48 protein-coding genes and 1 riboswitch (1 of these 49 running past the window's edge) are annotated in these 57671 nt (G+C 34.6%); of the genes, 26 read left to right on the top strand and 22 right to left on the bottom strand.

The window, feature by feature from the left end:
• The 3 genes from VB264_RS14825 to VB264_RS14815 all read right to left on the bottom strand — a co-directional run.
• Positions 1–508: the 5' end (the start) of a TldD/PmbA family protein gene (locus tag VB264_RS14825; protein WP_323250581.1), read on the bottom strand. The gene continues 812 nt to the left of window position 1, outside the view; only the first 508 of its 1320 coding nucleotides appear in the window; its start codon is at positions 506–508; its stop codon lies off the left edge, out of view.
• 95 nt (positions 509–603) lie between these two features.
• Positions 604–2247 (bottom strand): TldD/PmbA family protein, encoded by a 1644-nt coding sequence (locus tag VB264_RS14820; protein ID WP_323250580.1) that lies wholly within the window; start codon positions 2245–2247, stop codon positions 604–606.
• Between the two features lie 217 nt (positions 2248–2464).
• On the bottom strand, positions 2465–3802 hold the full coding sequence (locus VB264_RS14815; protein ID WP_323250579.1) for a hypothetical protein: 1338 nt from the start codon (positions 3800–3802) through the stop codon (positions 2465–2467).
• 614 nt (positions 3803–4416) lie between these two features.
• Between VB264_RS14815 and VB264_RS14810 the strand changes: the two genes are divergently transcribed.
• From VB264_RS14810 to VB264_RS14745, 14 genes are all read left to right on the top strand, one after another.
• Positions 4417–6021 carry an arylsulfatase gene (locus tag VB264_RS14810; RefSeq protein ID WP_323250578.1) on the top strand — a complete coding sequence of 535 codons (1605 nt, stop codon included), beginning with the start codon at positions 4417–4419 and terminating at the stop codon, positions 6019–6021.
• Between the two features lie 78 nt (positions 6022–6099).
• Positions 6100–7728 (top strand): arylsulfatase, encoded by a 1629-nt coding sequence (locus VB264_RS14805; protein ID WP_323250577.1) that lies wholly within the window; start codon positions 6100–6102, stop codon positions 7726–7728.
• A 293-nt stretch (positions 7729–8021) separates the two neighbouring features.
• A complete protein-coding gene (locus VB264_RS14800) occupies positions 8022–8906 on the top strand; it encodes a formylglycine-generating enzyme family protein (RefSeq protein ID WP_407654657.1) in 885 nt (294 codons plus the stop codon).
• 460 nt (positions 8907–9366) lie between these two features.
• Positions 9367–10290: a hypothetical protein gene (locus tag VB264_RS14795; protein WP_323250575.1), complete on the top strand. Its 924-nt coding sequence runs from the start codon at positions 9367–9369 to the stop codon at positions 10288–10290.
• Between the two features lie 82 nt (positions 10291–10372).
• Positions 10373–10495, top strand: a complete 123-nt coding sequence (locus VB264_RS14790; protein ID WP_323250574.1) for a hypothetical protein — start codon at positions 10373–10375, stop codon at positions 10493–10495.
• 26 nt (positions 10496–10521) lie between these two features.
• On the top strand, positions 10522–10695 hold the full coding sequence (locus VB264_RS14785) for a hypothetical protein (protein WP_323250573.1): 174 nt from the start codon (positions 10522–10524) through the stop codon (positions 10693–10695).
• Between the two features lie 175 nt (positions 10696–10870).
• On the top strand, positions 10871–11773 hold the full coding sequence (locus VB264_RS14780) for a sterol desaturase family protein (RefSeq protein WP_323250572.1): 903 nt from the start codon (positions 10871–10873) through the stop codon (positions 11771–11773).
• Between the two features lie 35 nt (positions 11774–11808).
• On the top strand, positions 11809–12516 hold the full coding sequence (locus tag VB264_RS14775) for a thioredoxin domain-containing protein (RefSeq protein WP_323250571.1): 708 nt from the start codon (positions 11809–11811) through the stop codon (positions 12514–12516).
• A 308-nt stretch (positions 12517–12824) separates the two neighbouring features.
• Positions 12825–15896: a SusC/RagA family TonB-linked outer membrane protein gene (locus VB264_RS14770; RefSeq protein WP_323250570.1), complete on the top strand. Its 3072-nt coding sequence runs from the start codon at positions 12825–12827 to the stop codon at positions 15894–15896.
• 149 nt (positions 15897–16045) lie between these two features.
• Positions 16046–17614: a RagB/SusD family nutrient uptake outer membrane protein gene (locus VB264_RS14765; protein ID WP_323250569.1), complete on the top strand. Its 1569-nt coding sequence runs from the start codon at positions 16046–16048 to the stop codon at positions 17612–17614.
• A gap of 96 nt (positions 17615–17710) precedes the next feature.
• Positions 17711–18181, top strand: a complete 471-nt coding sequence (locus VB264_RS14760; protein WP_323250568.1) for a DUF6841 family protein — start codon at positions 17711–17713, stop codon at positions 18179–18181.
• A gap of 212 nt (positions 18182–18393) precedes the next feature.
• The gene (locus VB264_RS14755; RefSeq protein ID WP_323250567.1) at positions 18394–18624 is read left to right on the top strand and encodes a transposase family protein; all 231 of its coding nucleotides are present in this window, start codon (positions 18394–18396) and stop codon (positions 18622–18624) included.
• Positions 18581–19300 (top strand): RagB/SusD family nutrient uptake outer membrane protein, encoded by a 720-nt coding sequence (locus tag VB264_RS14750; RefSeq protein ID WP_323250566.1) that lies wholly within the window; start codon positions 18581–18583, stop codon positions 19298–19300. The genes VB264_RS14755 and VB264_RS14750 overlap by 44 nt, the downstream gene beginning before the upstream one ends.
• 100 nt (positions 19301–19400) lie before the next feature.
• On the top strand, positions 19401–20846 hold the full coding sequence (locus tag VB264_RS14745) for an arylsulfatase (RefSeq protein WP_323250565.1): 1446 nt from the start codon (positions 19401–19403) through the stop codon (positions 20844–20846).
• A 169-nt stretch (positions 20847–21015) separates the two neighbouring features.
• On the opposite strand, the gene VB264_RS14740 is transcribed toward VB264_RS14745, so the two are convergent.
• The 5 genes from VB264_RS14740 to VB264_RS14720 all read right to left on the bottom strand — a co-directional run bounded on the left by VB264_RS14740 (position 21016) and on the right by VB264_RS14720 (position 26757).
• Positions 21016–22206: a cysteine desulfurase family protein gene (locus tag VB264_RS14740; protein WP_323250564.1), complete on the bottom strand. Its 1191-nt coding sequence runs from the start codon at positions 22204–22206 to the stop codon at positions 21016–21018.
• A gap of 142 nt (positions 22207–22348) precedes the next feature.
• Positions 22349–22804 (bottom strand): protein-disulfide reductase DsbD domain-containing protein, encoded by a 456-nt coding sequence (locus VB264_RS14735; protein WP_309917299.1) that lies wholly within the window; start codon positions 22802–22804, stop codon positions 22349–22351.
• 73 nt (positions 22805–22877) lie between these two features.
• Positions 22878–22974, bottom strand: a riboswitch (SAM riboswitch).
• A 97-nt stretch (positions 22975–23071) separates the two neighbouring features.
• Complete coding sequence (locus tag VB264_RS14730; RefSeq protein WP_323250563.1) at positions 23072–24544, bottom strand: tetratricopeptide repeat protein; 1473 nt, start codon at positions 24542–24544, stop codon at positions 23072–23074.
• A gap of 11 nt (positions 24545–24555) precedes the next feature.
• On the bottom strand, positions 24556–25503 hold the full coding sequence (locus tag VB264_RS14725) for a sulfite exporter TauE/SafE family protein (protein ID WP_323250562.1): 948 nt from the start codon (positions 25501–25503) through the stop codon (positions 24556–24558).
• Positions 25504–25545: 42 nt separating this feature from the next.
• On the bottom strand, positions 25546–26757 hold the full coding sequence (locus VB264_RS14720) for a sterol desaturase family protein (protein ID WP_323250561.1): 1212 nt from the start codon (positions 26755–26757) through the stop codon (positions 25546–25548).
• A gap of 247 nt (positions 26758–27004) precedes the next feature.
• Here VB264_RS14720 and VB264_RS14715 point away from each other — a divergent pair, with 247 nt between their 5' ends.
• The gene (locus VB264_RS14715) at positions 27005–28963 is read left to right on the top strand and encodes a hypothetical protein (RefSeq protein ID WP_323250560.1); all 1959 of its coding nucleotides are present in this window, start codon (positions 27005–27007) and stop codon (positions 28961–28963) included.
• Positions 28945–30630, top strand: a complete 1686-nt coding sequence (locus VB264_RS14710; RefSeq protein ID WP_323250559.1) for a hypothetical protein — start codon at positions 28945–28947, stop codon at positions 30628–30630. Before VB264_RS14715 ends, VB264_RS14710 begins: the two co-directional genes overlap by 19 nt.
• 53 nt (positions 30631–30683) lie before the next feature.
• Here VB264_RS14710 and VB264_RS14705 read toward each other — a convergent pair whose 3' ends face one another.
• From VB264_RS14705 to VB264_RS14675, 7 genes are all read right to left on the bottom strand, one after another.
• Positions 30684–31331 carry a redoxin domain-containing protein gene (locus tag VB264_RS14705; RefSeq protein WP_323250558.1) on the bottom strand — a complete coding sequence of 216 codons (648 nt, stop codon included), beginning with the start codon at positions 31329–31331 and terminating at the stop codon, positions 30684–30686.
• Between the two features lie 124 nt (positions 31332–31455).
• The gene (locus VB264_RS14700; RefSeq protein ID WP_323250557.1) at positions 31456–32019 is read right to left on the bottom strand and encodes a redoxin domain-containing protein; all 564 of its coding nucleotides are present in this window, start codon (positions 32017–32019) and stop codon (positions 31456–31458) included.
• A 21-nt stretch (positions 32020–32040) separates the two neighbouring features.
• Positions 32041–32586, bottom strand: coding sequence for an RBBP9/YdeN family alpha/beta hydrolase (locus VB264_RS14695; RefSeq protein WP_323250556.1), 546 nt, complete (start codon positions 32584–32586; stop codon positions 32041–32043).
• Positions 32587–32795: 209 nt separating this feature from the next.
• Positions 32796–34214 carry a gluconokinase gene (locus tag VB264_RS14690; protein ID WP_323250555.1) on the bottom strand — a complete coding sequence of 473 codons (1419 nt, stop codon included), beginning with the start codon at positions 34212–34214 and terminating at the stop codon, positions 32796–32798.
• A 136-nt stretch (positions 34215–34350) separates the two neighbouring features.
• Entirely contained in the window at positions 34351–35247 is an 897-nt protein-coding gene (gene gnd, locus VB264_RS14685) for a phosphogluconate dehydrogenase (NAD(+)-dependent, decarboxylating) (RefSeq protein WP_323250554.1), read from the bottom strand.
• A 186-nt stretch (positions 35248–35433) separates the two neighbouring features.
• Positions 35434–36939 (bottom strand): SusD/RagB family nutrient-binding outer membrane lipoprotein, encoded by a 1506-nt coding sequence (locus tag VB264_RS14680; RefSeq protein WP_323250553.1) that lies wholly within the window; start codon positions 36937–36939, stop codon positions 35434–35436.
• A gap of 78 nt (positions 36940–37017) precedes the next feature.
• Positions 37018–40188, bottom strand: a complete 3171-nt coding sequence (locus VB264_RS14675; RefSeq protein WP_323250552.1) for a SusC/RagA family TonB-linked outer membrane protein — start codon at positions 40186–40188, stop codon at positions 37018–37020.
• Positions 40189–40581: 393 nt separating this feature from the next.
• Here VB264_RS14675 and VB264_RS14670 point away from each other — a divergent pair, with 393 nt between their 5' ends.
• Both VB264_RS14670 and VB264_RS14665 read left to right on the top strand, forming a co-directional pair.
• Entirely contained in the window at positions 40582–41463 is an 882-nt protein-coding gene (locus VB264_RS14670) for a helix-turn-helix domain-containing protein (protein WP_323250551.1), read from the top strand.
• A gap of 167 nt (positions 41464–41630) precedes the next feature.
• On the top strand, positions 41631–43151 hold the full coding sequence (locus tag VB264_RS14665) for a gluconokinase (protein WP_323250550.1): 1521 nt from the start codon (positions 41631–41633) through the stop codon (positions 43149–43151).
• A gap of 45 nt (positions 43152–43196) precedes the next feature.
• Here the strand turns inward: VB264_RS14665 and VB264_RS14660 are convergent, their stop codons facing one another.
• Positions 43197–43430 carry a hypothetical protein gene (locus VB264_RS14660; RefSeq protein WP_309917258.1) on the bottom strand — a complete coding sequence of 78 codons (234 nt, stop codon included), beginning with the start codon at positions 43428–43430 and terminating at the stop codon, positions 43197–43199.
• Between the two features lie 227 nt (positions 43431–43657).
• Between VB264_RS14660 and VB264_RS14655 the strand changes: the two genes are divergently transcribed.
• Positions 43658–44188 (top strand): DinB family protein, encoded by a 531-nt coding sequence (locus VB264_RS14655; RefSeq protein WP_323250549.1) that lies wholly within the window; start codon positions 43658–43660, stop codon positions 44186–44188.
• Positions 44189–44467: 279 nt separating this feature from the next.
• On the opposite strand, the gene VB264_RS14650 is transcribed toward VB264_RS14655, so the two are convergent.
• Entirely contained in the window at positions 44468–45097 is a 630-nt protein-coding gene (locus VB264_RS14650) for a 3-keto-disaccharide hydrolase (protein WP_323250548.1), read from the bottom strand.
• A 348-nt stretch (positions 45098–45445) separates the two neighbouring features.
• Here VB264_RS14650 and VB264_RS14645 point away from each other — a divergent pair, with 348 nt between their 5' ends.
• The 4 genes from VB264_RS14645 (at position 45446) to VB264_RS14630 (ending at position 49158) form a co-directional block, all read left to right on the top strand.
• Positions 45446–46825, top strand: a complete 1380-nt coding sequence (locus tag VB264_RS14645) for a cytochrome ubiquinol oxidase subunit I (RefSeq protein ID WP_323250547.1) — start codon at positions 45446–45448, stop codon at positions 46823–46825.
• Positions 46826–46875: 50 nt separating this feature from the next.
• Positions 46876–47910 carry a cytochrome d ubiquinol oxidase subunit II gene (gene cydB, locus VB264_RS14640; RefSeq protein WP_323250546.1) on the top strand — a complete coding sequence of 345 codons (1035 nt, stop codon included), beginning with the start codon at positions 46876–46878 and terminating at the stop codon, positions 47908–47910.
• Between the two features lie 195 nt (positions 47911–48105).
• Positions 48106–48246, top strand: a complete 141-nt coding sequence (locus VB264_RS14635; protein ID WP_323250545.1) for a hypothetical protein — start codon at positions 48106–48108, stop codon at positions 48244–48246.
• 396 nt (positions 48247–48642) lie between these two features.
• The gene (locus VB264_RS14630) at positions 48643–49158 is read left to right on the top strand and encodes a hypothetical protein (protein WP_323250544.1); all 516 of its coding nucleotides are present in this window, start codon (positions 48643–48645) and stop codon (positions 49156–49158) included.
• A 6-nt stretch (positions 49159–49164) separates the two neighbouring features.
• Here VB264_RS14630 and VB264_RS14625 read toward each other — a convergent pair whose 3' ends face one another.
• The 4 genes from VB264_RS14625 to VB264_RS14610 all read right to left on the bottom strand — a co-directional run bounded on the left by VB264_RS14625 (position 49165) and on the right by VB264_RS14610 (position 53597).
• On the bottom strand, positions 49165–49530 hold the full coding sequence (locus tag VB264_RS14625; RefSeq protein WP_309917236.1) for a helix-turn-helix domain-containing protein: 366 nt from the start codon (positions 49528–49530) through the stop codon (positions 49165–49167).
• A 4-nt stretch (positions 49531–49534) separates the two neighbouring features.
• Complete coding sequence (locus VB264_RS14620; protein ID WP_323250543.1) at positions 49535–49831, bottom strand: type II toxin-antitoxin system HigB family toxin; 297 nt, start codon at positions 49829–49831, stop codon at positions 49535–49537.
• A 100-nt stretch (positions 49832–49931) separates the two neighbouring features.
• The gene (locus tag VB264_RS14615) at positions 49932–50879 is read right to left on the bottom strand and encodes an SGNH/GDSL hydrolase family protein (protein WP_323250542.1); all 948 of its coding nucleotides are present in this window, start codon (positions 50877–50879) and stop codon (positions 49932–49934) included.
• A 12-nt stretch (positions 50880–50891) separates the two neighbouring features.
• Positions 50892–53597, bottom strand: coding sequence for an alpha-L-rhamnosidase (locus VB264_RS14610; protein ID WP_323250541.1), 2706 nt, complete (start codon positions 53595–53597; stop codon positions 50892–50894).
• A gap of 257 nt (positions 53598–53854) precedes the next feature.
• Between VB264_RS14610 and VB264_RS14605 the strand changes: the two genes are divergently transcribed.
• The 3 genes from VB264_RS14605 to VB264_RS14595 all read left to right on the top strand — a co-directional run bounded on the left by VB264_RS14605 (position 53855) and on the right by VB264_RS14595 (position 56545).
• The gene (locus tag VB264_RS14605; protein WP_323250540.1) at positions 53855–54892 is read left to right on the top strand and encodes a hypothetical protein; all 1038 of its coding nucleotides are present in this window, start codon (positions 53855–53857) and stop codon (positions 54890–54892) included.
• A gap of 186 nt (positions 54893–55078) precedes the next feature.
• Positions 55079–56014 carry a hypothetical protein gene (locus tag VB264_RS14600; protein WP_323250539.1) on the top strand — a complete coding sequence of 312 codons (936 nt, stop codon included), beginning with the start codon at positions 55079–55081 and terminating at the stop codon, positions 56012–56014.
• Between the two features lie 168 nt (positions 56015–56182).
• Complete coding sequence (locus tag VB264_RS14595) at positions 56183–56545, top strand: VOC family protein (RefSeq protein ID WP_323250538.1); 363 nt, start codon at positions 56183–56185, stop codon at positions 56543–56545.
• A 57-nt stretch (positions 56546–56602) separates the two neighbouring features.
• On the opposite strand, the gene VB264_RS14590 is transcribed toward VB264_RS14595, so the two are convergent.
• Positions 56603–57472: a hypothetical protein gene (locus VB264_RS14590; protein ID WP_323250537.1), complete on the bottom strand. Its 870-nt coding sequence runs from the start codon at positions 57470–57472 to the stop codon at positions 56603–56605.
• Between the last annotated feature and the right edge of the window lie 199 nt (positions 57473–57671).

Here is a 57671-nt window from a genome sequence, read left to right as displayed (position 1 = left end):
TAGATTTGTTATAACCAAATAGCCCTTTGCTATTTCCAATGGCATTGAAGCCCGAAGAATCTTCTAAATACCCTGCCGCTGTCAAATTCTTTTTAGAACATGGGTCAATACTTTCAAAAGCAGCTTTTGCACGATAGTCAGGATCAATACTCGCTGTACTTTGTGAAAACGTACCAGATTCTATGTATTTCTGTGGCCCGAGCATCGGTACATATTCAGGGTTTTCTGGTGCCAATTTGGCTATTTCCTCTGCTCTTCTAACAGTTTTTTCTAATGATTTATCATCAAATTCATTGATGGTTGCTGTACCAGCACGTTTGCCAAATACTGCTGTTACTGCCAAAGAGAGGTCTAATGACTCCCCACTTGTAGAAACAGAATTTCGAGCATAACGAATATTTCCTGTGCGACTTCCACTTAGTGCCACACTCATTTCATCAGCTTTTGAAAATGCTAAAACTTTGTCTATTATCTTTTTAGCTTCTTCTTTTGTTAATATAATTGACATTTTTTTTCGAGATTAAGTTGAAAGCTGTAAGCTTCGAGCAATGAGCTTTGAGTTGTTAAAATCTCATAGCTGATAACTTATGGCTCATAGCTGAGCTATATTTTACGTCCTGTGTTAATCACATTTACACCGTTGAAACGAGTCGTGGCACTTCCATGCGAAACAGCACTTACTTGCGAAGGCTGTCCTTTCCCGTCAAAGAACGAACCGAATGTACGATAATCGTCTTTATCACAAATCTGTGCGCAAGAATTCCAGAATTCCTGTGTATTTGATTGATAAGCTACGTCATCTAACATTCCTACAATCTCTCCGTTTTTGATTTCATAGAATAACTGACCCCCAAATTGGAAGTTATAACGTTGCTGGTCGATAGAATATGAACCACGACCAATGATATAAATACCTTTTTCAACGCCCTTAATCATGTCAAAAACACTCAACTTTTCTTTACCAGGACGTAAAGACACATTTGGCATTCTTTGGAATTGTACTGAGTTCCAGTTGTCGGCATAACAACATCCATGCGATGCATTTTCTCCTAGAATATTTACTTGGTCACGTATAGCTTGGTAGTTTACCAAAATCCCATCTTTAATCAAATCCCATTCTTTACAAGGTACGCCTTCGTCATCATACCCTACTGTACCTAACGTATAGGGCTGTGTCTTGTCAGCTACAATATTTACTTGTTTGCTACCATAGTTGAAAGCCTTCGTTTTCCATTTATCTAATGTTGCAAAGCTAGTTCCTGCATAATTGGCTTCGTAGCCCAATACACGGTCAAGCTCCGTTGGGTGACCAACCGACTCGTGAATAGTCAAGCCTAAGTGGTTAGGGTCAAGTACTAAATCATACTTACCAGCCAATACCGATTTAGCTGTCATTTTTTCCTTAGCCTGCTTAGCTGCCATGATAGCATCTTCTACCATGTCGTAAGAATTGCGATAACCTACTAAGCCGTTTGGTGCAGCGATTTTTTCGCTTGCTAAGCCGTCTAAATATTCATAACCCATGCCCATTGGAGAACTAATGGCATCACGTGTTTTGAATTTGCCAGCCGCTTTATCAACCGCAGTTACCGTGAAAGTAGGCCAGATGCGGTGTACATCTTGGTCAATATAAGAACCATCTGAAGATGCAAAATATTTTTGCTCGTTCACTAAAAACAGGTTGGAAGTAACAAACCCTGCACCATTTTTCAGGGCTTCGCTGTTTACTTTCATCAACAAATCTATTTTTTCTTGAACAGGTACTTCAAATGCATTTTTCTGGATAGGAGTTTTCCATGAAACCTCACCAACACCTTTTTGTGGAGCAAGAATTACAGGCTCTTTTTGGATTTTAGCATTCGCTTTAGCAATAGCTACCGCAGTTTCTGCACATTTGGCTATACCTTCAGGTGTAACATCACTTGTTGCGGCAAAACCCCAAGTTCCGTTAGCAATTACACGGATACCCACGCCATACGATTCAGCATTAACAATGTTTTGAACTTTGTTTTCGCGGGTAAACAAGAATTGTTGTAAATATCTACCGATTCGAACGTCGGTATAAGTAGCACCACGAGATTTGGTAGCATTCAAAGCGATGTCTGCCATTCTTTTTTTAAAGGCTACATCTGCAGCAGGTTCTAGCAAACGTTCTGCTGTAACCATATTTCCCAAAACAGGAACGGACGAGCCCATCATGGCACCTAAGCCCATACCAGATAATTGGATAAAATCCCTTCTATTCATATTGGGGTTTGTTGATTGAAGTTAAAATTAAATGAGGTAAAAATCGTGACAAAATAGACTGTTTAACCCTATCCTAAAAAATGGATTAAAACAGCATAATCTAAAAATAGTAAATAAAAACGCAAAAACCATCTCCTTATTCGACAAAAAGCACAAGTTTATCGACATCTGTTAGAGTTTTTTGAAATTATAAAGAAAAGTGTACGATTTTATCCTATTAGATAAGAAAGAAAGGAAAGAATAAAACTATGTAGTGATAGCCTTCTTTCAATAATAAAAGACGTTTATAGTGAAGTAAAAAAGCAATGAGAAGAAACGAAAAGGATACATATCCACAAACGGTTGCGTTGAAATCAGAGCAATAAATAGATAAAGCAAAAAAAGTAATCCAGCCTAGTATAAGTACCCTGATGATGTATCCTTTAAATTCTAAGATTGCAATTGTACCAATTAATATTATAGCACCAAAAAGCATAAATTTAATTTTGGCAATAAAGGTTGTATCATAATAATACATATTACTGCCAAAATAGATTGAAGTTGACAGGCATACAAAAGCAAGGATTATATAAATACTTCTTAAAAAGCCCATTTTTTTCTTAAAAGAAAAGTCGAAATATAAGCAAATAATAAAAGCACTAAAACTAGCAATACATGGAAACCAGTTTTGTGGTAACCCTGTGTCGCTTCTTCCAGAAATAGTCCATGGAAAGTGATATACTACCTGCATAAGTATACCTAATGCTATTAAAGTAAAAACTTGATACCCAAGAAAATGCTTACTTAGAGCAAACTCCATTTTTATAAACATTTGCCCCACTGATGAAACTGTTCTCTTTTTAAGTAAGTAAACTATGAATGAAACAAATAAAAAAAATGAAGCAAATATTTCAGATCCCTCTTCGATTAATAAGAATAGCATTGGGCGTTTCCAAGTAGCAGGGTTTGGTGCGTTTTGCCATGATGACATTTCATATTGCTCTTGTAATGGATTACTCAACAGTAAAATCACACCAATAAAGCTTAACGATAATACTATTTTATAGCGCCTGAATTTCACAAAAAAGAATAACAACATTATTAAACCTATAATGGCTATAAAAGCATAAAACAGATACCAGCCTGTACTTATTCCATCTCCTAATTTTTTAAGCAGTGCGGTTTCACCTATTACTTCATGAAATGAACCCATCTCATCAAAAGATAATGTGAAAAATATAGCAGAAATAATAATCCAGAGGCTATTGAAAACCTTATTTGCCAATGTTTCAGAGTGTTGGTTATCAATTAAGAAACATAAGAATGCAATTATGGCTATTGAGAAATACAGCATTGAAGCATACCATGATGCTACGATGTTCTCATTAGTAAGATCTAAAAGAACAATTATAAGCTGTACAGAAAACTTGGCACTTTCAATAAAAGTTTGTTTACTCAGCCAAGTTCCGAATAGAAAAAAAAGATTACAACAGAATACACCCAAACATATCCGATAAACATTTTGTACAGAAATCTTCACAGAAAAAATTCCTGTTTGCTCTTTCGGTAAATTCATTATCATACAATTATTAATGTTATAATGCTTTATAATTCAGTTAGGTATAAGCATTTAACAATACATTTTCTTCCTTAAGGACACAAACGCTAGTTTAAAATCATACTAAAATAAATAATCATTTAACATTTTCCTATTATTTGTTTTATACAATAGTTGCTAACCACTATCGACTTCACTTAAAAACATCTTATTTCTCTTTTGTTTTGCTAGATGCTCGCCATAAGCAAGAAATACATATTTTAAATAAAAAATTTGCAAAATTAAAAACAACAAACCATATTTGCCTATAGAAATTATAGACTAATAGTTTTACTTGTTAGCCACCAACAAGTAAAAGAGTCAATACAGTTTTAAAAAAATAATTATGAACACAAATAATTTATACATTTTTCTAAAATGTAGGGAAAGTTTCCGTACAGTGGCAAGCTCCATTTTTTCAAATCAAAATTGTTGCTGTTGTAGCTAATAACAATAGCCTATCTCCTCATTTCTGGACTATCATTTATTCCATAACATTATGGATTACATCTTGCATGTTCTATAATACACAAAGTATTAATTTAAAAATTTTATATAACTTAATCCATAGTTTAAATAGAATTATCCATTTCATGAAAATTAAATACATATTCTTATTTACTCTTTTGTCGCTGGGAATGGCATCTTTTGCACAAAAGAAAAAAAGCTCAACGCCTCCCAATATTATTTTAGTAATGGTAGATGACATGGGTTACTCAGACTTAGGTACTTATGGTTCAGAAATCAATACTCCTAATATTGACAAACTAGCTTTTGAAGGTATCAGGCTGAAAGAATTTTATAATAACTCTATTTGCGCTCCTACGCGTGCCTCATTAATTACGGGTCAATATCCCCATAAGGCGGGTGTAGGATATTTTAATGTCAATTTGGGTTTGCCCGCTTATCAAGGCTTTTTAAATAAAGAATCTTTGACTTTTGGCGAAGTACTTAAAACAGCAGGATACAACACTTTCCTTTCTGGTAAATGGCATGTAGGCAACGATAGTTTGTATTGGCCAAATCAGAGAGGGTTTGATAAATTCTATGGCTTCATCGGTGGCGCTAGTAATTTTTATGCCGATGCAAAAGATGCGCCAGTGGAATTGGTAGAAAACAATAAAAGAATTAACCTAAAAGAGGGAGAATATCTAACAAATACTATTACAGATAAAGCACTGTCATTTATTGAAGAACAAAACAAGAGTTCAAAACCATTTTTCTTGTACTTAGCTTTCAATGCTCCACACTGGCCTTTACAAGCTTTACCAGAAGACATTGCCAAATATCGTGGTAAATATAAACTAGGGTGGGATTCTCTAAAAGTCATTCGTCATGCTAAACAAGTACAATTAGGATTGGTAGACCCTAAACAACCTATTGCTACACGCGATGAAGAAGTGCCTAGTTGGGATGCTTTTACTTATGATGAGCAACAATTGTGGCAAAAGAAAATGGAAGTATATGCTGCCATGCTCGACCGTGTTGATCAAAACGTAGGAAGAGTATTAGCCAAATTAAAGGAGCTTAAAAAGGATGAAAATACATTAATCGTTTTCATTTCCGACAATGGTGCTCAAGGTGGGTATTCACCTTTAGGCAGAAAACGTGCTAGAAATTCTGGTCCTATTGGGTCCTCAGGTTCTTATGAATACCAAGACCAAAGTTGGGCTTCATTGTCTAATACGCCATTTCGCTCTTATAAAAACAATTTCCATGAAGGAGGCATCAGCTCGCCATTTATAGCTTGGTTCCCTAAAAAAATTAAAGCCGGGGGTATCGCTCGTGGAACAGGACATTTAATTGACTTAGCACCTACTTTTTATGATGTAGCAGGTGCAAAATATCCAGAAAATTATAATGGTTTAAAAACCAATGCTTTAGCAGGTGTCAGCTTGAAAAAATTATTATTTGAAGGTACTGAAGTGAATCGTGAACAGCCCATCTTCTGGGAACGTGGTGGTAACAGAGCCGTAAGAAAGGGAAAATGGAAATTAGTATCTACCTATCCAGAAAAAAGATGGGAACTCTATGATTTGGATATAGACCGTGGTGAAACAGTAGATTTGTCAGCCAAGAATCCAGAGATAGTAAAAGCACTAATCGCTGACTATGAAGCATGGACAAAGAAAAATAATGTAGAAAATTATGATAAAATAAAACCTGCGGTTCAAATCGGAAATGGAACGAGGTTTTAAGGAGCTGTGAGAATCGAGCTTTGAGTGTTTTAAGAAATATTATTTAAAAGAAGACCATTTGTTAGCATAATCATTATTATGAAAAATAAAGCATTTACTTGGATGGGGATTTTATTTGCCTTAGGCCTATCTACTCAATATACTTTTGCCCAAAACAAAAAGCCAAATATCATTTTAGTCATGGTAGACGATATGGGTTATTCTGACCTTGGTGCGTATGGTTCAGAAATCAATACGCCTAATATCGACAAGCTGGCTTTTGAAGGCATCAGGTTTAAAGAATTTTACAATAATTCAATCTGTGCTCCTACACGTGCGTCATTGATTACGGGGCAATATCCTCATAAAGCTGGAGTTGGTTATTTTGATATTGATTTGGGTTCGCCTCCATACCAAGGTTTTTTGAATAAAGAGTCATTAACTTTCGGCGAAGTACTTAAAACAGCGGGCTATAATACTTATCTTTCTGGAAAATGGCATGTAGGAAAAGATAAATCTGTATGGCCTACTCAAAGAGGCTTTGATCAATTTTATGGTATTTTAGGGGGTGGTGCTAATTATTTTGATGCTGAAGATATTCCACTTGGACGTCCATATCCTGTTAGCTTGATTGAAAATAATCAACAGATTCATCCAAAACCAAACTCATATTATTTTACGGATGAAGTAACGAATCATGCTATAAAATTCATTAGCGAACCAGCTAATCAAGAAAAGCCTTTCTTTTTATACTTAGCTTATACGGCACCACATTGGCCATTACAAGCTTTGCCAGAAGATATTGCTAAGTATAAAGGCAAATACGATTTGGGTTGGGATGCTCTCAGAAAGAATCGTTTGGCTAAATTAAAATCATTAGGCATTCTGGACGAAAAACAAACCATTGCAGAAAAAGATGCAGAGATTCCTGAATGGGATAATTTAACCTATGATGAAAAAGAACTTTGGAAAGCTAAAATGGAAGTGTATGCTGCCATGTTGGATAGAGTTGACCAAGGCATCGGGAAGTTAATAGCAAGCCTAAAGGCACTGAAACAAGATGAAAACACCTTAATTGTTTTTATTTCTGACAACGGTGCTCCTGCGGAAGATGTAGCACATTTGGGGAATAAAGTAGGGAAAAATGCTGGTCCAGTAGGGACTTCTGGCTCATTTGAATCGCAAGGTAAAAACTGGTCATTCTTATCAAATTCACCTTTTCGTTCATTCAAATCTTTTGCTTTCGAAGGTGGTATCAGCTCGCCATTTATCGCATGGTTTCCAAAGAAAATAAAATCGGGGACTATCAGTAAAGGCACGGCACATTTAATTGATTTAGCACCTACTTTTTATGAATTGGCAGAAGCAAAATATCCTGAAACATTTAATGGCGTAAAAACCAATCAATTACCGGGCAAAAGTTTGACAGGGTTGCTTTTTGACAACAAGGAAATACAACGCGAAGAAGGTATTTTCTGGGAAAGAGCAGGCAATAGAGCCGTAAGAAAAGGCAAATGGAAATTAGTTTCTATCTATCCTTCTTATCAATGGCAGTTGTTTGATTTAGATAAAGATAGAGGTGAAACACAGAATGTAGCAGCCAAAAATCCATTGATAGTAGATGCGCTTTCTAATGACTATTTCAAATGGGCTGCCGCAAATGGTGTAGTAGATTATGATACTATTAAACCAAGTGCTCCGCTTTTACCAGTTAGAAAAAGCAAATAATAAATCAAGCTGTGAGTTTTGAGTGTGAAATTTAAAAGTATTTTTGTAAAGTAATCTCAAAGCTTAATGCTAAAAAGCTACTATTCAACATGAGAAAAATAATTTATACCGCTTTAGGAGTTAGTGGTTTTGCTTGGTTAATGCTCCAAGGCAATGCCCAGACTGTTCAACAAAAACCTTCTGCTGGAGATAAAATTGCCGTTTGCAAAGTAAAAAGTCCAACATTTGTTAAAAATAAGTTTGCTTCTGATAAAACCAATGTCTCGGCAGGCAAAGCATTAAGCTATCAAAACATGGTAGAAATTCCGGGTGGAACATTTACGATGGGTACTGATGAATATCCAGATGCTCAACCTAAACATACGGTAACTGTAAAAGGATTTTTAATGGATGAGCATGAAGTAACCAATGCTGAATTTGCTCGATTTGTAAAAGCAACTGGCTATAAAACTGTAGCGGAACGTCCTTTAGACCCAGCAGATTATCCAGGAGTACCGATTGATAAATTGGTGGCAGGCTCAGCCGTTTTTACCCCTCCCACTGAAAATGTAGGATTGGATAATCACCTTCAATGGTGGGATTATGTGGCAGGTGCTAACTGGCAACATCCCAAAGGACCTACTAGCAATATAAAAGGACATGAAAATGAACCAGTTGTACAGGTTTGTTATGAAGATGCACTAGCTTATGCCAAATGGGCAGGTAAGCGATTACCCACTGAAGCTGAATGGGAGTTTGCTGCACGAGGGGGGAAAACTGCTACTAAATATTATTGGGGAAATGTATTAAAGCCTAATAATAAATGGTTTGCTAATATTTTTCAAGGGAATTTCCCGAGTGGTAATACCTTGGAAGATGGTTTCAATGATGTAGCACCCGTAAAATCTTTCCCAAAGAATCCTTATGGATTATATGACATGGATGGAAACGTTTGGGAGTGGTGTAGCGATTTGTATAGACCAAATTATTACAAAAATAGTCCGAAAGTTAATCCTAAAGGACCAAGTTCAAGCTATGACCCCGAAGAGCCCAACGTAGTAAAGCACGTGCAAAGAGGTGGCTCGTTCTTATGCAGTGACCAGTATTGCATACGCTATATAGCAGGAAGTAGAGGCAAAGGAGAAACGAGCAGTGCTAGTAATAATTTAGGATTTAGATGTGTAAAAGATAAAAATTAGTAATCATTGAAATATTGGAAATAATATTTGTACTTTTTGGATATTATTTTTCCATTGTGTTGATTATCAGTAAATTAATTTTTTTAGACCGAATATTTTTTTGAAAATATTTGGTTTTCTAAAAACATTAAACCATCTTTGTCTATCGAAATTATAGACTTATAATTTCATCGCAATTATCTTGTTAGCCACCAACAATGTATGATTGTCTAATTTACCGTAACTTTTAATTAAGCGTTAGTCAAATGGAATGCTCAAAAAATAATGGTCACGACTTCACACTCAAGGTGGTTCAATCTCTTGCTTCCTTTTCTTGCTGTTGCTGTTGTTGATAGCCAAACATCAAATTATTTTCTTAAATAAGATTCAAAATACTTGATATGCTTTATGGTCAGAGCTTCTAGGTATTTGTATGCTTATTCCTTACAATTATTTACATGTAACGTAAACAAATCAAAAAATGAAAGCAAAATTAACAGGTCTTTTTCTTTTACTTGGCGCACTTACAGCCCAAGCCCAAGACAATAATAATAAAGTAAGTTTAGGCGGAACACGCTTTACCTATCCCCTTATTGAAAAATGGATTACTGAGTATAAAAAAATATATCCTAAAGCGGATGTACAATTAGCAAAAAATGTTGGTGAATCTGTTACCATTCAGATCATCGCATACCATGCTGAGCCAACTGCGTTTGGTGATGACAAAGAAATTACACCAGTAAGCAGATTTGCCTTATTACCCGTTGGTAATGAAAAGACTCCTTTAGCTCAGACATTAGTAAAGAAAGGTGTAAAGAAAGAAGAATTGAAAAAATACTTCTTAGAAGATCCTGAAGATGCACTTGAACAAGACAAAGACGCACCGAAATACCAAGTATATACGCGTGCTAGCAAAGTTTGCTCTTCTATCTCTTTTGCTAGTTACTTAGGAGATGATGCTGAAAACATTGTAGGCAAAGGAATTACGGGAGATGACAAAAATCTATTAGAAGCTATCAAACGTGACCCACTAGGCATTACGTATAATAACCTAGGTTACTTATATAATTTACAAACAAGACAGCCTTTGAAAGACTTTACTATCTTCCCGATTGATTTAAACAACAACGGGAAATTAGATAAAGAAGAACAAATTTATGGCAACCTAGATTTACTTATTTCTTTCTTAGAAAAAAACCCTACTAGCAAAGCTATTCCTACAGAAAACGTGTATTTTATCACCCATAAAAATGCTGAAAATGGAGAATTGAAGCGTTTTGTGAACTGGACAAAACACGAAGGACAAGCTTATGTGAAAGAATTAGGCTTTGTAGGCTTGAATGATGCAAATGATAATAAAAGTGCTTTTGTAGAATCAAACAATTCATTTAAAAGCAAAAACTAGCCTTTTCTTTGTCTTACTTCTTTTCATATCGCTACATCAGCCTCAAACAGGCTGATGTAGTTGAACCTAACTTATACGCAGCATGATGACTCTTCAAGATTTTAGCACTATTGGGAAAAAAGTGCTTATCAGTACCCTTGTATTTTTAATACCAGTTACTATCCTAACGGGAGGTATTTTATTGGTAGAACATTTATTAAATTAATTAGCCATTTCCTAAAATCACTCAAAATGACCTTAGAAAAAAGCCTTGCTCGGAAAATTTTTCGAGACGCATTAATTAGTCTATTTATTTACGCACTCCCTGTTATCTTACTTTGGGGATGGTTTTATTATAAAGGTGAAAAACCTTGGCTTAACAAAGTGAAAAATACGACAACGACTTCGGCAAGTGCCAAGGAATAGATAGATAAAGACATGAGATGCAAGACGCTAGACAAAAGATGTAAATAATATTTAATTATTGAAAATATTTTGGTTCGTTCCAGATTTCTTGTAGTAAGTAAATGTTCTCGCCTTTTTAATCTATTAAATCTATATATTAATATGACTAATATTTACCTTAAAGCTAACAAATAATATGGTACATTTTATCGAAGAAATTTTTAAAAACCTTAACGGCTGGGGCCTTACAGCATTAACATTCATTTTAGGCTTTGCAGAATTCTCTTTAGGTCTATACGGCAAAAAATGGAATAATAACGAAAAACTATTAGACATTGCTTGCTATACATTACCCAAATTAGTAGTTGGCCCGGTAGTCGCATATTTCGGGTTGAAAGTATTACCATTTGTGTTACCTCATGCCAAAAATGAATTTACTTGGATTCCCTTCGTTTTCGGTGCGTTAATTATTGCTATTTATGATGATTTAACACAATATTGGTATCACCGTTTACACCACCAAGTACCATTTATGTGGCGTTTTCATCGTACACACCATTCTGCTCCATATATGGGAATGGCTATGGCTTCGAGACAAAATATTATTTACACGATTTTCTTTTCTCAGTCTTATGTAACTACCGTATTGGTTTATTTAGGCTTGGGCTATCCAGCCTTATTCGTAAAAGGACTGAAATCATTGATTACTAAATTGGCTCACTCAAGTATAAAATGGGATAAGCCATTTTACGAAAACAAATGGTTACATCCTGTGGCATGGATACTAGAACGTACTATTTCAACACCTGCTACTCACCATGCACACCACGCTGATTCAACGGATGATGGTGTTGGTCATTACAAAGGAAACTTCGGCAATATGTTCTTTTTATGGGATATTATTTTCGGTACGGCACTCATTACACGCCAGTATCCAGCAGCTTATGGTATCAAAAACTATCAAAGTGAAGAATGGTATGCACAGTTATTGTGGCCAATATTTAAATCTAAAAAGGAAGGAAGCGAATTATCAGCTAATGGGCCTGAAGTAGCAGAAGATGAGCCGTCATCAATACCAGTAGCTTTGGAATACGCTTAATTACTAAACATTATTCAAATCTTAAATTCATAACAATGATTAAGACCTTAAAATTTATTGTACTATCACTCGTACTAACTACTACATTGGCACAGAAAAGCGATACGGAGACAAAAAACTTAGTTTCAGTAGCTATTTTTGCTTCAAAAATTCAGCAACAAGCAAAACCGCAGATTATTGATGCCAGAAGTGCGGAAGAGTTTACTCAAAACCATATCAATGGAGCAATCAATCTAATTCCGCAAGATGCGTCTTTTATTGAAAAGCTTAACCCTAGTCAACCAGTGTTTGTTTATTCAATCGCTAATGGCAGAAGTGTAGTATTTGCGAAAGATTTAGCAAGTAAAGGTTTCAAAGAAGTATATGTATTAGATGGTGGTATTGGTGCATGGGTAGGACAAGGCAAAACGGTTTTTACTACCGCTAAAAAAGGATTAACACTCAATGATTTTAACAATATTTTAGCTTCTAACAAACTTGTTTTAGTAGATGTTGGATCAAGATATTGTGGGTCATGTAAAAAAGTAAAACCTGTACTGGAAACCTTAAGAAAAGAACATGGTGATGCGCTAAAAATTGTGGAAATAGAACTTGAAGAAAGTCCGCAATTAATTGCATCCTTGAAGAAGGTTACTTCATTCCCTTATCTTATTTTGTATAAACAAGGGAAAGTGACTTTTGAAAAAAGTGGAATTGCTGAATTGAAAGGTGTTTTAGATACTGCTCTGGCACAAGCCTTGTAGTATTTTCTTAAATCATCGGATAAGTAGTAATTACTCTATCCGATGATTAAACTTTATTATAGAAGCTGTTTAAACTTTCCCTTTCGGATTAAACTAAGTCTTTTAGAATAGCTTGTTCCAAAATTTACTCAACGTAGCGATGCTATGCTTCCCAAATTTTGAAAAAATCAATTCAAAAATACAATACTTTCACCTTAGAAATGGAAAGTTTAAACAGCTTCATAATCAAATAATCCTTACTGTTACCCCCAGTATTCATTTTGTATAAATGAAGCCACTTAATAATATATATAATCCATAGAATAAAAATGAAAAACAAATTACTAAGATTAATTTTTATGTTGACTTTAGCATTCATTTCGATGAATGCTAAATCTCAACAATTGACAGGAAAAATTATTGATTCCAGAACGAAAGAACCAATCATAGGTGCTGCAATAGCTATAAAAGGAACTTCTATAGGAGTAACGACAGATGCCACTGGTAAGTTTATTCTCAAAACCTCTCAAAAACCTCCGTTTACTGTTATCGCTACGTTTGTAGGATACAAGAAAAAAGAAATAGAAATTATTGAATTTGAAAATCTTAACATTTCTTTGATAGAATCAAAAGGACAACGCCTTGATGAGGTAATTGTAGTTGGCTACGGTACTCAGAAAAGAAGTGATATTACAGGTTCAATCGCATCTGTACCTCTAGAAATAAAATCTCAGCCAGTGGCTTCAGTAGAACGTCTTTTACAAGGTTCTGTTGCTGGTGCAATCGTTACGCAAACTTCAGGACAGCCAGGTGGTGGGGTTAGTGTTCAAATCCGTGGTAACAATTCTATCACTGCTGGTAGTGACCCATTATATGTGATTGACGGTTTTCCTATCAACAATGATTATTCATTGAATGATGCTGGAGTAACCAATGGTTCAAAAATCAACCCATTATCATCTATTAATACTGCTGATATTGAATCAATAGATGTATTAAAAGATGCTTCTGCTACTGCCATTTATGGTTCACGTGGTGCTAATGGAGTGGTGATTGTAACTACTAAAAATGGCTCAAAAGGGAAATCTTCTATTAACTATGATGCTTACTATGGTGTTCAAGAAGTAATCAGAACACTCCCTGTTTTGAATGCAAGAGAATGGTGGGCACTTAGAAAAGATGCTGCTAAAAACTCTGGTAAGACCACTTCTCTACCATCGGTTACAGGCTATTCTTTAGATACTTCGGGTGTTGGAACAGACTGGCAAGCAGCTGCATTCAGAAAAGCAGCCATTCAAAGCCATAGTTTATCAATCCTTTCAGGGTCAGATAAAACAAGATTATCGATTTCAGGAAACTACTTTAAACAAGATGGTGTACTTCAAAATACTGATTTCATCCGTTACTCAGGTAGATTTGGCTTAGACCACGACTATAGTAAACGTTTTAAAATCACATCTAGCTTATCAGTAAGTACAACTAAATCACAAGTAGCACCAGCGGCTATTGTAGGTAATTTACTACTTACTCCTCCGTCATTGCCTATTTATAAAGACGATGGTACTTTTGTAGTAAACAGCCCGTTTGAGTCAGGTTTACAAAACCCGATTAACTCTTTATACAATCAATTGAATGAAACAATTACCAACCGTATCTTAGGAAACGTAGCGGGTGAATATACGCTTGCTGAAGGTTTGAAAGCAAAAGTGTTATTTGGTATTGATATCGTTGATAACAAACAGAATCGTTACTTGCCAAGCAGTACAGCGGAAGGTTTAGCACTTTCAGGAGATGCTATCGTGGGTACTGCGTTCACTAGCAACTGGTTGAATGAGAATACATTAAGCTACGACAAAGAGATTAATGCTAAAAATAAAATCAATGCAGTTGTGGGTTTTACTGCACAGCAGTCAAAATCAAAAGGAGCAGTAGCCGAGGCTGCTGGTTTTGCTACTGATGCCTTTTCATATAATAACTTAGGCACAGGAATTACTGCTAGAACGCCAAGTTCATTTGCGAGCGAATGGGCATTAGCTTCTTATTTAGGAAGAGTAAACTATGTTCATGATGATAAATATTTGGTAACGTTGACACTTCGTGCGGATGGTTCTTCAAGATTTGGAGATGGCAATAAGTGGGGATATTTCCCTTCTGCAGCCTTTGGATGGAATGTAAGTAATGAGAAATTCTTCCAAAATGTCAAGAACGTAAGTAGCTTTAAAGTAAGATTGAGCGCTGGTTCGACGGGTAACCAAAATATCCCTTCATATCAATCATTATCTCAGTTAAGCTATTTCCGATACAACTTCTCTAATACAACGGTTTCGGGTTATGCACCAAATACTGTACCTAATCCGAATTTAGGTTGGGAGAAAACCTTCCAAATTGATGGGGGGATTGATGTGGGTCTTTTCAATAACCGTATTTCGCTTGTGGCAGATTATTATTACAAAAAAACAACCGATTTATTGTTGACAAGAACAGTACCGGGTACTTCTGGACTATCTGATTTTTATAACGGACAAGCTTCTGTTATTTACCAAAACATCGGAGCTGTGGCCAACCAAGGATTTGAACTATACATCAATTCACACAATATTGATAGCGATTTGAAATGGAATACTACTTTGGTATATTCTAACAACAGCAATAAAATCTTAAATCTTGGCGACGGTGTAGATCAAATCATTCCTTCTATTTCTTCTCCTTCTATTGCAAAAGTAGGCTATCCGTTGGGGTCATTTATTGTATATCAAACAGATGGCGTTATCCAATCTGGCGATGTTGCCCTTACTCCACAAGCTAACAAAAGTCCAGGTGGACAAAAATACAAAGATATCAGTGGACCGAATGGTGTTCCAGATGGTGTAATCAGTCAGGCTTACGACCGTGTGGTGATTTCAAACCAACCCGCTTTTACAGCAGGGTTAACCAACACTTTCAATTACAAAGGGTTTGACTTAGCTATTTTCTTCCAAGCGTCTATTGGAGGTAAAATCTATAATGCCAACAGAGCGAACCTTGAATTGGGAACGGGTTATACAAACAGTTCAACTGATTTATTAAACAGATGGACGCCTACGAATACCAATACAGATGTAAAGGCAGCTTATCAAGACCCAGCTATTACAATTTCAGATCGTTTTATCGAAGATGCTACATATTATCGTTTGAAAAATATCTCGCTTGGATATACAATTCCAGCTAAAATTGTCAAAAAAGCAAATATCAAAAGCCTAAGAGTATATGTATCAGCACAAAATGCTGCTACTTGGACAAAATATACTGGCTATGACCCAGAAGTAAGTTTGAACGGTCAATCATTGATTAACAAAGGTATTGACTCGGGTGTATATCCAAACAATAAGTCTTATCAAGTTGGGGTATCATTATCATTCTAAAAAGCTGTGAGCGATAAGCTATAAGCATTAAGCAAAAAAATATTAGTCAAATTTTAAAAAAGCTTTAAAGATTATAAGCCTTAGGTTGTAAGCAAAATTATTAGTCAAAACTTATAGCTTAATGCTTACAGCTATTAAATTAGATCATCATGAAATTATTAAAATATATAGCTCTTGCTAGCGTAGGATTTGCTGCTAGCTCTTGCCAATCATTTTTAAAAGAAAGTCCTGAGTCAATTATTTCAGAAGAACAATATTACAAAACCCAAACAGATGCGATTAACGCCGTAAATGCTGTTTACTTCTTATTAAATTCAGGTGGAAGTTCTGTTCAAACCCCCTACAATACCTTGTTCAATACAGGGATGAATTTTGCAGGGGATGATGAAGACCCAGGGCCAGGAGCTACTAACCCAGATGTTCGGTCGTTAGCTGTTTTGGCACATTCATCTTCTAATCTTCGTGTATATGAATTATGGCAACAGCACTATGCTGCTATTAAAAAAGCGAATGTGTCCTTAGAAAAAATCCCTAGCATTACTTTTGACACTACACTAAAAAATAGATTATTGGCAGAAACTAAATTTTTGAGAGCTTTATACTACTTCAATTTGGTACGCTTGTATGGCGATGTTCCATTGATTACAAGCTATCAGAAATATATTAACGCAGGCGATTACGCCATTGCAAAATCGCCTTCAACAGAGGTATATCAGCAAATCGAAAAAGATTTAACCGAAGCTGCTAGTGCTTTACCCATTTCATATTCATCACCTGATGTAGGTAGAGCCACTGCTGGTGCTGCTAAAGCTTTGTTAGCAAAAGTTTATTTAACAAAAGCATCTTTACCGCTGAATCTAACACAACACTATCAGGATGCCGTTAAAAAAGCTGAAGAAGTATTATCATCTGCTGATGGTGGGACAGGAGCTTATGGCTACGACTTGATTGCTAATTATGCAGATGTGTTTTTACCAGCAACCAAAAACGGTAAAGAGCATATTTTCTCGGCTCAGTTCAAATCAAACTCTTTGGGACAAGGAAATAACCAAAATCCACGCTCAATCTTGACGGGTATTCCAGGTTTGACAGGGGCTTATGCAGATATGGTTCGTTTTTATACTGTAGGTAATGATAAATTTTTTAGTGTATATAAGTTGTATCAGCCTACCGATAAAAGAAAAAGAGTAACGTTTGTTACCAACTTTACCAGCCCAATAAATGGCAGAAAATACGCTTTACCAATTGTAAACACTGCCGTACAGAATGACTCAACTCCATTTTTTAATAAAACTTGGGATCCAAACTCACTTTCATTGACTAGTGAATCTGCGGCAAACGTAGCCATCATTCGTTATGCAGAAGTATTACTAATTCATGCAGAAGCTGAAAATGAATTGAATGGTCCTACAGCTAAGGCCTATAAATCTTTGAATAAAGTTAGAAACAGAGCAGGCTTACCCAACCTTACGGAAGGGCTGACTAAAGACCAATTCCGTGAAGCCCTGTATCTAGATCGCCGTTTAGAGTTAGTCTTTGAATACCAACGTTGGTTCGATTTGATTCGCCAGAAAGATGCTACAGGTAAAAGTACGTTTGTGAGCAACCTAGTTAAGGTTGGTAAAACCAATGCGACAGACAAGCATCGCTTGTACCCAATTCCACAGTCTGAGATTGATAATAATCCAAAATTGGAACAAAATACGCTTTGGAAATAATTGATTTTGAATGAGTTGTGGACGAATAAAGTAACTATTCGTCCACAACTCACAAATTACTGACACATCTTTATTTTTTTTTAAATTCATTCAATTATGCAAAAGAATATCATTATAGGTTTGCTGTTTTCAGTAACGCTTTTCTCATTTGTCAAGAAAACTTTTGATGGGAAAGGCACACATGAAAGTAATCCTGACGTAAAAAAAGAAGTATTTAAAGTATTGGACGACTATATGAATACCTTCAACGCAAAGGATGCTAAAGCTTGGCAGGCTACTTACCATTTCCCACATTATCGTTTGGCAAGTGGCAAAATGTCAATATTAGAAAAAGCTGGTATTTTAGATTCAACGGTGTTTATACAACTGGGCAAAACAGGCTGGCATCATAGCAAGTGGAATCATAGAAATATCATCCAAGCCTCTGATGATAAAGTTCATGTCGATACCCAATTTTCACGCTACCGTGCAGATGGCTCATTGATTAAGACCTACGAATCATTATATGTAGTTACTAAAGAAAACGGGAAATGGGGCGTAAAGCTACGCTCAAGCTTTGCTGAATAATTCTTACTCAAAAACTATCATGAGATTTTCAATTAAAGGCATTTTTGCAAACTGACATCCTACCCTAGTCAAGTACTTTGGTTAGCAGGGTTGTTAAGTTCTAATATTGTATTAATTTTGTCCAAATAATATTTTGTAATGGAGATTAATGATTTTTTAAAAGCCTTCCTGACCCTTGCAGAGGTCAAGGTCAACGCTATCCATTTGAGAGTATGCTTTGGATTATCTTTTTAGGGATTTCCTGTGGCTATATTGGCTATCGTTCCATCCATAAGTTTGCTAAAGCTAATGAAGCCTATTTTACTGATATTTTCGGTCTAAAACACGGAGTACCAAGTCATTTAACTTTAGGGCAACAATTACTTGCTTTAGATAAAGACCTTGTCAAACAACGGTTCAATGAATCAATTGTTATCAACCTATCCATCGGTATTCGCTTATGACAATGAGAATAACAAAGAAGTAATTTTTGATGTACAATTCATGAGTTCTTCAAATGGAGCAGGATTTCCTAGCCATCTAGTTCCCGTGGCTTTCTGGACGGGTCAGGGAATTTCAAATTCATATGGTAATGGTTATGGCTCAAGTAATTTTAATATCTCAAAGGAATTAAAAGCTTCTTACTTGACCAACGCTGCTGATGTAAGAAATGCCTTCAATATTCAATTATCATATTCTCAGCCTTTTATTAAAAAATATATTGATATTGCTAAAAAGGGGACAAGTGGTAAAGATTGGCCAATCAATTTTATCGTGTTACGCTATGCTGATATTTTGTTACTTAAGGCTGAAGCAATTTTAAAAGGCGCTAAAGGTACTCAAACAGAAGTAGATGCCTTGGTGAATCAGGTAAGAAATCGTGCAGGTTTACCGAGTATCAGTAATGTTAGTTTCGATACTTTGTTAGAAGAAAGAAGAAAAGAGTTTTTAGGAGAGGGTATCCGTTGGAACGATTTAGTTCGTTCTGGGAACGCTGTTACTAAAATGAACTCATGGATAAAAAATGATGCTATCACAACCATCAATACCGTAACATCAGACTTTTTAATTTATCCCGTTCCAGCTACAGAAATCGGTACAAAAGCAGGATTATACTTACAAAATCCAGGGTATAATTAATCATTTAATGTCTTTAGCAAGCATAGGTAATAAGTTGATTTATTACCTATGCTTTTTTGTTTTATAATCTCAATCGTAATTAATTATTTCTCATTATAATATGCAAAAAATAATTCTGAGCCTTGCTTTTGCACTCTTCTTTATTAGAAGCTCGCCAGCTCAAGTAACCAAAAATAACAAAGCCCCTCGTCCTAATATCATCTTTATTTTAGCGGATGACTTAGGCTATGGCGATATTGGGGTAAATGGTCAAAAGCTTATCAAGACGCCAAATATTGATAAACTTGCTAAACAAGGGGTACGGTTTACGCAGTTTTATGCAGGGACTAGTGTTTGTGCGCCTTCCCGTTCTTCTTTGCTAACGGGTCTGCATACGGGTCATACTTATATCAGAGGCAATAAAGGCGTTGACCCAGAAGGACAAGAGCCTATCGCAGATTCAGTTTTAACAGTGGCAGAAGTTCTCCAGAAAGCGGGTTATCAAACGGCTGCCTTTGGTAAATGGGGCTTAGGACCAGTAGGCTCTGAAGGCGACCCCAATAAACAAGGGTTCGACCAGTTTTTTGGTTATAACTGCCAGACTTTGGCACATCGCTACTACCCTAATCATCTATGGGAAAACGGTAAAAAGATAATATTAGAAGCTAATCAGAACCTCCGTGAGAATAAAGAATATGCGCCAGATATTATTCAACAAAAGGCGTTAGATTTTGTTGATCATAGAGAAAAGGATAAGCCTTTCTTTTTATTCTTACCTTATATTCTGCCACACGCTGAACTACTTGTTCCTAACGATAGTATTTTTGAATATTATAAAAGCAAATTAGCTAAAAAGCCTTTTAAAGGAAATGATTATGGTGTAAAGGCAACAAAAGGAGGTTATACTTCTCAGGAATATCCACATGCGGCTTTTGCAGCAATGGTTAGTAGACTTGACTTATATGTTGGGCAGATTTTAGATAAACTGAAACAGGAAGGCCTAGATAAAAATACCTTGGTTATTTTTACAAGTGATAATGGCCCACACAAAGAAGGGGGAGCAGACCCTGATTTTTTCAATAGTGGCGGTGGTTTTAAAGGCTATAAGCGTGATTTATACGAGGGTGGCATTAGAGAACCATTTATTGCCCGTTGGACAAACGTTATTAAGCCTAATTCTCAAAATAATCATATTGGTGCTTTTTGGGATTTGTTCCCTACTTTCAGTGAATTGGCAGGTGTAAAAGTAGCTAAAAATATTGATGGACTATCGTTCGCTCCTACCTTAAAAGGTAATAAAGCACAGTCAAGCCATGCTTATCTCTATTGGGAATTTCATGAAAATGGCGGAATTCAGGCAGTAAGACAAGGAAACTGGAAAGCTGTAAAATTGAATGCGTCAATAAATCCTGATGGTGCTATTGAGCTGTATGATTTAGCAAAAGACCCTAAGGAAAGTAAAAATCTAGCTAAACAATATCCTGATAAAGTAAAAGAATTAAGTAAACTAATCAATGAGTCACATGTAGAATCTACTTTATTTCCTTTTTTAAAACAAAATAAGTAGGTTTACATAAAACATTTAAGCGACAGCTCGTCAAAACTAAAAGAGAGCCAACCACCGACTTTCTTACTAAGGTTTGACAAAGCTGTCGCTTAAAATTCAAATATTATCCTATTTGTTCGATAGACAAAGATACTATTTATTTTGTAAAAAACCGCGTAAATAAAAATTTTTAAGCAAAAATTAATTGAGGTGTTTTTTGTTGCTCTGTCTTTTTAATAAAAATATCTTGCTCGTAAATATCTACGATAGTCTTGATAATTAAATCTATTTCTTTGGGTGTATTAGATTTACTAAAAGAAAAACGAACGCTATCTTTATCAAGGTTGCGATTCAATGTTTTCAACACGTGTGAACCATTATTCGTTAGGTTAGAGCAAGCACTACCCCCTGAAACTGCAATGCCAAGTGCATCTAAACGATTTACTAATACGCCTCCTTTTTTCAGATGTGGAAAAGCTACATTTAGGATATTAGGCAAACTGTTTGTCGGTGAATCGCTTTCTCCATTAAAGGAAATTTCCTCTCCAAACAAATCATGTAGTGTAGTACTCATTTTTGATTTCAAGAAAGCAACATAGTTATGATACTCTTCCAAATCTCTGTAGGCAATTTCTAAGGCTTTAGCCATGCCCACAATACCTGCTACATTCTCTGTTCCACCTCTGGTTCCTCTTTCTTGAGCACCTCCATAAATATGAGGCTGTATTTTGCGGTACTTATTAATGTAGATAAATCCTACTCCTTTAGGTCCATGAAATTTATGTGATGACCCAATAATATAGTCTACATTCAGTTTTTTAATATCAAATCTATATTTACCAATCGTTTGCGTAGTATCGCTATGAAAGATAGCGTCATATTTCTTACAGAGTTCGCCAATTTTTGCAATATCATTCAAATTTCCAATCTCATTGTTAGCGTGCATTAAGCTCACTAACGTCTGGTGGTTATTCTTCAAAAGCCATTCAAACTGATTCAAATCAATATTCCCACGACTGTCAATTTTCACAAAATCAGTCTCCAATTCATTGTTCTGGCTGTACTGCCCCAAGGTCTGTAAAACGGCTTTGTGTTCTAGTCTATTTGTTATAACATGCTTAATTTCATAGGTTTTAATTGCTCCAGAAAGTGCTAAATTATTGGCTTCTGTAGCACCAGAAGTAAAGAAAATATCATTTTCTGAGGCATTCAAAAGTCCAGCTATTTTCTGCCTCGACTCTTCTACCGCTTCTCTAGCTTTTCTTCCTATCGCATGACTAGAAGAAGGATTACCGAAATGATTGGTTAGATATGGAATCATGGTATCTAATACCTCCAAATCTAAGGCTGTCGTAGCGGCGTTATCACAATAAATCTCCATGGTGTTTAGTTTTTTAGATTGTTGTCTGATTAATTTTCAAGCTAATAGGCTTAAGAGGTCATTTCACTTCACTGTATTGTTGATGAATTGTATTTATTTTTTTGAAAGAGGTTTCTAAATATTTACTGATTGCAAATATTTTCTAAAATTGGAATTTTTGTTCAAATGGGATACAAACGCCCTTTTTATCATTGCATAGTTGCCCTTTTATTCCTCCAAAAATGTCTAATGAATGTTCTACGATTCTGACTTTAGTCCTGAATTCTGCTTTATCTTTGAAATAAGACACTTCAAATCCCCAATTCTTATCGACTTTTTTTAAAGGACTAACTGGTACAATCTTACCATCATATTCAAAAGAACCATTTTCGGCAAACCAAAAGGTAGTAGGTTGTGGCCCAACATCAGCTTTAAAGTCACTTGAATACAACGACCATCCTTTTTCCAAATTAGCTGTAAAGACTAATTCTACCTCATCGCCCACTTTAAAACTAGGATTGGAATAGCTATATTTCCAGCTAACAATCTGATTGATTTGCTGTGCTTTAATTGCAATAGACGCAAAAATTAAGCACACGATTATAACTATACGTCTCATTATGTATTAGGTTGAGTTAAAACACAAGGTTATGTTGTATTGCTTATTACAATATTTTTTTGTGATTTTTTATGATTTATCATTAGAATAAGGTTGGGGCACCTTGATGGTGGTTTACAGGTTGCCAGAAGATAATTGAGCCTTATCTCTCCCTTCGTTCTTTATAAATCTACTTATTCGATAGACAAAGTTCTATTTTAAATATTACAATTCCAAATTTTCTACTTAAAATTTATGACTTTTTTTGAAAAAATTATTTCATGAAAATTAAATACCCATTTCGGTTAACGCCGCTTGTGCCTTATTGTCTATCGAGTTTTTATACTCGTGTTTTTTATAGGCAATTGCTCTTTCAAACGAAAGTCTGGCTTTTGGTTTATCATTTCTTTGTTGATAAATATAGCCTAATTGCAAGGAAGAACTTGCTCCAAAATGACAGTTTTGTCCTGCACAAAGTGCCATTGCACGCTCAAAAAAAGGAATTGCTTGCGTCTGTGCATTCATTTTTTGCAAGATACTTGCCTTTCTAAAATTGAAGTTAGCCTTATCAATCTGTGAAGTAAACGAATCTTCTTCAAGGTTATCCAAAAACGCTAAGGCTTCTGTATAATGTCCTCCTTCGAAAGCATAACAAGCCTTTACTAGATTCTTGTTTGGAAAAGCTTTTGTTTTCTGAAATTGTTCATAAAAATTTTGTGCAATAATATCTGTTTCAGAGAATTTCTTGCCCACATTCGGAATCTTAGCCAAATGATTCAATGCTTTATCAGGGTTGTTTGTTAGCCAATTGGCAAGAAACAATTTAAAATTTACATCTTTCAAAAAGCTATTCCCACGAAAGTTTTTTAGATAACTCTGATAATACTGAATAGCTGGCGAATAGTTTCCTTTGTTAAATAAGATTTCAGCTTGATACAAATCAAAAATAGGCATGGATATATAAGCAGCACCACTGGGTCTGTTCTGTAATACTTTTTGAGCCATCTCACTTTTGTTGTTTCTTAGCAATATCGATACGCCTAAAAAACTAATCGCTAAATTATCAGGATTATTAGTCACAAATTGACTTAAATCTTGTCGCTCATTATCATCCAATGTCAATACATTCGACTGAATAAATAGCTGATAAAACTTTGCTTCTTTTCCTACAATTTTATCATTAACAGCGATATTCAATTCTTTTAATCCTTGCTGAATACCTCCTTTCAATCCTAATAGTTTTGTAACCCATTTATAGTTTTCAGGAACAGAACCTATCATAACATGAAAAACGCCTAGATTCTTATAATTAGCAGTAAAGTTTGGAAATCGTTTACGATTTTCTTCCAATAATTTATAGGCTGAAATGGCATTAAAACCACCTTTGGTTTCATGGCCTAATTTCATTTTTACCAATGCCCAATGCAATTTGATTTCTGCTTGAACAAATTTATTATAAGGTGAATCTTCATCTAAATCCTTGATTAAATCGAGCCTTTTATCTTCATTATCAGATAACCTTTCATACTCTTTTTCATCTTCGCTAGCAAAAAGCACAATCATGTCCGCAAAATCTTCCAACCAGATTCTAATACCATTATTCGCAGGTTCTTTGGCTAAAAGTTGTTTAGCAGATTGCACCTTTAATTTACAAAGCTCATTATAAGCATTTTGCAAATTTGGGGTAAATTCAAAATCATTTGCAAATGAACTCCCCGAGAACAAGAGAAAGATGACGAGTATAAGGTTCCATTTTTTCATACATGTAGTATTTACCAATGAGAAATAACTGTTGAGATAAATAAGTATAAGTCTGGCAAAACCTTCCATAAGGTTTTGAAACTTAGAAAGATTACTACAGAGCCAACAATAAACATCAGAGGTCTTCTAGGAATTTTGTTAATCAAAATAGCGCCAAAAGGTGCGGCAATAATTCCACCTAATACCAATCCTAAAATGATTTGCCAAGAGTTTACTCCTTCAAAAAACAAGAAAGTAAGTCCGCTAGAAAGTGTAATCAAAAACTCTGCGGCATTTACCGAACCAATCGCATAACGTGGGTTACGTCCCTGCCCTAACAATGAAGATGTAACGATTGGTCCCCAACCACCACCGCCAATGGCATCCATGAATCCACCGAAAATCGCTAACAACCCAACTCGTTTTGTTTTACGTTTAGCGATATTTTTTTGAAACGCTTTTTTCAAAATAACCACGCCAAGTATCAGCATGTATAGCGAGATATAAGGCTTTATAAAATTACCATCAATGATTTCTGACAATAAATATGCTCCCGCTACTGAACCTACCACACCCCAAAGCAAGGCTCTGAACAATTTTTTGTTAATATTTTTAAACTGATAATGCGAGATAGCAGATGCACCAGTAGTGAACATTTCAGAAACATGCACACTTGTGCTACTCAAAGCAGGAGGAACGCCTATTCCCAATAAAAAAGAAGTAGAAGTAATTCCATAGGCCATTCCTAAAGAGCCATCTACTAATTGAGCCAACAAACCTACGCCTAAATATAAATAGAAATCAGGCCCTAGCCACTCTTTGGCTTGATAAGCAGCGTCTAGCAGGGGGGCTTTGCCTATGAAAATACTAAAAGCGATAACATAAATAGCAATGGCAACAACCCACATCAATGAGCGTTCAAACTGATTATTGAGTTTCAGACGAACTGATATTTTATTTAAGAACTGATTGTTTTCCATAATTGATGTAATTAAGAATTATTATACAAATCTGGTTTAGGTTTAATGGAGACCGTAAATTAATCGCAAATACTGGCGATTTAATGTTTTGAAATAAAGCGTAACGATTAAAATGATGCTAAACAAAACATAGGGGTTGAGGGCATTTTCAAAATGGATATAGCCTACCCACAAAATCAGAAAACATCGTGTGTATTCTAAGTAAAAAATCCATCTTCTTTGTTCTAAAATAGCGCCACAATTCACTAGCGTAACTAAGATAATCAGCGTAGTAGCTATTTGTGTTGACAAATCAATTTGCTCTTCTAAAAGCAAAAAGGTAAACAACGTGATTAAAATTAAAGTCATTTGCAAAACCACATAATTCCTAAACCGTGTAGTATAAAGCTTATCTGTTTTATGAATCACAAACTTTTGCTCTAATACTCGTCTATAAGTAGGGTTGATATATTCTGGCTTTCCAAAAAGCATTTTTAGTTTATTTCTCCAACCAGTAGCATACTTAAAAGCATAAGCCATTTCAAGCATGAAATGAAAATGTTGCCATAAAAAACTATTACTGTTCAATGGTTTTGTCAAACCATAAGTTGGTTCTTCTACTTCTTCTGCAAAAGTGCCAAACAACTTATCCCAAATGATAAACACATCGCTGTAGTTTTTATCTAAATATTGATCATTGTTAGCATGGTGTACTCGGTGGTGTGATGGTGTTACAAAAATATATTCTAATACACCCAGTTTGCCAACGGTACGGGTATGAATAAAAAATGGATACAACCCATGTACTAACAAAATAGTTGTAATCATTTCAGCCGAAAAACCTACAATGGGCAAAAGAGACCAAAAGAAAGTACGTGCTACTGCCTGAAATAAAGTAATACGAGCAGATACCGTAAAATTAAACTCCTCACTTTGATGATGTACCACATGCACGCTCCAAAGCAAGTTCACTTCATGTCCTAATCTATGATACCAATACCACAAAAAATCAGTTATTAACAAAAGTCCAATCCAAGATAATACACTTGGCTGAATATGAAAAATGGCAAAATGTTTGTACAGATAATCATATACAAAATAGAATAGTCCCAATGTCAGACCATCCAAAAGTCTTTCAGCGATACCCACACTAAGGTTTGAAATGGTATCGTTGAAATTATAAAAATGTTTTCCTTTCTTTTTTGATACCCAGAATTCCAACCCAATCAAAAACAAGAAGAAAGGAACTGCGAAGGCTAAATAATTGAAATTCATTTATTGTGATCTTTTTAGTAAGTAGTTAGCAAATTTAACTATTTTTAGTTAAACTATCAAATCTATAGATTAAATATTTTATTAAAAATATTTAAAGCTTTACACAAAGCGATTCCCCATTAAAAGATTTAGTTTTATTGCAACAATTAGCAATGTTTGCAAATATTCAAAAAAAGGTTTTGTATTTTGTCTATTGTTTTTACATTCGATGGATTATAAAAAAAAGGGGGGAAACACCATAATAAAAATGATAGAGAATAAAGACTTTACTGACATAATCTTAACACATAAGACACTTTATTTTTCAGAAGAAATCCTGACTGAGCCAGAAAATTATCCCTTGAAATTAGTTGTGACTAAAGCAGGAATTAGATGGTTCACTGTTGATTTTGATAAATATCCTATGGAAGGTCTTTTAGATGTTCTTAAAAAACAATGTGATTCAACACCCAAAAATACTTGGGAAGATTCACTTACCTGCTTGAATAACATTATAGACTTCTTCACCCAAGATGGAAAGAAATTAAATTATAATACGAATAAATTCCTGACAGAACATTTATCTATTTCACTTCTCAGAGACTTCATTGGGTGTGATACAGCTTTCCTTTTCACTTACCTACAAGAGAACAAAGCTGATGAAGTTGATTCGATATTCTTAAATGGACTTATTTCAATATCTTTCGAAGCAGACTTTTCTATTGAACTAGTTATAAATTTGTTCAAGAAAGTTATTGATTTACAAAATAATATTCACCTTAAATGGGTACCAATTATATTCGAATTAGCCTCACAAAACACAGATAAAGCCAAAAATATAATTCAAATTCTTAAAATTGATTTAGACACAAAATATGATGAATTAATTAGTCAATTAATTGGTGGTGTTTGTTCTACTTCATTCATTGAAAATAAAGAGTTCTTCAATCATTTATACAAAGAAGATAAGTTCCAACCCACGGTATTATGGGCAATGACTCGAATAAAGCTAGATTTGAATGAAAATAATATTCTCAAAATGCTTGATTTAGCTGAGACCAATAATAAAGAAATTGCTACTTTATGTAATTTGGTGAGACTGTACATAATTGTTTGGGAAAGTAATTTACTCAAAGAAAAGGTAGGTTTCAGATGTTTTGAAGGTATCAAAAAATTATTAATACATGAAAATCAAAATGTTCTTTATTATTTTCTCGAAAATATTACTCATTATTCAAACCTTCCAGAAGAAAAAGTTTGTGAATTATTGAAAATTTTTTTACAAAACCCAAATCATCCAGCTTCTATATTTTCTGCCAATGGGAGTAATGTTTATGCATTTGATTGGTGCATAAACAAATCTTTCAAAAGTCCAAAATACTTTTTTGAGATATTACTATCATTTATAAATGATACATCTCATGTATTTAATACTGGGATTTTCCAACAATCTTTACCCGAAGTACTTAAAAAATATCCAGAGGAGTCTATACGATTTATTCTAACATGTTTAACAGATTATAAAGGAAAATTACGTCTATTAGGGCATAGACTTATGGAAGAATTGCTTGAATACCATCCTAAGATTCGGTTAGGGGATGGGTTAAAAAACCTAAGTATAGAGCAACAGACAATATTAGTTTTATCTATTTCTATTCCTCAGACCTTAAGGTTTTCCAAATTATTCAGACTTGTTGTTCCAATTTTGGAAATGGGAGAAGAATCTGTTCAACAGCTAATAGTAAAAACATTATTTGAAAACATTTTTCAAAAAGAAGACCTAACCGAAGCGATAAAAGAAGAACTAAGTGATGGTGAATTAAAAAATGAACTACTTGCAATTTTAAATCAAATAGATGAACAAAATAACAAGATTTTTACCAAGAAACGAGAGCTAAAAGAGTTTAACCCTTCCTATTCACAGTATAAAATATTTAATCATTACTCAAAAATATTTTATGGTTTTTTGGACAAGAAAATTCAGCATATCCATAAAGAAAAATCAATAATGAAGTTTTTGGGAAACACAATCATTCTATTAAAAGGAGGTGGATTTAAAAGTGAGTTTAATAGTAATTTTACACCTTTAACAAATATTGGACATAGTGTAAGTATTCCTCAATCAGCGTTTTTAGATTCTGAAGAGGAGATATTCAACAACTCATTATATTTTAACGAAAATTGGGAAACCGCTAAAGACTGGCAAAAATGGTTGAGAAAATCTTAGTACGAGAATACTTGTCAAGTTTAAAAGAAGATGGAGAATTGGATTATATTTTCGTTTTTCTCTTAGAGTCAATGGGCTTTGAAATAATTACAACACCTAAACAATCAAAAGGGCAGTCGCAATATGGAAAAGATATTGTAGCATTAGGTGAGGTAAGAGGAGTAAAATATTGCTGGAATTTTGAGTTAAAAGGCTATGCCGATAAAGACATCAATAGTAATTCTTTCAATAAAGATGATGGAATACGTATGTCTTTACAAGAAATTAAAGATGTGGCATATCAAAACAAAAGTTACCCAGATTTTGATAAATTACAAAAAAAGATTGTATTGGTTCACAATGGAATAGTTAAAGAAAATTTCAAGCCTCAATTTAATGGCTTTATAGAACAAAATTTTGAAGGGGGTGTTTTTGAAGATTGGGATATTTATCGTTTGACAGACTTATTCTCGGAACATTTATTTGGTGAGTATTTACTCGCAGATGATAAAAATGCCTATGCTTTTAAACGATTATTGATGTTTTTAGATGTTCCAGACTATAATTTTGAGGATTTGGAAATCCTTTTTTCAAATATTATTCAGGAGTATAGAACTAATTCAAACGAAAGACAACGCTTGAAAATGTTTGCTACACTTAACTTACTAATGATGATTGTTTGGAGTTATGCACGACAAAAAGATAATCTTAATTCAGCAAAGCATTGTATAAATTATATCATACTGAATACATGGGAATTTCTTTTGGCAAATGATTTTGAAAATTCACAAAAACATAAAAAAAATTATAACAGTTTACTACAAACGCAACTTTTATTTTTTGACGAATATTTTTCTAAAACATGGGAAGTTGCCTCTTTTAAAAATGGGCTTTTTATACCTTCTGGTTTAGGGTTTGAAAATATAGGGTATCCAATTCGTGCATTCGAATATATGGATAACTTGGTATATTACTACGAGTTGAAGAATGCATTTATGGGAGATAATGAATTAGTAAATCTTCAAAAAAGCCAAAAAGACACCTTAATGGTATTTATTAACAATAATCAAAAAGGATGTTGCAAACCTATTTTTGATAATCATTTCATTCCTATTTTTAATTTGGTAGATTTCTTTTTGAGTAGTGTAGAATGTAGTCAAGAGGATGTGAATTTTATAGCTCGATATATAAAAGACTGTATCGAACAAATTACAATAAGAAAACAAATAAAAGGTATATTCCCTTATCATGGTTATAATATGGATAGCTTAATTCATTTGGAAGCTACAAATGAAAAACAAAAGGATTATCCAGATACAAGTTCGTTATTGATTCCATATTTATTGGAAATGCTTGCTATTTTCTCTTTAGATGAACTATATGATGAATATAACAAATTCTTAGAGAAGGAGTTAAGTTTCCAAACGGCTATACCCAATTTTGAAGGTTATCCAGACTTTGAACAACGTTTTTTTAAAGGCCATTTACACAATGAATATAACATAGAGTTCAGTGTCAAACTTCCTTCAACTTTACAAGAATATAAAGAAAGCCTTAATAAAAAGAAAGCTAAAAAAGTACTTTTTAGAACAGAAAAAGCAGGTTATGGATTTTTAATGACACTAGCTCGTTCATTTTATAAAAATGAACCATTTCCTGATGATTGGAGATGTTGGCTTGGGGAATAATTAAAAAGCTTATCCAATTTATTATTAAAATATTTCTTGATAATCTCAGCCAATTATGCCACAGCACGATATTTAATAGAATAAGGAATGTTACGGGCAGCACTAAATACTGCTCCTAGCATTTCCGAAGGCGAAAACGGTTTACTAAAGTCTTCATCAATGGCGTCATACACGATTCTTCCTTGCTGACTAATTACGTAGGTAGCAGGAACGGGTACATCTTCTGAAATACCAGCGATACGATTCCAAACGGCGAACTCTTGCGAATAAATACCAAATTGTTTAGCGATTTGGTTTGCCGAATCTGCTATTACATTAAAAGGTAAATTAAAGTATTCTACTAATTCTTTTGTTTCTTCTTTAGACGCTTGAACAACTACAAGTAAGTCTCCACCAAGTGCCAGAATTTCTTGATATGAAGCTTTCAAAGTATTAAAATGTTTCAAGCCGTATTCATTCCAACCACCAGATAAAAAACTGACTACCAATGGTTTATTTTGCTGCACTTGTTGTAATGTTAGTTTCTGAGGGTTTACTTCTTCAGAAAAGTGTTTCCAAAATCCACATACTGATGAAATAGGTAATAAAGGTAAACGTGACCCAATTTTTAACGGTGATAACTTGGCTGTGTTGCCTTTGAATATATTTATGGGGAATGTACTATCCCAAATGATTGCGTTTGATTGATCGTATGCTTGCATTATTTATATGTGGACTAAATGTGAGCTTTCCTTAATTTCTTGAAACAAAATTATAATATAAAAACTATATATCCTATAAGATTTGTATATTAATTAAAAATATTTTTCTATTATGATAGGTAGATTACTTATTACGATAAAGTTTGATGAATGCTTCCATCTCTTTTATTGAAAAAATACTCTCAAAATCATCGTCAACAAAACTATAAATAATCAGTAAGTTGGGAACAATAATAAAGGTAGCAGGCAATGGAACTTCATTAGAAATTCCGGTTATTCTTTGCCAAATCGGGTAGTCTTTAGAATAAACACCTAATAGTTCAGCGATTTCATTATTTCTATCATGACAAATATTAAAACCTAATTTGTACTCATTGGCTAAAGCATCTAATTTCTCAGGTAATACGTCCGTCATTACTAGAATTTCAGCTCCAATATTTTTCAGTCGCTTATGTGCCTTTTGTAGTAATTCTAAGTGTATTTCCCCATAGTTATTCCAAGATGGTGAAAAAAAACTTAGCGCTAAAGGACGAAAAAGCATTAATTCATTGAGTGTGAAATTGGGTTGACTTTCAATATTTTTGGGGAGGTTACTCCATCGCCCCATCTCCTTAATCAGCCAAAAATTTGGTGCAAAATTACTGGCTTGTAAGGCTTTAGGACGTTTTTTATCGATAGGTTCTTGCATGTTGATGAACTGTAAAATTATTTATAATGAAGTGTTAAAAATTGAATTGATGATGCCTTTGCCTACTTGCCAATCTGCAAGGTTTGAATTGGCATTAATGTGTCCTACCGAACCAATATTTACAAATTGACTTCCCCAATTTCTTGCCCATTCCTTCGCTCTTTCAATCGTTGCGTATTCATCATTTGTGCTAGCAATCAATACACTTTTATAAGGAATTTCTTCGGAAGGAATAGGCGAAAATCCTGAAATTTCTTTAGGAAAATCTGTCCTTTCTGAGTCTGGTGGTGCTACAAACAATATGCCTTCTATTTTATCAGAAGTATATTTTTTTGCCCACAACACGACTGCTAAGCATCCTAAACTATGTGCAATTAATACTGTAGGCTCTTGTAAATTACTAATAGATTTTTGCAAAGTTTCAACCCATTTTTCGACAACTGGCAAGTCCCAATCTTCCTGTTCTACTCTGTCAAATACAGCTGGGTATTGCTGTTCCCAAATCGTTTGCCAGTGCTTTGGTCCTGAACTCCCTAAACCCGGAACTGTTAAAAAATGTACTGCCATGATTAATTACAAAAATTACGCTTACAAATATACGTCTAACAAGATTAAAGCAATCTACTATTAGACTATAAAACCGATAGACAAAGATTATTAATCAAAATTGTATTTGCAAATATTTTTTAAAATTTCTTAATAATGCACTATCATAAATGCCCTGATAATATGCTATTTTGCATCGTATCAGGGCATTTATATTGTTGTGCTTCTACTTATAATGATTTTAAGGCTTCATACACCTTATTGAATTTTCTAAAACTTTCTTGATAAACTCTTTCATGCGTAGGATTGGGTATAAATATTTTCTCATCAATATCCAGACAATGTGTGGTCATCCCAAAAGCATCTAGCCCTAACATCACTGCCCCCCAAGCAGAACCTTCAATGGTTTGTGAAACTACTACTTTCATTTGAAAAATATCAGCGGCGATTTGTAGCCACACATCGCTCTTTGCAAAACCGCCACTTGCCATAATAGTCAAATTTTTTCTAGCAGATTTGTCGGGTAATAAAATATCAGTAATACTTAATAAACCAAACAGAATACCCTCAAGCGTGGCTCTAATAAAATGTGCTTTTGTGTGGTTGATTGTAATGCCTAGTAAAGTTCCTTGGGCAGATGCATCCCAAATTGGTGCTCTTTCTCCTAGTAAGTAAGGAACGAAAATTAACCCATTCGAGCCTGCTTCAATCGTATTTGCTTGTTCAAACAGCGATTCAAATGATTCTTGGGTTTCTAAAATTGCTTCTTTTAACCATTGTAAAATAACGGCTCCATTATTTACTGCTCCTAGTACAAGATACTGATTATCGACCAAATGATAACATTGTGTACGCATTTTGCCATCAATAAAAGGCTCTTCAATCGGTAGTCTTACGGCACCACTTGTACCAATGGTTAAAGACATTCTACCTTTTTCCATCGCTCCAGTCCCCAGATTTGCTAAAGCTCCGTCCCCCGCTCCTATTACCAACGTTTTATTACCCATGAGGGTTTGCGCAGTATGCTTAGGGCTTACAATCGTGGAAAGTTTACTTTCATTAATCCCTAGGTGAGTTAATATATCGATATTCCACGTAAGGTCTGCGATATTCATTAACCCTGTACCTGATGCCATAGAAGAATCCACCACAAACTCACCTGTTAAATGATGCCAAACGTATTCTTTGATACTAATAAATTTATGTGTGCTGATAAAAATATCAGGCTGATTTTCTCTTAACCAAAGTATTTTGGTCATCGGACAAAAGGTATGAATAGGAATACCCGTTTTACCATAAAATTGTTTTCCTAGCTCACTCTCTTTCAATTCAGATGCTTCAGCACTCGCACGATTATCTGCCCAAAGAATTACATCCGTCAAAGGATTTCCTTTTTCATCCACCGCAATCAAACTTTGCATGGCCGAACTAAAACTGATGAAATACGGATTAATATTTTCAGTAAGCTTCTCAATACACTCAAGAACAGCCTCTAAAATGTCAGAGGGTTTTTGGATACTCCAATCTGATTTAGGGTGATACATATCATATTCTTTCGAATATTGCTGTATTATTTTCCCTTCATTTGTAAAAACAATTGCTTTGGTGGCAGTTGTTCCAATATCAATTCCTATATAAAAATGGCTCATTATCTTTCAATCGATGAATTCTGACGGAGCTCATCGATGTTAGGGTATTTAAAATACTTTTCCTTTCTGCTTCTTTTGAGAATGACTGTATCATCTGAGCGTCAGAATTTTTATCAGATTCAGACGCTCAGATACCTTATTTTTTTTCTACAGCATGACCACCAAACTCATTTCTCAAAGCGGCTACTACTTTCCCAGAAAAAGTATCTTCCATTTGTGAACGATAACGCATCATGACCGACAAAGCAATTACTGGTGTAGGAACACCCAAATCTAAAGCGGTTTCCAAAGTCCATTTACCTTCTCCCGAAGAATGCATAATTCCTTTAATGGTATCTAAATTAGGGTCTTTTGAAAATGCCTTTTCTGTCAACTCCATCAACCACCCACGTACTACCGAGCCATGGTTTAACATTTTAGCTGTTTTCTGGAAGTCAATATCAAATTCTGAATGTTCAAAAACCTCAAACCCTTCGGCAATGGCTTGCATCATACCGTATTCGATGCCATTATGAACCATCTTAGTAAAGTGTCCACTTCCTGCAGCTCCTGTGTGTAAATATCCGTTTTCTACAGAAATATCTTTGAATACCTTTTCAACATACGAAAATACTTCATTATCTCCTCCAATCATGGTACAAGCACCATTCAATGCGCCAGAAGTACCCCCAGAAGTACCACAATCTAAGAAATCAATTCCTTTTGTTTTTAGGTAATTATAACGCTTTTTCGATTCTTTATAATTTGAATTTCCTCCGTCAATAACAATATCAGCACTATTCAAATAAGGTAATAGGTTTTCAATTACTTGATCGACAATCTCACCTGCGGGCACCATCAACCAAATCACTTTTCTCCCGCTCAATTGTTGGGTTAATTCTTCAATAGAATTTGCAGGTTGTATTCCTTGTTCAGCAATTTTTTGAACAAACTCAGCATTCACGTCATTGGCAACTACTTCATAGCCGTTCCTATTTAAGTTAAGGGCTAAATTAAACCCCATTTTGCCTAAGCCTATAATTCCGATTTGCATAATGTTTAAAGTTTACTTTGTTTGGATAAATATTAAAAAATGGTTTGAAAAGCTAAAATAAATAAAATGTAGGACGATTCGATGATTTATCTTTATCAATCTTTTTATGATAAAATAAAGACTCCATGTTTTCATGGAGTCTTTAGTATTCATGGTATTGGATAATAGTTGTAAGTATTGTTGATATTACTTATCCCACCAAACTTTAGTGTCAAGATTATCAGCACCTTGACGAGCTACTGCCGCATCAAGATTTGTTTTATTGACTGATATTTCATCTACAGGATACGATAAGCGATTGATAAAATTCCCTTTAATTTCTTTTCCTGGATATGGATTTGGTGTTAGTGCAGGAAAGCCACTTCTACGGAAATTAGCAAAGCCTTCAGGAGAATTCATGAATGATGATACCCAATATTGCGTGTTAATTTGCTCCAAGGCTTTTGTTGCAACAAACGGATTCGCCGTAAAATAAGCGTCAATAGTAGCATCAGATACATTTGAATTTGCATCATATTCTGTAAACTGCTGCATGTGTCCTTTTACACCTGCTTTATAATAGTCTGATACATTGCCAGTTATCCAACCTCGCTGAGCCGCCTCAGCCAATAAAAGTTGTGACTGGCTATAGGTTACAAAGAAACATGGAGCATCAAATCTACCTATTTTAGTTCTGTCAACTTGTGAATACAATTCTATGGCTCCTGGATAATTTGGAGTATTAGCGATAGTACTTTGGTCGTAGCCAGCAGGTATTCCAATCTGAGCAGCTGGGTCTTTTGTAAAATTGTTAACGTCCTGTAGTTTAGTATTATACTTCAAAGCGATAATCCCTAAACGAGGGTCATTAGTACTTTTCAAGAAATTAACAAAAGCTCCGTGCAAATAAAAATTGGCTCTTTCGCTTCCGTTCAACTGACTACCAATTTCATTTGTATAAGCTGCTGAATGGCGTAAGATACAATTATCAGCATTAGATAACATTACTCCCCCAGCAAATGCTTTTTTCACGTAAGTTTGTGCTGTATTAGCATCAACTTTAGTCAAACGCATAGCGGCACGCAATAATAAAGAGTATCCTAAACGTTTCCATTTTGTTATATCTCCCGTATAAATAATATCACTTACTTCTTTGGTTTTGTTAGCATCTAAGGCCGCAGACGCTTCGTCTAATTCTTTCAAAATATCCGTATAGATGGCTTGTTGGGCATCATATTTAGGAAAAACCGTTCCTTGCAAATAACCTAAACCTGCTTCGCTATAGGGAACATCACCATAACTATCTGTTAAAATCATGAAAGTATATGCCTTCCAAATACGAGCCATATTGTATAAGTTACTGCGAGTAGCATCACCTTTGGTTTTAGCAATAACATCTACCAAATGTTTATTTACTTCCCTGTAATATCTTTGCCAATTTACTCCTGTAACAGAAGTATTATTTTGATTTACGTTTCCGCCAGCATTTACCCCAAGGTATGGACTAACGATTTGTTGTACAATCGCCGCTTCGTAAATAACAGATTGCCATGTAAATGACGTTCTGAGGGTAGCATTGTTTAATTCATAAACAGGGTTAAGGGCGGTAGGGTTTACTTTGTTGGTATTTAACTCGTCAAAGCCCTTGTCACAACTGCTTAGAAAGCTGGAAGCGATTAGTAAACTGAATATATATAATGTTATTTTTTTCATTTTCTGATTGTTAATATTTTAACATTTTGAATTTTATCAATGATTGATAAAGGCAATATTTCAAAGCCCAAAGCATATTTAGAATTTAACATTCAAATTGAATCCAATACTTCTGCTAGTTGGTAAGCCTGTTGATTCCAACCCTACAAGGTTATCAGACGAGAAGCCGAATTGCTCAGGATCAAGGTTTGGCACCCATTTTTTAATCATCAACACATTGTTAGCTACTGCATTCAATTTGATGCCTTTGATAAACCAGTTTTTAGGTAATTTTTTAGTAAAATCATACCCAATTGTAATTTGACGCAACTTCCAGAAGCCCGAATCATACACAAATTCTTCAGCAATGTTATTAGCACGGATAGTTTCATAATAAGACTGTAAAGGTGTTTTAACTGCATTTGGTTCTCCTTTGCTGTTTACTCCTTCACCAATTACGTAGTTTTGCTCACGTCCTACTAACGTTCCTTTGTGTAAACCTTCACGCCAAGCATTGTAGTTTGTACCAGAAATCATTTTTCCACCTAACTTAAAGTCAATCAAGAATGAGAATAGAATGTCTTTATAGCGGAAATTATTGGTAATACCTCCGACCCATTTTGGTAAAGCACTTCCAAAACTCACCAAATCATTTGTTCTTTCTGGTCGACCACTTTGGTCGTTAAACACTTTACGTCCTTGCTCATCACGCTTGTAAGCAAAGCCATATAACTGTCCCAGAGGTAATCCCACAACCTGACGCAATACCCCTGTATAAATACCACTTCCAACAGTAATACTACTTTGATTTCCAGCTAATTCTAATACTTTAGAAGTATTGTATGAACCATTAATATTTACATCCCAAGAAAACTTATTGCTCTTTACTGGCGAGAAAGTAAGCATTGCTTCAATCCCTTCGTTTTGGCTTTTACCACTGTTCAACAAGGTAGTTTGGTAACCAGATGCATCCGATACCTGTGCCGACAGGATTTGGTCTGAAGTGATTTTCTTATAGTAAGAAAAATCTAATCCTATTTTATTTTGGAACAATTTCAATTCTACACCAAATTCTGTTTCATTCACACGCATTGGACGAAGTGACGAATTAGGAACTGTAGTAGTATTGATAGAACCAATTGGCTGGTTTTGTAAAAGATTACTACCCACGGTATAAAACAAGTTGTTAGCATAAGGCTGTACGTCGGTATCACTACCTACTTCTGCATAAGCTGCTCTTAATTTACCAAATGATAGCCAATCAGGCATCGTATTGAAAGCCTGTGTAAATACAAAACTTCCTGTTACCGAAGGATATTGAACTGCGCGTGAACCTGGGGCAAGTGTTGAGAACCAGTCGTTACGGCTTGTTACGTTCACAAATAAAAAGTTTTTGTAAGAAATCTCAGCTGCACCGTATAACGAATTTACCTGACGTTCGCTAAGTCCATATAAAGGGTCTTTCAACTGTCCGTTCATTACCGTATAAAGGCCACGAACTACAAAGTTTTGAACATAAACGCTGTTATAATCACTACGACGGTACATTTGGTTTCCTCCCAATGTTAAATCGATATTGAAATCACCAAAGGTCTTTTTAGCACCAATCAAGAAATCGGCATTTGTTTCACGAAAGCGACGTGTCTCTTGAGTGTACTGTCCATTGACAAAGCCCGCTGGAGCAACACCTAATGAAGCTTCACCCGTTGGGAAGTTATAATCTTGGTCACGAGAATAATAATCTTGTCCAATTCTACCTTGTAAGTACAACCAATCTGTAACATTATAGCGGAGAGTAATATTGCCTAAAATACGGTCGCGACGTATATTTTCGAAGCGTTCATATACTGAATAATAAGGATTTGTACGGTTTCTGAAACGCGACCACACATATTCGTCTCCATTGGCATCTAAACGTTTAGACTCAAGTAAATCAAAAGGCATAGAGTTTGATAGCGTATAAAGTACCGTTGGCGTACTTAAATCTTGGTTACCGATTTGCGGTGGGTTACGATTATATTCATTTGAATAATTAATGTTACCCATTAAAATAAGCTTAGGATTCAGGTTGTAGTTAAAGCCTAAATTTATCGTCTTTTTGTTATAATCAGAATTTGGAACGATACTGGTATTGCTCAAATTAGAAAGCGATAAATTGAATCCACCTTTTTCTGAACCAGAAGAAAGAGAAACCGTATTCGTCCAAGACGTTCCAGTACGATAAAATTTATTAATACGATTATAAACTGGTTCGTAAGGTACTTCTATGCCATCAAATAAAATCTGCTTCATACCGGGCTGAAACTTCTCTCCAAAACTCCAAACACCTGTTTGTGGATTAGGCGTAGTTGGTCGAACACCATTTTCTCCTTGACCGTATTCATATTGAAAATCAGTATAATCCAATGGTGTATCGACTGTATAATTACTATTGTACTCAATGCCTATTCCTTTTCCAGTTCCTTTGGTTTTAGTAGTAATCATTACTACACCATCCTTTGCACGAGAACCGTACAAAGCCGCCGCTGTTGCACCTTTCAAAACGGTCATGGTCTCGATATCATCTGGATTGATACTTGTCAAACCATCACCACCATCAGACGTATTAAAACTTCTGTTAGCTAACGAACCATCACTATTCCCATTTGGGTTTGCGCCAAAATTGGTATTATCCATAGGCACACCATTCACAACAATCAGTGGATTGTTTTGTCCATTAAATGACGACTGTCCACGAATCCTGATTTTACTCGTACCAGCAGGGCCTGTTCCTAATGAAGTGATATTTACCCCAGCCATTTTTCCTTGTAAGCCATTCATGAAGTTCACTTGGCGGTTGGTGGTTATTTGTTCAGCATTTACACTAGCGGTAGCATAGCCTAGTTTTTTCGCTTCCTTCTTAATCCCCAAAGCCGTTACTACTACTTCTTCAAGATTTTTAGTTTCGTCTACCAGCGAAACATTAATAATGCTTTTTCCGCCCACTACAATTTCTTGGGTAACATAACCAATAGAAGAAAAAATTAAAGTGGCATTACTAGGAATTGAAATTTTATAATTCCCAGTAGCATCGGTATTTGTTCCTTGATTAGTTCCTTTTATTTGAACAGCAACACCCGGAACAGCACTATTCGTTTTGTCGACAACATTACCTTTCACCACTAAATCTTGAGAAAAGGAAGTAAATGAACAAAGCGTTAACACCAAATACAATATTGCTTTGGGAAAGTTTTTGGATTTAAAAAGACAGAGTAGTCTAAGTTTTTTCATAGTTAAGTTACGTTTTTGAATAAATTATTATGAGTTATTAGTAAGAAATTTTTAGGGTTTGTAAACGATAAATTGATTGTAAATAATTATTATATTCAACGGGTTTTTGATTTTTTTACTTGCGGAGTATAGTCCTTTGACATTTACAACTCACCTAGTTTCTACTTAACTGCTATAGATACCTATCTTTTCTGGTGAAATTCTCACTACTAATTTCGCCAATTAGGCTATTGCTAAATGATATACTTGATGAATTGAACACAAATTTTCATGGTTATTTCAAGAAAAACTTTCATTTTTTTACAGCGGTGATTTTTGTAATATTTTTATAAAAAATTGACCTAATTTTGTTAAAATCTCACTCACGAAAACTTTCAATTATTCCATAACCTGATGAGTCAATTTATACTGTACCAAGGAAAGGCGAAGGAATTGTCGTATTTCCCGTACATTATTGAGTTTGCCAATTATAAAATCCAAAATATTCAGCTCAATTCCCAAGAAATAAAAACAAACGAAGGCATCAGAATTTGTTTGATTATTGATGGGAAATTTGATTGGATTATTGATGGGCAACCTTTTTTACTTTATCCCAACGACGTCTCGCTGACTTGTCCGTGGCAGTCAAGTGGAAGTAGTAAAGGAGCCTATGACATTGGTGCATTAATGTGGATTACGATAAAACCTTCTCATTTCGAAGCCAATGGAGAATTAGTTTTGGGCGAATGGAGTAGTATTTCAGAAACAGACCAAAGAGTCATTGGAAAGATTCTTACGCTTAATAAAAAACCTGTTCTAACACGTTTAAAAGCTTGTCAGCAAATCTTTCAAAACATTGAATTTGAGTTATTCTCTAAAGAATTAGGTTACAGAACGCGGGTCAACCATTTAATTGATGAGCTATTGATTACTGCGGTGAGACATTTGAGCAAACAGGATAACCTCAGGCGAGATTTCCCACAAACTTTTTTGAAATTGGAGCAAACTCTTAGAGAGAACTTATCACATTCGTGGTCGGTAGAAGAAATGGCTGGTTTAGTGGGTTTAGGAACAACCGCCTTTAGTGAAAAAGTAAAGGCATTTTCGGGTTTTTCTCCATTAAATTACCTTATCAATATCAGAATATCTGAAGCCATTAAATTATTAAGTCGAAAAGATTTAAGTTTGACTGATATTGCATTGGAAACAGGCTTTTATTCATCCCAGCATTTTTCATCGACATTCAAAAAACTAACTGGCTATACGCCACGGGAGTTTAGAAAAAATACTGATTAGCTTTTGAGCTTTGAGTGATGAGCTGTGAGCCTTGAGCTTTTTTGTTATTGTCCAACATAAACCTCAAAGCTTACGGCTCATCACTCAAAGCTAAAATTTTACCCAATTTTATAAACTTAAAAAAAGCTCACAGCTGATAGCTTACGGCTCATAGCTTACACATAACTATGGATTGTCTTATTACCATCGACATTAATACTTCTGCTGTTAAAGTTCATGCTTTTGATATGAATGGGCGACTGCTTTGTTGGAAAAAAGGTTCATACCCAACCTTTCATCCTCAACCAGATTATAGCGAACAAGACCCTGAGCAAATTTTCATTACTACACTTTATATTCTCAAAAATCTATTGAATGAATATGTTCATCCTAAAAAATATAAAGTAACTGCTATCTGTTTTAGCTCTTCGATGCACAGTGTATTGGCCGTTGATAAAAATGGGACGCCCCTCGGAAATGCTATTATTTGGGCAGACAATCGTGGTGTAAAAGAAGCAGAAGCCCTCAAGCAATCTCCTTATGGAGAAAGCATTTTTAACACAACGGGAACACCTATTCACCCTATGTCGCCGATTGTAAAGATTACTTGGATAAAAAATCATGACAAAGAGCGTTTTGCACAAACACATAAATTTATTTCGTTAAAAGAATACGTTATCAAACAGCTTACTGGCGAATATGTAGTCGACCATAGTATCGCTTCATCAACGGGTTTGTTTGATATCCATCAGCTTAAATGGAATCAAGATTCGTTGGATTTTGCAGGCATTACTGCTGACCGACTCTCTGAACCGCTGTCTGTATTCAACACCAATTTATTTTTGAAAAAAGAATACTGTTTTACCTTGGGCTTGCCTGCCAAAACTACCCTGATTGTTGGGGCTAGTGATGGCTGTTTGGCTACCTTGGGAGCAGGAATTGTTGGTTCAGGCAGAGCTACCATCACGATTGGTTCGAGTGGCGCTGTTCGGGTAGCTGGCAAAGAGGTACTTAAAGATGAAAAGAATCGCTTTTTTAATTATTTACTAGCAGATGGCTATTATGTTTCGGGTGGTCCAACGAATAATGGTGGAGTGGTTTTTGAATGGTTTGCTCGACAATTCGGTGATTTCTCTGGTGACTTAGACTTTGAGGATGTCGTCAATGATTTGTTCAAGGAGGCCGCCCAAGTAAAGGCTGGTGCTGATGGCTTATTGTTTTTACCTTATCTATTGGGAGAAAGAGCGCCACTTTGGAATGCTAATGCTCGCGGGATGTATTTTGGTTTGAATATCAGTCATGAACGAAAACATTTTGTACGTGCCACGCTAGAAGGTATCCTTTTTGAGATATATAGTATTGGTAAAATTCTTGAAACGCATAGAAATTTTGATAGCCTTTATATCAACGGAGCGTATGCGTCTTTACCTATATGGACTCAGATTCTGACAGACATGTATGGAAAAAACATCTATGTGAACGACCATCATGATAGTGTAGCGTTAGGAACAGCCTTGCTTGGACTGACACAACTAGGAGCTTATAGGAATCTGGAAGCGGCAGCAGCAACTGTAAAATCGAGCGAGATTTACCAACCAAACCTTAAAAATCATGAAACCTATATGAAGTACTTCGAGATTTTTGAAAATTTAAGTTATAAGCTAAAAAGTGAGTTTGAGCAAATAGTGACGTTACAACAAAGTCTTTAATCTAAAATCTCTCGTTCCAATTATTAAAACGAGAGATTTACATTTTTATTCAGCTTTTGTCAGATACTTATTAGTGACTAAGTCTGCTAAAAAAGCACCGTACGAAAGCGTACTAATTTTTGAACCATTTGATTTAAGATGTCTGTTAGCAAAACTAACCATAAATTCCAGCGTTGTTTGGTTAGCTGGAAACTCTAATCCATTACGAAATCCAACAATTATGTCAGGATAAGTCTCCCCTTCAAGCACCTCTCCATTTTGTGTTACATACTTCATCATAGCTAATTATTAAATTATGTTTTAGATATTGTAGGACAAACATAAGATTCTAAAGTCAGTGTGTCAAGTAAGGATTTATAAAATTTCAACAATTACCTTATTAAATATTCAATCCCCACCATAAAGTAGCCACAAATAGCTTATATTTTACTACCTCGATACCATTTTAAAACGTATTTTTGAATTCTAATAACATATCTTTCAATTCAAATTTTAAACACAAAACTATGAAATCAGTTAAACTGTTAATGTCCCTAATATTTACTTTAGGTGTCATGAATTTTGCCCAAGCTCAAACATCAATTGATGAAATTGTAAAAGAGTGGGAAAGAGCCAAAACTTATACCAAAGAATACCTTGATGCGATGCCTGAAACAGGATATGCCTTGAAACCAACGCCTGAAATGCGTTCATTCGCTGAACAAATGCTTCACTTTACTGATGCTAACTATGGTTTTACTGCTGCGGCTACTGGGGGAAAAAGTCCAATCGGGATGGGAGAATCAGAAAAGAGTACTGACAAATCAAAAGCAAACGTTACAAAATTAGTAATGGCAGGTTATGATTTTGTAATAAGTAGTGTAAAGAAAATGACTCCTGCTCAATTGAACGAAAACATAAAATTGTTCGGCAGATTTGAAATGACCAAAGGAATGGCATTAGCTAAGTGTTTCGAACACCAAACTCACCATAGAGGACAAACTACCGTTTATATCCGCTTGGCAGGTGCAAAACCACCACAAGAGAAATTGTTTTAATAATAAAGTATTAAACATGAGTCATCCTGAATTTTAAAATCATAAAAAAGCGGTCGAAAAACTAATTTCGACCGCTTTTTTATGATTGATGAACAACGAATTCCTACTGTTTGAGCGGAGCGAGTTTAGGAATTCTTGATTTTCTTTTGTTACTTTTCTTTCATCAAGGAAAGAAAAGTAAGGACTAGATAATAATAAGTAGAAAACCTCTCAAATTGTCTCCAAAACGCACAATTTTAGGAAAAATTCGGGATGACTCATGTTTAATATCAAAAATTACTACTTCAAAAGCTTGATTTTAATATCTTTAAAATAAGCAACGCTTTTAGGGTCGTGTCCTTGTAAAGCTATTGTGCCAGAACTAAGCTTTTTCAAGCCACGGTCTGCTGGAAGTGTTTCTGGCTCAGTATAATCAACAGCTACTTTATCGTCAATTTTGATGATAATTCTCTTGCCTTGTACAATAATATGATACTCATACCATTCATTATCTTTCGCTAAATTCTCTTTCACATCATTGATACCGTATAAACTACCTGTTTTACGCCAGTCGCCATGCGTTTGATTTACTTGCACTTCATAGCCTTTTTGTGGCCAGTCTGATGCTTGATATGCCGTATGGATAAAAATACCAGAATTAGAGCCAGGTAAAGTTTTTGCTTTTAATTTCAGTTCAAAATTCTTGAAATCATGGTTTCCAACAGCACCTTCATAAAATAGGTGAGCTCTTTCGCCTGCCACTTTTATTGTTCCATCTTCAATTGTAAATGTAGAAGGATGTTCTTCATTTACATGCCAACCCGCAAAAGTTTTACCATCAAACAGAGAAACCCAGCCTTTTTCTTTCTTTTGAGAGAACGCTAAATTAATTGATAATAAAAAACATAGTAATAATGATAGTTTTTTCATGATTGAATTAAGTTGAATTCCTTTTTGAGGAATGAATTTTATTTATAGTCGCTAATTTACGAATTCATTTGGTGAATAAACATTCAAAGTTACTGTATGAGTTTCTATAGGGTAAACATGTATTTATTGTGATTGGAAGTTTATACCCCAAATTTCTCTATTATTTTCATCCTTGTTTCGCTTATTAATCCCTAATATTCCTATATTTTCTTGGGTCTGTCAAACTTAATTTGCTATGCTGAAATCAGAGAGAAATTAGGCAAAAAAATACTTATATTTTTAGCGATTTTAAGGTAGAAATGATTCTTTAGGTCTTACTTTTGAGGAATCTTTTAATACATACAGCTTATGGAAAATGTAGAAATATTATCTCGGATTCAGTTCGCTTTCACTATCGCCTTTCATTATATCTATCCTCCTTTAAGTATTGGACTAGCCCTCGTGATGGTTTGTATGGAAGGCCTATATTTAAAAACAGGTGATAAAGTTTATGAGCAATTAACACGCTTTTGGATTAAAATTTTTGCCCTAATTTTTGGTATTGGAGTAGCCACAGGTATTGTAATGGAGTTTGAATTTGGTACAAACTGGGCTTCATATTCACGCTATGTTGGTGATATTTTTGGTTCAGCTTTGGCAGCAGAAGGTATTTTTGCTTTTGCCCTCGAGTCTGGCTTTTTAGGCATTTTAATTTTTGGATGGAATAGAGTAAGTCCAGCGGTACATTTTTTTGCCACTATCATGGTTACCTTAGGCTCAATGTTTTCAGCTGTTTGGATTGTGGTCGCTAACTCTTGGCAACAAACCCCAGCGGGTTATCACATTGTAGGTGAAGGGCTAAAAGCAAGAGCAGAAATTACAGATTTTTGGGCAATGGTTTTTAATCCGTCTTCTGTGGATAGATTATCACACGTCTGGATAGGTTCTTTCTTAGCAGGTTCGTTTTTAGTACTAAGTGTTCATGCATATTATATTTATAAAGAACGCCATGTAGCGCTTTCTAAAAAAGCCTTTAAAATTGCGCTGACAGTGTCCACTATTTCAGCATTAGCACAATTATTTACAGGACATCATTCGGCAGATGGGGTATCTAGAAACCAGCCTGCTAAATTAGCAGCTTTTGAAGGTCATTATGATAGTTCAGCCGTGGCAGACATGTATTTAATGGGTTATGTAGATACTAAAACCGAGCAAGTAACAGGGTTAAAAATCCCTAAAGGTTTAACTTTTTTACTTCATCAAGACTTCTCTACTCCCGTAAAAGGCTTACGGGCCTTCCCTAAACAAGACCGACCGACAGCTGTAAATTTTGTATTCCAGACTTATCATCTAATGGTTTCAATAGGAATGACTCTGATTGCTCTTACTTTATTAGCCTCGTTTTTTTGGTATAAGGGTACTTTATTCAAGCAAAAATGGTTGATGTTAGTCTTTTCTTTTTCGGTACTATTACCCCAAATTGCTAATCAAGTAGGATGGTATTCTGCTGAAGTAGGTCGCCAGCCGTGGGTAGTATATGGATTACTTAGAACCTCGGATGCCCTTTCAAAATCTGTTAAAGCTAATCAGGTATGGTTTTCGTTAATTATGTTTACTGTCATTTACGTTTTACTCTTCTGTTTGTTTATCTATCTTCTGAACAAAAAAATAAAGCACGGCCCTGTTGAACATCATCACACTGATGAGATAATTCATTCATCTAAGCGTAACAATCCTATTTTAGATTAAGGGTTTTCTACACCTCTTTTAAACTCAACAACTTTAAACTCAAAAAGCTTATGGCTACTTTTTTAGGAATAGATTTGCCCACTTGGTGGTTTGCCGTCATTGGGGCAGTTTTTACTGGATATGCTATTTTGGATGGCTTTGATTTAGGTGCTGGCGCTATTCATTTACTCTTTAAAAAAGAAGAAAGCAGAAGAATAGCCCTCAATGCCATTGGCCCTGTTTGGGATGGCAACGAAGTATGGCTAGTAATTGGTGGTGGTGCGTTGTTTGCAGGCTTTCCCGAAGTATATGCTACTTTATTTTCTGCATTCTATATTCCATTCATGCTGTTTCTGATGGTATTGATTCTTCGGGCTATTGCCATTGAATTTAGGAGTAAAGAAGCAATGCTTTGGTGGAGACAAATGTGGGATATTGTTTATTCTCTTGCCAGTACGATGATTGCCTTTTTGCTAGGTGTTGTATTGGGCAACCTTATTCAAGGTATTCCGATTGATGAAAATTTTGAATATCAAGGAGATTTTCTGCAGCTGCTAAATCCTTATGCTTTACTGACGGGTCTTACTACTTTGGCATCTTGTACGATGCACGGTTCTATTTATTTAGTGATGAAAACCGAAAGCAGACTTTATACAAAACTGTCTATTATGGTACGTGATACCAGTCGCTTTTTTGTGATTTGTTACATCATGCAAACAATGGTAACGTTGGTGTACTTCCCAAGCATGGCGGCTAAATTCAAAGCTCATCCTACGCTTTTTGCCGTACCTATGCTTACGGTTTTAATTATTATTAATACCCGTAGGTTATTAGAAAAAGGAAAATATATGTTGGCTTTTTTATCGTCTGCCTTTACGATGGCGTCACTTTTAGTAACAGTTGCTATCAACTTATTTCCTAAAATTATTCATTCGACTTTAGACCCAAAATACTCAATTACCATTTATAATGGAGCTTCTTCTGAAAAATCATTATCAATTATATTACTCTTTGCTGTCATTGGCGTACCCATCGTGGCAACCTATACATTTTTTGTATTCTGGACTTTTAAAGGAAAAGTAAAATTGGATGAGAGTTCTTATTAGTTATTGAGTGAGTTGTGAATGAGTGATTTAGTGAATATTTTACTTACTTCTTATAAACCCTACTCATGAGGTATATCGTAAAATATTAATTTGTCTAAATAATTTTAATTGTAGCAGTAATACTTGTGTTTAGCGCTACTGTTCGTTACAAAGTAATAAATTTTACACTTGTCATAGACAAACCACATAAATAATATGAAAAAAAATTTAATTGTAGTGATTTTATTATTTGGGATTACTATTTGTAATGGACAGGTTATTAGTAAAAAGGATAGTCTTTTAGTAATAAGAGCATTAGATAAAGTTTTCAAAAACTTTAAAAACCAAACTTTGTAGAATTCCAGAAAATATCAACAAGGGTAATCTCATGTATTATATGTGAAGATGCAAAAAATTCAAACCTTGGAATTTATGACATAAAGAGAAAAGATTTTTTCGATAACCATCTAAAAGCTATCAAGAACTCTGAAAGTTGGGAAAGAGCATCAAAGTCTAAAGAAATAATACTTCATAGACAAAATAGTAAGCGTGTTGACATAATTGCTTTTTTAACAACTTGGAAACCTAATGAGTATGCCCTTGGACATGAAGGAGCCCAGCTAGGTATTTACTTTTTAAAGGTTGACGAGGAATTTAAGTTTTCTGGTGTGGAAACTATTCCATAAACATAATATAATAGTTCAGCCCTCAACTACACAACTTTATAATACAATAGTCAAACCTGAAAATCGTATGAGAAACAATATGCTTATTGGCATTTTCTTTAGTATTTTGTTCGCTTCTTGTGATACAAATAAAGTAATAACTGGTCGGTATCGCTCTAATTTTGCTCAATGGGGATTTTTTAAGACTAATATTGTATTAAAGTCCGATAGCACGTTTCATTATCAATTGTCGGGTGACTTAGAAAATACTGAACTTGAAGGAATTTACAAAACTCATAAAGATAAGCTCTATTTACGATTTTATAAACTTAAAGATGAGCCAGCAGATGCAATCAAAATTGTTGGGAAAGATACTATTGTTGATTTTGAAAAACTTTATAATACACATCCCTATGAATTAAAAAGAGAAAATGAAATTGAATATCACTTAAAGTTTAAAATCTTAAAAAATAAGTTACAATCATATCGTATTGATAATAACAAACTTGTTAAAAGAATTAAAACTTATTCAAGTAGAAAATATATTCTTTTTTGGAAAAAGAATCATAGTAAGAAATATTTTTTAAAGAGAGTAGAAGTATAAAAATTCTTACATCGAAATTAAACTATTAGCAGAAATACCTAAATTTTGATGCAAATTTTTAATCATTTTAAGGCTTAGCTGTCTTTTACCATTCAATACTTCTGATACTCTATTTTCCCCTCCAAAATATTTAGCCACATCTTTTTGACTAAGCTGTAATTCAGCCATTCTGTATCTTATGGCTTCTATAGGATTTGGTTTGGGTAATGAATAGTTTTTCTTTTCATATTCACTTGCCAAAATAGTAACAGCCTCTAATATTTTTTCTTCTTCAGAACCTTCTGGACATTCTAATAGCAACTCAATAAGCTCATTTGCTTCAGCAAATTCTTGTTCATTAGTAATCGGCTTGATTTGAATTTTCGTTTCCATCATTTTATATATTTAAAATGTCTTTTATCTTGTCATATTCCTTATGAGTACCCAAAAATCTTACATAAACCGCAAAAAATTTGTACCTGACATAAGCAACTAACCTGTATTTGTTAAGAGCAATGTTAAAAACAATTCTCCCATTACCCACAATATCAGCGCCTTTGAAATCTTCTATTATTTGATTGGGGTTTTCATACGTGTTTTCCTCCATCTTCTCATACCAGATTTCCAATGAGGTTCTTGCATCAGGGTATTTATCCCAAAACTCTTTTAAGGTTTTATGTGAGTATATTCTCATAAGTACAAATATAACTAAATAGTTCCACAATTTGGGAAGTTTAAAGGTTTTTATGGCATGAAAATTACATATCACCCCATAAAAGTCTTCGTTAATTTCCTCACTTTATCATCGCTCGAATTTGTACTTCTAATTCTTGGGCTTTAACTTGTGCATCTTCCAAAGGCAAACCTTTATTCATTTCTGGGCGACGGTGTCCAATGCTTGTAAGCCATGCATCTTTCATGATATTTTGGCGTTGTGTAACTAGCTTCATAAAAGCCTCTGGCTCAGTAATATTAGTGAGCGTTGCTTGAACTGTTGGTGCTTTGGCAACGTCTAAAGCTCCTAAATGCATTAAAATACTTTTTGCCATAATCCAATGCCCTGCTTCGCCTGGATGAATGCCATCATTTGCCAAAGTAAAATAGCTTTCAATGCCTAATCGTTGGTCTAATCTTCGATGTGCCTCTAATACTCTTTGCATAGGATAATGCACGTCTATCACTTCCCATTTTTCTTTTTTTACTTGACTTAACAACCAGTCGGAATAGGTATCTAACACGTCAGCATAACCAATCTTTTTACCTCTTGCTTCATCATATATAGGTGGTGTAAGGTGAATTATTTGGGCCCCAGAAGCTACCACTTTATCATGCAACCATTGAACCCCATCTTTGAATTTTTGAAAACGGACTACATCCAACGGTAAGTAAATACCATCATTCATGCCATAAGAAGCAAATACTAAATCTGGCTTAGTCTGCGCTAATACCCTTGACAAACGTTCATGCAAGTCTGGACGAGGAAATCGACCATCTGCATGTCCATCTTCCGAGAGACCAGACACCGTCTCACTAGGTAAGCCAACATTGATAAATTCTATTTTCTGATTAGGGAAATGTGCTATACAATAAGCTTCAATATCATTTACATAAGAACCCGCATAGGTAATACTATTCCCTAAAAACAGCACTTTTTTTACTTCTGGTTTGAACAAAGGTGTTACTTGTGCAAAAGCTGTTGAACCTAATAAAATAAGGAATAAGAAGAAAACGCTTTTTTTCATAACTGAAATTATTTACTGAATCTCGAACTGATAACTTCCTGCTGTTAATGTGTTAATTTTTAATTGTTTATGGGTATCCGACACTACTTTTTCTTCAACTGTATAATGTTTTTGAATATGCTGAGCTTTGCTTACAGTAAGTAAAATCGTTGCTGAAGCATTCGCTGGAATTGTAATATCATACAAAATTTTTGTGCCTACTCTTTTCCATGAAGAAACTATTTTCCCTTGTGGTGCATCATGTGAAGCTTCAAATTGGTTAAGATTTTCTACAAAATTAGGTGCCAAGATAATATTCTTAAATCCTGCCTGCGAGGCATCAGGTTTAATCCCTCCAATGCCTTTATACAACCATGCCCCGATTTCGCCAAACATGATATGGTTCATTGAAATATCACTTTTAGCATCAATCGGCCAGTTTTCATAAAGGGTGGTTGCACCATTAGCAATCCACCAACCCCACGAAGGAAAGGTTTCTTGCGAGGCTACTTTATAGGCTACATCAGCATATCCGTTTTCACTTAAAGCATTTAAAATGGCTTTTGTACCCAACAATCCTACATCTAAATGATTATTGTCAGCTTCTACTCGCTTGGCTAAATTGGCTGCTACTTTCGCTTTCAATTCTTCTGGCACTAATCCCCAATATAGCGGAACACTCAATTCTGTTTGGACACCATTACCATAAATACCCGTTGCTTTATTTAAATATTTGTTGTTAAAAGCTGTTTTAATCTTATCCGCCAAGGCTGAATATCTTTCATAATCAGCGGTTTTCCCGAATAATTTTGCAGTTTTTGCTAAGATAGTAACATCTACAAAATAGTAAGCAGACGACGTTAATTCTACAGGTGTTTTAGATTTTACAGGCACCCAATCGCCCAAGCCCCAAGTCGTTAATCCAGTCGGACTGATAGATTCAATGTGATTGACATAGCGTTTGAGGTTTTCATAATTATCGGACAAAATCTTAGTATCACCATAAAACAAATAGATATTCCAAGGAATAATGGCGATAGTACTTGTCCAGTCTGGTCCATTTCCCCATTCATAACCCCAACCATCTGTAGGAATAATAGAAGGTAAAACGCCATTGGCTTGCTGCTCGTCTCGGTGGTCGGCGAGCCATTTTTCATAAATCGTGATACCATCAAAATTATACAAGCCTGTTTCGCTTGCAATGTGGGCATCTCCCGTCCAACCGTTTTTTTCTCTTTGTGGGCAGTCGGTTGGATAACCAAATAGATTTGATAAATAAGCGTTATTGGTAGCAGACCAAATTTTGTTAATCGTCGGGTTTGATGAATTTATCTTTCCCACCACTGGCACATCGCTATGCATAAAATATCCTACCAAACTTTCTTTTGTCAAGGCTATTGGCTGACTACTCGTTATTTCTACATATTGAAATCCTTTGTAATTAAAATGAGGCATAAAGCTTTCTTCACCTTTGCCCGATAACGTAATAATATCTACCTGAAAAGGGTCTTTATTATCAGTAGGGCGGTAATGAACATCAATATTCGACAAGTCGGCACGTCCATCAGGGTACAACCTTTCAGCATGTTTTAGACGTAAAACTGTTCCTACTTTTCCCGAAACCTTGATTTTACTTACTCCCGAAATGTTTCTGCCTAAATCAAAAACATAGGTGGTATCATTAATTTTATTCAAACTCTTAGTCGTAATTTCTTCTACATTTCTAATCGGTTGCAAGGCCTGAGCCACAATGTTATTAGAAGGTGCTGTTCTGAAAATAACATCTTTCCATTGTTTATCATCAAAATTAGCTTTGTTCCAATCTGGCTGTTCCAATCGGGCATCGTAATGTTCTGCGGTGTAAATACTATTGAAAATAATGGGACTCAAAGCTGTTTTCCAGTCTTTCCCCGAAGCTATTACTTCGCTAGTACCATCATCATATTTCACTCGAATATCCATGCAAAAGGTTGGTCGTCCACGCCAAGGGGCTTCGTGAAAATACCAAACTGCTGTAGATTGATGATTGTACCAACCATTACCCAAGAGTACACCAATAGCATTTTTACCCGACTGCAATTGCTTGGTTACATCATGAGTGACATACAGCGTGCGTCTATCAAACCGCGTGTACATAGGGTCTAAGCGGTGATTACTGATTTTTTCACCATTGATATATAACTCATACAAACCGGCTACGGCAATGTAGGCACGTGCCGAAACGATTTTCTTATTTGCATGAAAGGTCTTTCTAAAATAGGGAGCAGGTTTAGTATTTACATCCCTTGAATCGCTAATCCAAGCACCCTGCCAATTGCTCATATTCATCATACCCGTTTCAAAACTGGCGATTTCCGAACTGATTTGCTGACCGTCCTTATCCCATGCAATTACTCGCCAATAGTATTTTGTAAAGGCTTGTAGCGATTTACCTTGATAGCTTACTAACGTTTGTGAAGCACTCTTTTTGCCAGTATTCCAGTCTTTGCCAATGCCTTTTGTTAAAGCCAATGAATCAGTATTCACCAAGATTTGGTAAGCTGTCTGTTTTGCTCCTTGTCGGGCATCAGTCAACTGCCAAGTAAAGCGTGGTAAGGTGGCATCAATCCCCAATGGATTAACCAGATATTCACATTGTAATGCTGTGACTTTGCAAGGGGTACTAGCAAAAATAGATTGGTTAAACAGTAAGAAATTCAAGAAAAGGAATAGACGAAAAAGTATGAATTTGTGCCTCATGGTTTTGTTTAAGAATGCGTCTGAATTAAAGAGCGGAAATTACGGAGTAATTCTGGATAAACTATTCTCAGTTGTGGGTTAGGTTTCAACTTTGTTGAACATAGAAATTACCATTGGGTAATTATTTTTCAAAAAATAAAAATTGAGTTTTTTATTGAAAAATAAAGTGATACTTTAGTGGATTAGAAAATATATGTCTTTAATTCTAAGAAAAATTAACAAGTTGGCAAATATTCTTATAAAACGACACCACTAATATGAATAAAATACTATTATTAACTTTAATAGTTACATTTTCTTCAACCATACTTTGGGGGCAAACAACAATTGATGTTACAGAAACAACTTTAAAAATTAAGGCACTTGGTGGAGAAGAGATTTTTTATTATGGCTTTGCAGAGGGGGATAAGCTAATTTTCAATTTTCAAGAACTAAACGATAAAGAATTGAAAGAAATTGAAATTATAGAGCTACCCTCTTCTTCGAAATTTATGGACTATAAATCGAAAAAAATAGAGAATAAAATATTCAATATTACTAGAACAGGAATTTACAAGTTTAGACTTTACAACTCAGCTATTAGCGGACGTATTTGTAAGTTAAAAATTCAAAGAATTCCTGCATCAGATGTTACAAAATATTTTAATACTTCTGTTTACTGGCGAATAGTTCAAGATACAACTTATATACCGACTGAAGAAAAATATTTAGTAAAAAGCGACACAATAGTCCAAGAGATTTATTCAAGCAATCCTCAAATTTCTTCATCAACAGCATTGAATGGTAATAAAAATTCACAAATTATTGATTTCACTCTACCAGACAATACAATTTCTTGGAGTTTTTACGTAGGAACAGGCAAGGAAGGTAAATCAGAATACGATAATGCGAAAGTAAGATTTATTCAAAATATGACTACCTCAGTCTCAAAAATTCCTGGTTACGGACCTATGGCAGCCCTAGCTTTAACAGGGATTTCATATTTTAACCATATTCAAGGAGAAGACAATGTAAAATATTGGTTTTTGAGTGACCTGAATAGTGTTGCTCTTTTCAACTCCGGAAAACCATTTATGCAATATAAAATGGGAGACGTGATAAATGAGGCATCGCAAATGAAATTTCCATTAAAAGGTAAAATTTATCTTGCATTACTCAATGATAACATAATTGATCCAATCAGATTAACAATTAAAGTATCTACTATTCAAGTTAATCAACTATGGAATTCAAGAATAAGGCAAGTAATGAGTATAACTAATCGACAAGAAGCGTATTTAAAAAACATCAACTAATATTTACTTCCAACCTGTAGAAAATAATTCCAAGTCTTGTTTATTCTTCAACAATAAATATAATTTAGTCATGGAGTGCATCATATATTTACCTCGAAGTCTCAGTCTTTAAGAAGCTAAGAGAAAGGTTATACAAAACTGTACTTACTAATGGAATTTTTCAAGATAATTAAATCTAAATATTATATGAAAAAAATAATAACAATTACTTGTACGTTTTTATTCTCCTTTTTTGTGTGCTTTTCACAGAATTTGTTAGATAAATCAGAAGATTTTAAATCTGAACTTTATTTTTTAAATAAAGAATCAATTGAAAAGTTCATTTTTGCACTATTGAGTGCTTTATTAGGTTTCTTATTCAATTATTTATTAACGAAGAGAAAAGAAAAAAGAGACTCAAAACAATTGTCTTACGAGTTGACCATAAAAGATGTCATTACAAAAGAAGAAAGTCCAATTAAGGATAATATCTCCTTAACATATCGAAATAATACAGTCCCAAACATAACATTTATTTCATGTACAATAAAAAATACAGGGGAGCTTGTTGTTAAAAATCAAGAAATTCGTTTCGAATTTAAAAATACTGATAAGCTTTCTATTTTAGAAGATTATTTCGATCCTAAACCAGAGCCCGAGTTAGGTGTTATAAAAGAATCTAATACAGAAAAAGGATTATCAGAAAGAAAGTATAAAATAGGACATCTTGTAAAAGATAAAGAGGTTAAATTTAATTTTGTCGTGTCTGCAAGTAATCCCGTTTTAAAATTGCATGATTATAATCCAAGTGGAGATGTGATATTTAATGAAGTAAATATTAATAAAAGAAAAAGCGATAAAGAAATAATGAAAAGCTTTTTATATACTAATATCTTCCTCATAGTCTTCTACCCAATTGCACATTATCAATTTATCTCTTTAAGCTTAGAGATTCTGTGGTCTGTTGCTTTTTTAATATTTAATTTAAGCTTCGTAAAACCTATATCATATATCTTAGCTGAGTATAATTACCGTTTTAGTAAAGAAGATGATGTTTCTTCTTTGGAATTTGAAATATTAGGGGATCATAATTTTATAACAATTCATCAAAATGAAAATAAGGATAAACATATTAACACATAATTTTTTGCAAAAAAAGACACCTACTTCTCCACTGATAGTTGGTTCACCTACTATCCCAAACAGAAAAAGCGTACACTTAAACTTGGGCATGTAACATAAACATTTTGAGGGTAATAACTTCCAAAGTTATTAAAAGCATTTTATCTAAATTTTTAACAACATCACTCCATGAATTTTGAAAAATTAGTTCCTAATATTTTTTATGTTGACATTAATGATGGACTGACATTATTTGTCGACTGTTTAGGTTTTACTATAGGTTATAATGAAATAAAATCCATCAATCCATTTTGTGTATTAGAAAAAGATGGTTTACGCATAAATCTTTTTGAAAATGCTGAACTTGCAAAGGAACATAACCCTGAATTTAGATTAGTCACAAAGAATATTGAGGAAGTTTATGAGAAAGTTTCTAAGTCTCATCCTGAATTCCTTCATCCAAATCTGAAAGTTATTACGCTTCGCCCTTGGGGTGCTAAAGAATTTGCTTTGATGGATAAACAATTGGGGGTTATCATTCAAGAGTGGTAAAATAACTATATCATGTCTTATTTAACTTCAGACTAGATTTTGTAAAAGGTTCTTCCCTCAATGATGATTTGAAATGATGATTGAAAGAGACAAAATATCTTGATTTAGTTCATCAATTGTAGAACGCAACTGATTAATCATACTTTCAAGTTGTTGTAGGTCTTCTACTGTATATAGCCCCCCTTCTCCAAAAAACAGTTTCAAGTCTGCCTGATTTATTTCTCCATCATCCATTAAAATATGTTGCCATCTTGTTTTAATGTTGTAGGCCAAAGAGTTTGTTTTAGCATTACTCATTTGCTTATCAGTCAATAACTTCCAGATAAAAGGTGATAAATTTTTATCATTATTTGATTCCTCCCAAATGTTTTTAAGCAGGTTTCGATGATGATAAAATTCTACTTTTTTCCCTTTAGGGTTAATTGTGATAATACCTACACCAGCCCCTATTAAGCCAGCGCCAACGCTGATGGTTTTATTCAGATTATCAGATTCGATAAAAGAAGTAACTCCAGCACTTACTGCACCAAGAATTACAGAACCAACTAACAAACGATTTGTCCTTTTTGAGTTATAATCATCCAAATAATCAAGTATTTGATGACTTCGAACACTTTCACAAAGTAATTCAGAAGAAATAGCCTCTAAATCTAACCTTGCAAGCTGAATTTTAGCGTTTATCTGATCTTTCTTTTCTAATAAGGTAAGCCTTACGCCATCATTTGAAGTTTTTTTAATAGTAAGATAATCATGAAGATCATTTAAAATTCCTAGCGATTTAGCAACGGCATAATTGTTTTCAGTGAGATTAGAATTAATAAAATCCTGAGAGGTTAAATCTGATACCTCTTCAAAAATTGCATAGTTAATCTTATGATTGGGCGTACAAAAGCTATTCTTTAGGGCATTCACTTGAGGGTTCCTCAAAACTTTTGATGAGGAACAAGACCAAAAAAGTATAGAAGTTATTAGGAAGAAGGTACACTTTTTCATTTATATTCAGGAGCGGCTTCCCTTTAGTAATATAATTATTTGATTATCAATACATTATAAATAAAATAACCCCGAAAAAGTGTCAATATTGGCAATTTTCAGGGTTTTTCTGTATTTTGTTTCTGCTAAAAAA

This window comes from Arcicella aquatica (assembly GCF_034928825.1).
Taxonomy (GTDB): Bacteria; Bacteroidota; Bacteroidia; order Cytophagales; family Spirosomataceae; genus Arcicella; species Arcicella aquatica.
The sequence above is the reverse complement of the archived record's forward strand: the minus strand, read 5'-3'. Positions and strand labels throughout refer to the sequence as shown.

Coding starts and splice junctions, on each gene's coding strand:
- VB264_RS14635 (WP_323250545.1), top strand. CDS start 48,106: ATGAAAAAAAATTTAATTGTAGTGATTTTATTATTTGGGATTACTATT.
- VB264_RS14700 (WP_323250557.1), bottom strand. CDS start 32,019: ATGCAAGAACCTATCGATAAAAAACGTCCTAAAGCCTTACAAGCCAGT.
- VB264_RS14790 (WP_323250574.1), top strand. CDS start 10,373: ATGATGACTCTTCAAGATTTTAGCACTATTGGGAAAAAAGTGCTTATC.
- VB264_RS14800 (WP_407654657.1), top strand. CDS start 8,022: ATGGTAGAAATTCCGGGTGGAACATTTACGATGGGTACTGATGAATAT.
- VB264_RS14740 (WP_323250564.1), bottom strand. CDS start 22,206: ATGGAGATTTATTGTGATAACGCCGCTACGACAGCCTTAGATTTGGAG.
- VB264_RS14675 (WP_323250552.1), bottom strand. CDS start 40,188: ATGAAAAAACTTAGACTACTCTGTCTTTTTAAATCCAAAAACTTTCCC.
- VB264_RS14710 (WP_323250559.1), top strand. CDS start 28,945: ATGGTTGAGAAAATCTTAGTACGAGAATACTTGTCAAGTTTAAAAGAA.
- VB264_RS14725 (WP_323250562.1), bottom strand. CDS start 25,503: ATGGAAAACAATCAGTTCTTAAATAAAATATCAGTTCGTCTGAAACTC.
- VB264_RS14690 (WP_323250555.1), bottom strand. CDS start 34,214: ATGAGCCATTTTTATATAGGAATTGATATTGGAACAACTGCCACCAAA.
- VB264_RS14660 (WP_309917258.1), bottom strand. CDS start 43,430: ATGATGAAGTATGTAACACAAAATGGAGAGGTGCTTGAAGGGGAGACT.
- VB264_RS14610 (WP_323250541.1), bottom strand. CDS start 53,597: ATGAGGCACAAATTCATACTTTTTCGTCTATTCCTTTTCTTGAATTTC.
- VB264_RS14805 (WP_323250577.1), top strand. CDS start 6,100: ATGAAAAATAAAGCATTTACTTGGATGGGGATTTTATTTGCCTTAGGC.
- VB264_RS14770 (WP_323250570.1), top strand. CDS start 12,825: ATGAAAAACAAATTACTAAGATTAATTTTTATGTTGACTTTAGCATTC.
- VB264_RS14815 (WP_323250579.1), bottom strand. CDS start 3,802: ATGAATTTACCGAAAGAGCAAACAGGAATTTTTTCTGTGAAGATTTCT.
- VB264_RS14600 (WP_323250539.1), top strand. CDS start 55,079: ATGAAAAAAATAATAACAATTACTTGTACGTTTTTATTCTCCTTTTTT.
- VB264_RS14765 (WP_323250569.1), top strand. CDS start 16,046: ATGAAATTATTAAAATATATAGCTCTTGCTAGCGTAGGATTTGCTGCT.
- VB264_RS14775 (WP_323250571.1), top strand. CDS start 11,809: ATGATTAAGACCTTAAAATTTATTGTACTATCACTCGTACTAACTACT.
- VB264_RS14680 (WP_323250553.1), bottom strand. CDS start 36,939: ATGAAAAAAATAACATTATATATATTCAGTTTACTAATCGCTTCCAGC.
- VB264_RS14780 (WP_323250572.1), top strand. CDS start 10,871: ATGGTACATTTTATCGAAGAAATTTTTAAAAACCTTAACGGCTGGGGC.
- VB264_RS14820 (WP_323250580.1), bottom strand. CDS start 2,247: ATGAATAGAAGGGATTTTATCCAATTATCTGGTATGGGCTTAGGTGCC.
- VB264_RS14665 (WP_323250550.1), top strand. CDS start 41,631: ATGGATTGTCTTATTACCATCGACATTAATACTTCTGCTGTTAAAGTT.
- VB264_RS14795 (WP_323250575.1), top strand. CDS start 9,367: ATGAAAGCAAAATTAACAGGTCTTTTTCTTTTACTTGGCGCACTTACA.
- VB264_RS14645 (WP_323250547.1), top strand. CDS start 45,446: ATGGAAAATGTAGAAATATTATCTCGGATTCAGTTCGCTTTCACTATC.
- VB264_RS14650 (WP_323250548.1), bottom strand. CDS start 45,097: ATGAAAAAACTATCATTATTACTATGTTTTTTATTATCAATTAATTTA.
- VB264_RS14810 (WP_323250578.1), top strand. CDS start 4,417: ATGAAAATTAAATACATATTCTTATTTACTCTTTTGTCGCTGGGAATG.
- VB264_RS14720 (WP_323250561.1), bottom strand. CDS start 26,757: ATGAATTTCAATTATTTAGCCTTCGCAGTTCCTTTCTTCTTGTTTTTG.
- VB264_RS14615 (WP_323250542.1), bottom strand. CDS start 50,879: ATGAAAAAAAGCGTTTTCTTCTTATTCCTTATTTTATTAGGTTCAACA.
- VB264_RS14785 (WP_323250573.1), top strand. CDS start 10,522: ATGACCTTAGAAAAAAGCCTTGCTCGGAAAATTTTTCGAGACGCATTA.
- VB264_RS14755 (WP_323250567.1), top strand. CDS start 18,394: ATGCTTTGGATTATCTTTTTAGGGATTTCCTGTGGCTATATTGGCTAT.
- gnd (WP_323250554.1), bottom strand. CDS start 35,247: ATGCAAATCGGAATTATAGGCTTAGGCAAAATGGGGTTTAATTTAGCC.
- VB264_RS14705 (WP_323250558.1), bottom strand. CDS start 31,331: ATGCAAGCATACGATCAATCAAACGCAATCATTTGGGATAGTACATTC.
- VB264_RS14620 (WP_323250543.1), bottom strand. CDS start 49,831: ATGAGAATATACTCACATAAAACCTTAAAAGAGTTTTGGGATAAATAC.
- VB264_RS14605 (WP_323250540.1), top strand. CDS start 53,855: ATGAATAAAATACTATTATTAACTTTAATAGTTACATTTTCTTCAACC.
- VB264_RS14730 (WP_323250563.1), bottom strand. CDS start 24,544: ATGAAAAAATGGAACCTTATACTCGTCATCTTTCTCTTGTTCTCGGGG.
- VB264_RS14625 (WP_309917236.1), bottom strand. CDS start 49,530: ATGGAAACGAAAATTCAAATCAAGCCGATTACTAATGAACAAGAATTT.
- VB264_RS14735 (WP_309917299.1), bottom strand. CDS start 22,804: ATGAGACGTATAGTTATAATCGTGTGCTTAATTTTTGCGTCTATTGCA.
- VB264_RS14745 (WP_323250565.1), top strand. CDS start 19,401: ATGCAAAAAATAATTCTGAGCCTTGCTTTTGCACTCTTCTTTATTAGA.
- VB264_RS14715 (WP_323250560.1), top strand. CDS start 27,005: ATGATAGAGAATAAAGACTTTACTGACATAATCTTAACACATAAGACA.
- VB264_RS14760 (WP_323250568.1), top strand. CDS start 17,711: ATGCAAAAGAATATCATTATAGGTTTGCTGTTTTCAGTAACGCTTTTC.
- VB264_RS14630 (WP_323250544.1), top strand. CDS start 48,643: ATGAGAAACAATATGCTTATTGGCATTTTCTTTAGTATTTTGTTCGCT.
- VB264_RS14750 (WP_323250566.1), top strand. CDS start 18,581: ATGAATCAATTGTTATCAACCTATCCATCGGTATTCGCTTATGACAAT.
- VB264_RS14655 (WP_323250549.1), top strand. CDS start 43,658: ATGAAATCAGTTAAACTGTTAATGTCCCTAATATTTACTTTAGGTGTC.
- VB264_RS14695 (WP_323250556.1), bottom strand. CDS start 32,586: ATGGCAGTACATTTTTTAACAGTTCCGGGTTTAGGGAGTTCAGGACCA.
- cydB (WP_323250546.1), top strand. CDS start 46,876: ATGGCTACTTTTTTAGGAATAGATTTGCCCACTTGGTGGTTTGCCGTC.
- VB264_RS14670 (WP_323250551.1), top strand. CDS start 40,582: ATGAGTCAATTTATACTGTACCAAGGAAAGGCGAAGGAATTGTCGTAT.
- VB264_RS14595 (WP_323250538.1), top strand. CDS start 56,183: ATGAATTTTGAAAAATTAGTTCCTAATATTTTTTATGTTGACATTAAT.